Genomic DNA, 56,854 nt, shown 5'->3' with positions numbered 1-56,854 from the left:
GACAAGACGGGCAACGCACAACTCACCGAGAACGCCCTACTGGAACTGGAGAACGACGGTTTCATCGAGCGGCGAATCGAGAAGAACTCGGTATGGCGTCAGGACAGGCATACGGCCAAGCGCAGCAAGGCAGCCCCCCCCCAGCCGGTTTCCGAGTTTTCCACGTACGGAGAAACCGCCGAATCCGTGCCGGTCAAGTCCACCTTGCCGGGCAGCCGGGCCAGACGCGTCATCCCGTTCCCCGGCAATCGCGACAGCAGGCCAACGGTTCCGCCCCCCGACTCGGCAGGCATCGCAACGCCTGCCTTGCCGCCGATGGGTCCGGAATCGCGCACGGCTTTCCCGCCAGGCGGTGAGAGTGCTGCGCTGCTTCCTTCAGAACCCTCGACTGACACCGGCGAGAAGCCGCCATCCCTTCTGGAACGCCTGCAGGCGCTCGTCAGGCGGCGCCCGGCAGCAACGCCGGTCGAGATCAAACCCATACGCCGTAGCGGACGGCGCTGGACGATGACCTGGCCGATGGCCAGCATGCTCGGCGTCACGCTGCTGTGCGTCGTTGTCTTTGTTGCCGCGCTGGTCTTTCCCTACGCCCACTATCTGCCTGCGGTGGAAGCCGCCCTGGCCAAGAGCACGGGTCGGCCGGCCAGCGTGGAAGAAATGCACGTCAGCTTCTACCCCAGGCCTGGCTTGCTGCTGCGCAATGTCCGTCTCGGCGACGAAACCGCCAAGGATGTGGTCCGGGTCAGCGAAATCCGTCTGCAGCCCGAACTCGGCACACTGCTATCGGCCAGACTGATCTTTCGTGAGGCAGAGTTGCGCGGTTTCACGTTGTCGGCAGAGACCATCACAAGTCTGTCGAAGATGCTGGGAACGACGGCGCGCGAGCCGAACGGACCGGGAGTAAGGCATGTCGCAGCCGCGGATGCCGAGATCTCGTTCGCCGGACTGGCTCTGGGCGAAATGCATGGGAACCTTGAGCTCACAGCCGATGGCACCCTGCACGTGCTCTCGCTGCAGTCAACAGACCGCAGTCTGCAGGTGGAACTCAAACCCAGCGCCAGAGGTATCGCGGTTCGTCTGGAGGGAATCGGCTGGCGGCCCTCCGAGCGCTCGCCGTTTTTCTTCAACTCGCTGAACCTGCAGGGAGACGTCGTCGGCACGGTTTTCACCATCGACACCCTGGAGTTGCGAATCTTCGATGGACTGGTACGTGGAGCGACGATCCTGCACGCTGACCCACAACCCGGCATGGCTGGCGAGATCGCCTTCGATCGGATCAACACCGGAAAACTGGGAGAAGCCCTGGGAATTGGCGGCCAGTTCGAGGGCGATGCGACGGGCAAGCTGCGCTTCGTGGCGACGTCGGAAGCGTGGTCGACCGTGCTCACATCATTGCAGGCCAGTGGCGAGTTCAGCATGCATCGTGGCAGCCTGGGGGGTATCGACCTTCCCGAAGCGGTGCGCCGGGTTTCGACCACCCCCGCGACGCTGGGCGGCCGGACCCGCTTCGAGGACTTGTCTGGCGGCATCGTGCTGACGCCAGGCACCACCCGCTTCTCCCGGCTGGTCCTGAACGCCGGCCTGATGCAGTCCAGCGGTCAGATCGAGGTCAGCCGGGAATTGCAACTGCGCGGCCGGATGGAGGTGCAGATGCGCGGGCGCGCCGACCACACCGCCGTACCGATACTGATCAGCGGCACCCTCAAGTCGCCACTGCTGCAGACCGCTGGCCGCTGACCGCGCTGACCGCCCGCCAGCGGCCAGCGCGCATCCGTGGGGTGCTAGAGAACCGCCGCGATGGCGTCAGCGACATAGTCGATGTTGCGCGTGTTGAGTGCCGCCAGACAGATCCGGCCGGTACTCACCGCGTAGATGCCAAACTCTTCGCGCATTCGGTCGACCTGCCCGCTACTCAAGCCGGTGTAGGAAAACATGCCGCGTTGGCGGACAACAAACGAGAAGTCCTGGCCAGCCCCACGCTCGTTGAGCTTGTCCACCAGGCTCACACGCATGCGGCGAATGCGCGCGCGCATTTCACCCAGCTCGTCTTCCCACATCCGGCGCAATTCCGGGCTCGACAGCACGGCAGCGACGATCGCACCGCCATGGGTCGGTGGACTCGAGTAGTTGGTCCTGACGATGCGCTTGATCTGCGACAGCACGCGCGCTGCTTCATCGCGGTTGGCGGCGACCACCGACAACGCGCCGACCCGCTCTCCGTACATCGAGAAGGACTTGGAAAATGAACTTGCCACCAGGAACGACAAACCGGAGTCCGCAAACAGCCTGAGCGCCAGTGCATCCTCGCTGATCCCGTCGGCAAAACCCTGGTAGGCGATGTCGATGAAGGCCACCAGATCGCGCGCGCGGATGGCTTCGATCACTTCGCGCCACTGCGCTGCATCAAGATCGGCGCCGGTCGGATTGTGGCAACAGGCATGCAGCACCACGATCGAGCCTGCCGGCAAGCTGTTCAGTCCGGCCTGCATGCCGGAGAAGTCGACGCCACGCGTCGCGGCATCGTAGTAGGGATAGGTCTGCACCGGAAAACCCGCGTACTCGAACAACGCGCGGTGATTCTCCCAGCTCGGATCGCTGAGAAACACCGTGGCGCCGGGCAGCAACCTGCGCAGAAAATCGGCGCCGACCTTGAGCGCCCCGGTGCCACCCAGCGCCTCGAAGGTCACCACCCTGCCTTCTGCAAGCAACGGCGAGTCCTCCCCGAAGAGCATTTTCTGCACGATCTGGTTGTAGGCGGCCAGACCTTCGATCGGCTGATAGCCACGCGACGGCGCGGCTTCCAGGCGAGCCTTCTCGGCCCCCTTGACCGCTGCCAGCAGTGGCACCTTGCCGCTGTCGTCGAAGTACACGCCAACACCGAGATTGACCTTGCTGGCACGGGGATCCGCGTTGAAGGACTCGGTCAGGCCAAGGATTGGGTCGCGTGGGGCCAGTTCCACGGCAGCGAAGAGCGAAGCGGTCATGGGTGTTTCCTAAGTTGGTCAGTGGAATGGTGCCTCTTGTCGAAGCCAGCGAGCTTGGCAACTCATGGCTGAAGCCACCACCCACGAGATCGGCGGAAGATTGTTCCGTTGGCAGTCACCTGCCGCGCAGGACGACCGACCGCCACGAAACAACGTAGAATTCTAGCATGACGAATCATGCACCTTCTCTCGAAAAGCCTGCCTTTGTCACCTTTGAAGGCAGTCCGTTTCGGCTGTACCAGCCGTTCCTGCCGGCCGGCGATCAACCGGCAGCAATCGACAAGCTGGTCGAGGGCCTGCAGGATGGGCTCTCGTTCCAGACCCTGCTCGGCGTCACCGGCTCGGGCAAGACCTACACCATGGCCAACGTCATCGCCCGCACGGGTCGGCCAGCGCTGGTCCTGGCGCCCAACAAGACGCTGGCGGCGCAGCTCTACGCCGAATTCCGGGAGTTTTTCCCCGACAATGCCGTCGAGTATTTCGTTTCCTATTACGACTACTACCAGCCGGAGGCCTATGTTCCGGCACGCGACCTGTTCATCGAGAAGGACTCGTCGATCAACGAGCACATCGAGCAGATGCGCCTTTCGGCGACCAAGAGCCTGCTCGAACGTCGCGATTGCGTGATCGTCGCCACGGTGTCGTGTATCTACGGTCTCGGTGACCGCGAGGAATACCAGAAGATGATCCTCACCATGCGCGTCGGCGACCACCTCGGCCAGCGCGAGGTCATCAAGCGACTCAGCAACATGCAGTACGAGCGTAACGAGACCGACTTTCACCGCGGCACCTTTCGCGTTCGCGGCGACGTCATCGACGTCTTTCCCGCCGAACACGCCGAGCAGGCGATTCGCATTTCGCTGTTCGACGACGAGATCGAGGGGCTGCAGCTTTTCGATCCGCTGACCGGCCACCTCCAGAACCGGCTGCTGCGCTTCACCGTATTCCCATCCTCGCACTACGTCACCCCGCGCGCGACGGTACTGCGTGCGATCGAGGCGATCAAACGGGAACTGACCGAGCGCAGCGCCCTTTTCCACGCCGAAGGTCGCCTCGTCGAAGCGCAGCGCATCGAGCAGCGCACCCGCTTCGATCTTGAAATGCTCGACCAGCTCGGCTTCTGCAAGGGTATCGAGAATTATTCCCGGCATCTTTCGGGCCGGCAGGCGGGCGACCCGCCACCCACCCTGATCGACTACCTTGCCGAAGACGCCCTGATGTTCATTGACGAGTCGCATGTCTCGGTTTCACAGGTCGGCGGCATGTACAAGGGCGATCGTTCGCGCAAGGAGAATCTGGTCAATTATGGCTTTCGTCTGCCATCGGCCCTCGACAACCGGCCGCTGAAGTTCGCCGAGTTCGAAGCCCTGATGCGACAGACGATCTTCGTTTCGGCCACCCCCGCCGACTACGAGCAGGCACACCAGGGGCAGGTGGTCGAACAGGTCGTCCGCCCGACCGGGCTGGTCGACCCGGTACTGATCGTCCGCCCAGCCTCGACACAGATCGACGACCTGCTGTCGGAGATCAGGCTGCGCGTCGCCAGCGCGGAGCGGATCCTGGTGACGACGCTGACCAAGCGCATGGCCGAGGATCTGACCGACTACCTCAACGAACACGAAGTCCGGGTACGTTATCTGCATTCCGACATCGACACCGTCGAGCGCGTCGAGATCATCCGCGACCTGCGCCTCGGCAAGTTCGACGTTCTGGTCGGCATCAACCTGTTGCGTGAAGGCCTGGACATTCCGGAGGTTTCGCTGGTGGCGATTCTCGATGCCGACAAGGAAGGTTTCCTGCGCTCCGAGCGTTCGTTGATCCAGACCATCGGCCGCGCCGCGCGACATCTCCACGGCACCGCCATTCTCTATGCCGACCGGGTCACCGGCTCGATGCAACGCGCAATCGCCGAAACCGAGCGCAGACGGCTCAAGCAAATCGCCTTCAACGCCGCGCATGGCATCGTCCCGACAGGCATCAGCAAGCGCATCACCGACATCATCGACGGCGTCTATGAACCGGAGAATGCGCAGCGGGATCTCAAGGTTGCGCAGCAGCAGGCCAACTACCAGGCGATGAGCGAAAAGCAACTCGCCCGCGAACTGCGACGACTGGAAAAGGAAATGCTGGAGTTCGCTCGCAACCTCGAATTCGAGAAGGCCGCCGCGGCGCGTGACGAACTGTTCCGTATCCGCAAGCAAGTGTTCGGCATCAGCGGCGTCGAGCCGCAGGCATTGCCTTCGTAAGCCAGACGGCGGCGCCGGGTACCGCCAGCGACCCCGCAAGCGAAGCCCAAGTCGCGCTACTCCGGGAATCCAAGCAATAACTGTTCGACGATCCAGCGCACCTCAGCCTCGCTGAGAAATCGATGCCACGGCGGCATCGGTGTACCGGGCCGCCCGCTGTAGATCGTCGCGACCAGCGAATCGACCGGCTTGTCGCGCAGGGCTTCAGGTCGCAGTGACGGGCCAAGACCGCCTTGCAGCGTCATCCCGTGGCACGAACCGCAATCCTGGCGAACCAGGTGAACCAGTTGCTGCCGGCGTTCGGCGCTCGGCGCCGGCACCGTACTCTCCGCCATCACCACTGGTGCGGACAGTAGAAGGGCAAGTGCAAGGGCAAGACGAAATGGCATGCTTCGGCAATCGGCAAGAGTGCTGCGGCGACAACAGGCGGCGACCAACGATCCGTTGGAACGGCAGACCGCAGTCTGGTCATTCTAGCCGAAGACCTCGTTCAGACGGTCCTTTGAGGCGACCGCGGTGGTGCAGAGAACGACCTTCAAGCGTACGCTGGCTCAGGGCAGTGAAAGAATCCAGCGCACCAGGGTGCGGATGTTATCGAGCCCGGCGCGCTTGTTGGCCGACATGTAGTCGTTACCCCAGGCGCCACCGCCACCATCATGAACCTTGCTCACCAGGGCATCCTCGACCTCCGGCCGGCTACGATAACGTTTGGCGACATCGCGCCAGGCGGGCCCGCGGACGGTTTCATCGACGTCATGGCAGGTCAGGCAGCGACTCCTGTCGGCAAGGTCGAGCATCGCCGGATCGACGGGTGGCGGTGCGGCGATCGCCAGCGGCGAGGCAATGGTCACGACCATGAACAGACCCTGTGGCTTCATCTTGCCATCCTTTATAGAGATATACAGATGCGGACCCTCTACGACCAGCGCAAAAACGGGGAGCAGAGGCTCCCCGTATGGCCACAGAAGATGGTCGGCGATCAGTAGATATCGTGCATCGTGTTATAGACGTTGAACTTGCCGGTCGGCGTTACCAGACGCGGATCCTTGATCACCGTCTTGACCTTGCGAGCCTTGTCATCGACGACGACGATCGCCGATGGTTCGGTCTTGTTGCCAGTCCACACGGAAAACCAGATCTCGTCGCCTTTCTCGTTGTACTCGCCATGCACTACGCGCTGCACGCCCTTGGTCTTGCCGAGATCGGCGGCCGCAGCGAGATCGAGCACTTCAGGCTTGGGATCGGGATTGCCAAGGTCCGCGATGCGATAAACGGTTACCGAACCGGCCAGTTTGGGATCGGGATTGAGCGGCGCATCGGCCCACAGGTTTTCGGACTTCGGATGCGTCTTCACGAACAAGGAGTTGGCACCGTGATTCCTGAGTTCCTGAACGACCTTCCAGGCGTTCTGCGGGTTACCTGCCGGATCGGTCCCGATGATGCTGATCACGTCCGCACCCAGGTGCGATGTCGCCCATACGGGACCAAATTTGGGATGTTTGAAATTGGCGCCACGACCTGGATGGGGAATCTTTGCGGTATCAACCAGAGCAGCCAGTTTGCCTTCCTGGGTATCCACCACCGCCACCTTGTTGGAAGCGTTGGCGGCGACCAGAAAGTAGCGCTTGCTTGAATCCCAGCCGCCGTCATGCAGGAACTTGGCGGAGTTGATCGTCGTTTCCTTCAGATTGGCGAGATCCGAGTAGTTGACCAGGCGGATCATGCCCGTTTCCTTGATGTTGATCACCCACTCGGGCTTGCTCTCGGAAGCCACGATCGAGGCCACACGCGGTTCTGGATGGTAGTTGCCGTCAACCGTATTGCCGCGCGTCGAAACGTTCTTCAGTGGTTCGAGGGTCAGACCATCGAGAATCGTGTACTGCGGTGGCCAGTAGGAACCGACCACGGCATACTTGTCTTCATAACCCTTGAACTTCGTTGTTTCGATCGAACGTGCCTCAAAGCCGGCTTTCAGCGTGGCAACCGTCGTCGGCACTTCGCTCCAGAGGTCGATGAGGTCGTAGCGGCCGTCACGACCAATGACATGCAGGTAGCGTCCGGAGGTCGACATGCGCGAGATATGGACGGCATAGCCGGTCTTGATGATCGCCCAGATGGTCTTCTTGTCGCCGTCGATCAACGCCACCTCACCGGAATCGCGCAGCGTCACCGCGAAGACGTTGGCCAGGTTGACCTTGTTCATCTGCCTGGTTGGACGCTTGTCCACCGGGATCAGCAGCTTCCAGCTTCCCTTGATGTCCGCCAGGCTCCACTCGGGCGGGGCTTCGGCCGGCATCTGGACATAGGCCGCCATGTTGGCGATCTCCTTCTTGGTCAGAATGTCGTCGAAGTTGGGCATGCCGCCTTCAGTGCCGTAGGACATGATCTTTTCGAGACGCGAAGTGCCGAGCTTGCTGGTATTGGCCGGCTCGAGGTTCTTGCCGGTAGCACCCTTTCGCAACATGCCATGACATCCTGCGCAACGTTCGAAATAGGTCTTGCCCGATGCCGCCTTGTCCTCCGCCGACAAGGTCGGCGCCGCGGTCACTCCGCCAGTTGCCGGCACTGGTGCAGCGGTCTTCTCGGCCGTCGCCGCAAAAGCCACACTCATCGCGAACGGCAGTGCCGCCAGCATCACTACCCCACGAATTCCCTTCTGCATGCCTTGCTCCCTCTCTTCTTGAAATTGCTCGACTATTGCCCGCGCGCGGACCCCTTCCAGACATCGCTCAGGATGGCATGCCTGTACGGTTCGATTCCTTGACCTTCGTCAAATATTGCGAACCGACGCGGCAATGCCCGAATGAGTCTCCACGCGGGTTGAAATGTGCCTGCCGGGGCGCTTATGCTTGCACCTCAGATTCAGAGATGGGAAAACAGGTATGACTCAAAAGCCCACGTCACCACTAGTCGGAACCGTCTACATCGTCGGCAGCGGCCCGGGTGACCTCGACCTGCTGACGCTACGCGCCGCCCGTCTTATTGGCGAGGCCGATGCCATTGTCTACGACCATCTGATTGCCGAAGGCGTACTCGGACTGGCTCGGCCGGAAGCCGAGAAGATCTACGCCGGCAAGGAAAGCTCGAAGCACAGCGTGCCGCAGCACGAACTCAACCGGTTACTCGTGAGTCTTGCGCGCGCGGGCCGGAATGTCGTTCGCCTCAAGGGCGGCGACCCCTTCGTCTTCGGACGCGGTGGCGAGGAGATCGAAACCCTGGTCGACTCGGGAATTCCCTTCGAGGTGGTTCCGGGAGTCACGTCCGCAGTCGGCTGCGCCGCCTACGCCGGCATTCCGCTGACACATCGCGAGCACGCACAGGCTGTCGCCTTCGCTACCGGACACCTCAAGGACGGAACAATCAACCTTGACTGGCCTTCGCTGGCACGGCCGCGATTGACCGTCGTGTTCTACATGGGCGTCGGCACCCTTGCCGAGATCTGCCGCCAGATGATCGCGCACGGCCTGCCACCCGATCACCCCGCGGCAGTGGTGCAAAACGGCACGACCCAGCGGCAGCGGGTGTTGACCGCCGATCTCGCGACCCTGCCCGGGAAAGTCGCAGCAGCCGGCGTCACGGCGCCGGCACTGATCATTGTCGGTACGGTAGTGCTCCTGCACCGGAAGCTCGCCTGGTTTAGCCCGCGGCTGCCCGACAGACCCGACTGAATTCCGCTTCTACAGGAGCACAGCCAGCGCCAGCAGGACGCCAAAAAGGAACTGCAGGCGAGCAGTTGCAACCAGCAACTGGTTGAAGGCTGGCCCCAGCGCCGCCTGTCGGAAACGTTTGGTCAACCGCAGTACGGGCGGCAGCGTCAGCAGCGTCAAGACCAGCCAGACGCCTCGCTCGATGAGCAGCGCGAGGCAGGGCAACAGCACAAACGGGAGCAGCAGTTCGCCGCCATAGACCCACCCTGCAGCGCGCCGGCCAAGCACGACGGCCAGAGTCCTCCTGCCGGCCCGGCGATCGGTATCGAGATCACGGGTGTTGTTCACCGTGATCACCGCAGCCGCGAACAGCCCGACCATCGCTCCGGCGAGGAGCGCAGCAGGGCTGATCGACAGGGTCTGCAGATAATAGCTGCCACCGACCGCCACCAGACCGAAGAACAACAGCACGAACACCTCCCCGAGCGGCGTATAGCCGATCGGCCGCGGCCCGCCGGTGTAGGCCCAGCCGGCAAGCAGCGAAGCCAGCCCGATAAGGACCATCGGCCAGCCACCGTGGTAGGCAAGGTAGGTCCCGAAGTTGAAGGCCAAGGCAAAGGCGATCCACGCCCCCCGCCGCACGGCAGCGGCCGGCAGCCAGCCCATCGCCGTGGCACGTGGCGGTCCCAGACGGTCCGGCGTATCGATTCCACGCTCGAAGTCGGCCACATCGTTGTGCAGATTGGTCCCGATCTGGATCAGCAGCACCGCCAGCAGCGCGAGGAGCGCCAGCCACCAGTGCAGGTCGCCTTGCTGCGACCACGCCAGGGCGTGCCCCAGGATGACCGGGACCACCGAGACGCTCAGGGTCTGCGGGCGCATGGCGAGCCACCAGGCGCCCATCGGTGAGGGCCGCACGGCATTCAACGTGAACAAGCGCGCTGCGCGCCGATCCGGCAACTGTTTGCCTGGCCGAAACAGGCCATGCGCAGGCGGCGTGCTATAATCCGGCGCTTTGCAGACACATGCCGTCGCTGGGTTGGTGCGAGAGGGTGACTCGAACAAAATCCCAAAATCCTTGCTGCAAGTGGCTTTAGACTATTGTCATTTTGCAGTTACCCCGAAAGTTACCCCACTATTGACCTAGCTGCGCACGAAAGCGCATAGCGCCGCATACGGCATTCTCCCACAACTTCCAGCCTTGCTGAGCGGGCGTATCACACCAACCGGTGGAGTTCCGAAGGAGCATCCAGAGCCCTGCCGCAACAGTCACACGACCGTTACCTGGTATCGTTCGGCCAGGCTAACGCCGGCTCCCATGGGGTGGCGTAAACCATAACGCCAAAGGCTGTATCACTATGGGCGACTCTCTCGGGACACAGCACGCACTACTGACAGCACATCCACCACAGTGCACTGTCAGCCATTGCTTGTTGGTCGCTTACGCGACGTTCTGAATCAGCAGAACTTCGACAAGTTGCCCAGCAGCACCAGCGGCTTCAAGGGCAAGCGCGACTTTTGCACCCGAGGTGACCCAGGTGATAGCGCGGCCGCTGGAGTCAGATTTCAGCGTGGCGCCTACAGCAAACGCCGCGCCTGATTCAATTGTGGCGGTCCCCATCACGTCGACAGCTACGGCATTTCCAGACACGCCAGACGAACGAGACGCGCCAAGTACGTTGGCGTCGGCTCCCGCTTGGGAGCCGGACGGGGTGACGAAACGGCAAGCGGAAACGGTACCGGTCAAGACGGATGTCAAAGTCAAAATTGCACGGGATAGAGTGGACACGTGTGCATTCCCTCAGTTGGGTTGTTTGGTGATCAGGACCGCGACGAGGCGATAATAGCGGCGAGGTAATCGGTGCCGGGGTGTTCAGCCTGGTAAGCGCTTCCAGATAAATTTTTCGAGTTAAGCCAGTATGCCTGCATACTGTCCGCTCCAACCTCCGGAATGCCTCGCCATGTCCCGCAGAGCCAAAAAGTTCACCCTCACAGCACAAGAGCGCCAGCAACTGACGCAGGTAGAGGAGCGAGGCAGTGACTGGCGCGAACGCCGGCGAGCCCGGACCGTACTTCTCCTGGCTGAAGGAGGGTCCCTTGACGGAGTGGCGAAACAGCAGAAGCTCCACAAGGAAACCGTAGCCAACCACAGGGATGCCTGGCTGGCCAGGGGGTTCATCGGGCTGCGCGACCTGCCGCGCAGTGGTGCCCCTCGCAAACTATCGGAAACGTATCAGCAGGTACTCTGCGCCTGGGCGACGGCTGAGGCCTGTACGGCCCCCCAGTTGAGGGACCGCCTGTCAGAGGAACATGGCGTACAGGTTTCGGTGGGAGTGGTTCAGGCGGCCTTGAAAGAGAAGAACTATGTCTGGAAAAGGACCCGGCACAGTCTAAAAAAAACGGGATGAGGCGAAATTTCGAGCAGCCCAGGTAGAAATAGATGAATTGCTTGAAAAAACAAAGCTTGGCGAACTCACTTTATCGTATATGGATGAAGCCGGCTTTGTGCAGACCCAGCCCAATCGGAGCGCCTGGACCGAGACAGGAGAGGTGCACCTCATCACGGCCGCGCGGGGAAAGCGTCTGAATGTGATGGCCGCGTTGATCTCGACGGGTGAATTGTTCACGGCCAAGTTCTGGGAGACAACGACCGCAGCTCTTTTTGGCGGCTTCCTCGGTCTCCTCCTGGAAAGCGTCGGCAGACCCCTGACGGTGATTCTGGACAATGCTTCCATCCACAAAGCGAAGGAAATCCAGACCCTGTTGGCCCTGCTGAAAGAGAAGGGCCTCACGCTTTACTTCCTGCCACCCTACAGTCCGGAACTGAACCGCATCGAGAAGCTCTGGCACAAAATGAAGTACGAGTGGATGGCCTTCAAAGCACGGAACTCTGCCGGGCTTGAGGCTGACGTCGACAAAATTCTGGACGGTTTCGGCTCTCATTATCGAATGACTTTTTGCTAGGCGCTTAACGCTTGGCGTTTTCATGCATCGCCTGGCGCTCGATCTGCTCCTCGGAAATTGCCGCCGGCGAATCCGATGCAACCGCCTTGACGGCGGCGAGGTAATCGGTACCGGGGTACTCAGCCTGGTAACGCATGGCCTTTTCATGCATCGCCTGGCGCTCGATCTGCTCCTCGGAAATTGCCGCCGGCGAATCCGATGCAACCGCCTTGACGGCGGCGAGGTAATCGGTGCCGGGGTGCTCAGCCTGGTAACGCTTGGCCTTTTCGTGCAGCGCCTGGCGCTCGTCAGCGGGGCTGTGGGACGTTCGGCAAACGCGACCCGCTGCTGTAATGCCAGCGCGGGCGCGCAAGCGAGCCACCTCGGCCATTGCTGCGGCCTGCTCCGGTGTGCAGGTTGCGGTGCGCCCCGACTGGGAAAATGCTTTCTTTCGCAGGTTCTCCCGGTCTCGATTTTCAAATCTCTCCCGGTCTTCTGCGCTCATGAGTTGTAGTTCGATCATCGTGCAAATCCTCCAAAATTGGTGAAATGTAGGCCCGGACGGACCGGTTAAGAATTTCTCTTACTCTTTCACTATTGCGAGTTCTTTAAGGATGTGATCGCGATCGGAGATCAGTTCAGCGAGCTTCGTTTCCATCCTATGAAGTTGCGCTACCCTCTCTTTCCTTGGTGGCCCTACTTCCTTCGGCCAGTCCGGTTTAACTGTCTCGTCTAGGACTCTGCGTATACCTTGCTTTATCGCGTCTCGAAAAATAAAGAACAGCGCCTTTTCGGAAATACCAAAGTCCAAGGAGCCGAATCCGACGACCGGACGCTCAAAAGGAATTGGGCAATTGCCATTGAACACCGCCATGAAATCGGCCAGCGTTTCATGACCGATCCGTTTGGACATGTAGAAATTTCGCATTGTTGAATCGCTTCCGAGCAATTCCTGACGAACCTGCCTTGGGTACTGATCAGCAAGATGGTCATACCGAGTTTCCACAAAATCACAGAAGTCCGGCATTATGGAGCAGCCACCCCAACCCCTTGGGAGCCGTCCCGGCGCCGACCATTTTTTTCCGGCGAGCGCATTCTATGAGCCCAGCCACGGATACACTGGTACGCATGACATACCCCCGTGAGCCCCTGCGATGAGTCTGCATTTCCTGCTGAAAGCCGAAGCCCGGACGCGGTCCCTGGTGCAGGTCCTGGGCATGAGCGACGATGACGCTTTTACCCTGTTCCGGCGAGTGCGCTGGGGTGATGGGGACGAAGTGGTCTGCCCACACTGCGGTCTGGTGCACCGGCACTACTTCCGGCCGACCCGGAAGATCTGGCGCTGTGCAGGCTGCCAGGAAGACTTTTCCGTCACCTCCGGGACGATTTTCGCCTTCCACAAGCTGCCGCTCCGCCTGTACCTGGCGGCGGTGATCCTGTTTGCCAACGCCGTGAAGGGCATTTCCGCGCTGCAGGTAGGCCGTGACTTGGGCGTGTCCCACAAGACCGCCTACGTCCTCCTGCACAAGATACGGGAAAGCCTGCTGGTGGACCGGGATGAATCGGCCTTGACGGGTCAGGTTCACGTCGACGGGGCGTATGTCGGCGGGAAGGTGCGAGCGGAGAACAAGAAGGAAGACCGGGTGGACCGGCGCCTGGCGGAGAATCAAGATCCGGACAAGCGCTGTATTCTGGTGATGCGCGAGGCGCACACCGAAGCGGAGGTGGAGTCCGGCCACGCCGGGGCCAGGAAGACGCTCACCTTCATCGTGAAGAATGAGAACCAGGCCGACCTCGGCAAACTGGCGCCGACCTACATCGCCCCGGGTGCGGTGATCTGTGCCGACGAATCCGAGGCCTACGACCTGCTGCCTGCCAAGTACGAGGTCCGCCGGGTGAACCACAGCCAGGAGTACCGCGCCGATGACGGCACGACCAACAACCTTGCCGAATCGTACTTCTCCCGCTTCCGCCGCTTCCAGATCGGCCAGGTCCACAAGCTTGCGCCGAAGTACCTCGACAATTATGCCCACGAGATTGCCTACCGGGAAGACACCCGGCGCTGGAGCAACGGCCACATTTTCCTGGATATCGTCGGCAAGTGCGCCCGTGCCCTGGTCAGCCGGGACTGGTGCGGATACTGGCAAGGCAACCACCGGCTGGGGGACAGCCTGGCGCTGTGAAAGCGTCATGCGACTGACCACGTCGCGCCGTGTCCGTCACGGCCGGCGGCGATCAGCGTGCCTGTGCGCTCCAGGCGATGCACGACGGCAATGGCGTTCTTCTGCATCTGCTCGATCATGACCGGGGTGGATTCCAGGCCTTGGCGTGCCGCCAGGGCTTCGCCGATCTGGCGACTGCTCAGCGCCGCGCCTTGCGCCTCGCGGAAGATGTCCAGAACCATGCGCTGGCATTCTCCCGGCCGGAAGAAGCGGTTGCGCGTCCGAGGCTCCTTGGCTCGGATCGTCCGCAAGTCGATTTCCGGGGAAAACAGCTTGAGGGTCGCGTCCAGGTGGGCCAGATCAGCCGCCAGTCGCCCCATTTCCTTCTTGTGATGCTCGATCAGCCCGGCCATCTCGGCGCGCTTGCTTACCAGGGCCGTCACCACGTGGCTCTCTGCCATGAAAAGTGCTCCTGTTCGTCGAAAACAGGTGCATTTTGGCCGAACCGACCGTCGGCCGCCGGGGGTGGCTGCTCCATAATGCCGCAGAAGTCGAGATATGGCAACGGTAGAGCAACCAGGGCGGCCCGGTCCTGCTCCAGGTTGGCGATATCCTTGTTCAGCTCCGAGAGTCGGCCTTTGACACCGCCGAGTGCATCTCTGAGCGATGAAAAATTGAAAATGCCCATAGTTTGGGACTCCTTCTGTGTTTGGATGGGCGCAGTATTCGTAAATCGGAGACTCGCTTGAAGGCGAAGGTTTCACGTCAATTTGTCATGGTCTCTCGGAAGCAATACGCTGAATTTGACGAACGCTCTTACCAAAGAACATAGCCAGTGATCGAGCGCTGTTGCCGTTCTTCAGGCCTAGCCGAACCAGCCGCTCGATCGTCTCTTTCCGCGGGGAAAGTCCTATGTAAACGGCCGCGCCCCCGTATGCCTGGTGCAGTTCCTTGTCGATCCTGAACAGTTCTTTGTCGGGATCTGGCAGATGGTCAATGAGGGGACGAACCGCAATCAGCGCGGCGTCAATCGGGTCCAGTGGTTCACGATTGGCGTACATGCCTAAATTTTCGTCAGCTTCCACTCTCATACTCCACGGGATCATCATCAAATCCGGCGACGCCGGTATGTTCACCAGCCTTCTGGCCTTCGTCTGGAGATAGATCGCGCGGCGGCGTCTCGTCCTGCAGATCGGCGAGCGTTATGGCTGCCGCAATGTTTCGCGCGCGGGCGATCTCGACGACGATCAGGTTCAGCACCGCGGCCGAAAGAGAAGGGGTGCGGCGCTTGATCATTCTGGGGATGGCGTCGAGAACACTAGCAACCCGGCTGCCGGCCTTGGCCAGCACTTGCTCTATCAGAATCACGGGCGCAAGCTCTCGGCGAGTAAGCGCGTTCTGCATTTCTACCCGCTCCCGTTGCGCTTTGGCAAGGCGCGCACGTTCCGTTGCCAGATCAATCGATCCGTCAGCTTCCCGGCCGGCGGCCTTCTCTCGAAGGTGGCGGATGTAAGCGAATCTCATATCGTCAAGCGTTGATTCGCGCCAATCGATACCTAAGCGCTGCACCAGATCGCTAACCGCTGGCTGGCTAAGGTCAAGGTGTTCTGCAATGGTCTGTTGAGTCAGCAAGCTATAACCCCTTTAATAATGATTCGCATCTAGCTATAGAACGCGGCGCTTCGTACCCGCACTGGAGATGTCGCCGGGAGGACCCAATCACTGATACATTCCAGTGGTTGATCTGGCTCAAGGTGGAACACCCCGCAAGATACTGTCGAAAAACTCGAAAAACACCACAGGGCAAGGGTTTGAGGGCAATAAGTGCCTGTCGAAAAACATCGAAAAACCAGAACTCACTGCTCAGACTGTCCCGGTCTTTCGGGTTTTTCGATGTTTTTCTATAGGGGCAAACAGCCCTGCAGCCCTTGCCCTGTGGTGTTTTTCGAGTTTTTCGACAGTTTCTACTGGTGTCTGTGATCATCTGTAACTGACTGAATGTACAAGTAAAAATAGTTAAAAATGGCTTATGGCGAAAAACCGAATCACTCGAAAAACAGCTTTGGGTTCATGCGTACCAGCGTCGTTGCCCGCGCTCCCGCGTTCGGCAGCTTCTCGACCTTCACCACGTCGCCCTGTTCCAGACGCTCTATCGCCTTGTCGAGCTTGGCCACGGACCGGAAGCGGCCTTCGAGCGCCTTCTGGCATTCGCTCTTCTTGAACGTCGGTCTTCCTTGGTCGATTGACCACTTCACGATCGCCGCCGCGTCGGCGTCGATGGGATCAGCACCCAGCAAGCCGAAGGCTGCATGCGCATGCGGGATCAACAGGCGGCAAAGCGCCACCGCCTGCCCGGTCGCGATCGCCCCGACAGTATTCGTCGCCTGGCCCGACTCTGCCAGCTCGAACAGCGCCGCAATCCGCGCCGCAGCACCCGGCAACTTGCTTGCCCAATCGGCGATCGATTCAAGCTTTCCACGCGGCGCCAGGTCCTTCTCGATCTCGGCCGAGAAGTCGAGCCACACCGCGCGCGCCTCGGCGGTCATGCCAAGCACCCGCGGCTTCCCGGCGAGCAGATCGCGCACTTCGAGTAGGCCATGCAGGCGCGCCTCATACTCGTCCCGGATATGGCGGGGAATCGACCAGCGCCGGCGAACGTCGCGCGATCCAACGTTGCTTGGCGGAATGGCAAACAGGAAGCGAGCCATCAGCCCACTGTCGCGAAAGCGCCTGCTGCTCGCCACTTCCGCCAACACGCCCGGCTGCAGGGCTAGACCAAACGACAGCGCCGGCTTGTCAACGTGCGCCGTCCGCCCCGCGCGATCCACCCGCAGCGCTGTCCCGGCGTGGCCCTGCAGGAACACATCCAGGCTCGCGATTCCGCCCGAATACAGCCCGGCCATGATGAGGAATATCCCGGCCTCGTCGCACAGCACTGACATGCGCTCGCCGTGATCGACGAGCAACGCCTGCAGACGTTCCGCCGTGCAATCGCCGGTGAATAGTCGAGGCGCGCGGATCTCGGAAGGCATTTCGTTCTCTTCCCGCTCAATCGCTTTGCGGATGTTCTCGCGGTCTTCGTCCTTCTCCGCGGCCACCGCGTCCTTGATCAGCTTCTCGATTCTCTTTTTTGCCACGGCTCGCGCCGATGTCACGCGCGCGATCTCCGGCCTGAGTCGGTCACGCTCAAGCTCCTCCCAATGAACGAGGGGCGCCGACAGGGCATTGATTACCGCCGTCTTCCGCGCACCGCTGGGCATCGCAGGCAAGGTCCAGATGCTCAGCGGCTCGGTATAGTCGTCGTCTTCGCCCCAGGGCGCGACTTCGTACTGCCGGTGAAGGCAGGTAGCCAGGACCGAAAGGCAGATCAGCACCGCCATGGCGGGGGGTGTCTGCGTCGAGTCGACCTCTGCGCCGGCCATGTACCCCACCCAGCCGGGCAACAGGGATACCGGCAGATCAGGAACCGCAACCTGACCGGGCATGATCGGATCGGGCCAACTTTCGCCGATGCGCCGAACTTCAGCATCGCGTTTCGTCGAGGTCGTCAGGGCGGCCTTGGATGGCGCCAGGGCTTGCGAGATTACCGCGGAGACTGCGCCCGCGCCGGCCACTGCGGCCAGGTCGTTGAAGTCGGTGCGTTCAGCCATGGGAGGCCATATCGAAGGAGGGAACGGCCAGCGCTGCACCCACGGCCGCGGCCGCTCTCCGGCCGGCAGTCAGGCCTGGATTGCCAGGGGTCGCCTGGTCGTTGTCGGCGCAGATGCACAATGCCAAGTCGGGAAACTTGGCACGCAAAGCGCGTGCGACCGGTTCAAGGTTGGCTGCGTCGAAGGCTATAGCCGTTGAGTGCCGGGTGGCCTCGTAGATCGTCACGCCGGTGGCGTAGCCCTCGCAGATACAAACGACACGCCCAAGGGCGCCGATGGCGTGGTAACAGCCTTTCTTGCGGCCACCCGTCAGGAAGGTCTTTCGCCCATCGCAGGCGATGAACTGCAGCGAATGCAGGTTGCCATCGGCATCCCGCAAGGGAATGACGAGCTGCTCGCGAAGACAGCGGATGCCGAAGGCGGAAACGGCCTTCCGCACCAGGTACGGGTGAGAACTTAAAGCGGGCTTTGCCCGCCCCCAAAGCTTTGCCGCCCGGTCACGTGCAGACGCGTGCACCCTGGCCTGCTCGGCATCCCGCGCCGCGCGCGCGGCCTCTCTGCGCTGTGCCAGGATCTCGCGTTCAGCATCGCTCATGGCGGTGTGCTGATCCGGTCGCCAGGTGCAGCACTGGCCCGTTTTCCACGAACCAAAGGCGGCATGCGCCGGCGCCGTAAGATCGAGCAGGTACCATCCATTCAGGCTTCCGGCCTTGTCGCCTTCCACCCGATACCGATGCAAGCCGCCATCTGCCACCAGGTCAGCCGGTCTGAGCATCGCGATGCCGGCAGCCTGCAGCGCCAACTGAAAATCATCCTGTAGACTCATTGGCTCGCCTCTTCGCCGTCGCTGAACGCATCAACGGCCACCAGGATAGCTTCCCTGTCATTCCCGCCGCGCTGGTACAGGGCATAGCACCGCCCGCAAAGCGGATAGTCAAGGGCTATGGGCATGAACACCTCTACCGGGTACAGGCGAATCATCTTGCGCCGCTTGCGCACGGCCGTGAACGGCTTGCGGCAGCCCGCGCAGACCACCGCCGGTGAACCAATTCGGTACTCGCTATTGACGAATGCGTAAGCCGGGAGAACGTCGGCAATGGTTTTACCGGCAGGAAGTTCAACCAAGTTGTGCAAGGGCTTCATCGCTCGCCCTCTTGGTCGTCGCGTTGTCGCTCTTTCAGCGCCTCCGCGCACATCCCCATGATGTGACCACAGCCAATCAAGGATGCAGGAGTAAACTCGGCTACCGTATCCGTAGCGTAGAAAACCTGTTGCATGAAATGCAGCACGGCGCGCACGGCATCGCGGGTATCTTCGCCGGGGCAATCGTCAATTCGTAGCGTGCTCATTTGGACACCACTGCATGCCATTGACGGTGCCAGGACTCCAGCGCGGCCTGTCGCCGCTCGCGGCGCAGCGATTCGCGAACGTCGCAAAAGCCGCATTCCACGCGATCAGCCGCGACGTTGACGTCGATTTCGCCAATTTCAGCCAACTCGACGAGGGTAGAAAGCGCAGCAGCGACCTTCTCCAAATCACACCGCGGCGATTCAAGCGCTGCCAGGGCCAGGCCGGCAACGGCGGCAATCTTGGTAAATGCCCGTTGTGCGAGTGCGTCCACTTCCGTAACAGCGGCTTTCAGGCGCAAGAGTTCTTGGGTCTTGTTCTGCTCAGCCACGGAACACCCCGCTTTCAGCATCAACGAGGAATGCAGCCAGCGCGCCCGGGATCTGGTCGGCGCTACCGTGAATGGCATCCTGCAGCGGATAGGTCGCCTCGATCAGCGCGCGTGTGGCGGGGTCGGTAGCCACCAGCCGGCCGGCATTGATGGCTTCGAGCAGTTCCAGGGCGACCGCGGCCAGGGCGATGATGCCTTCGGGTTCGATGCTGCTGGCAAGGGTTTGAAGCGTGCGGGATTTTTGGCGCGCGGCGGCGCCGATGGTTTCGGGCATGGTGATGCTCCTATTCGGGCGGTGATGTTTTCCGCCTTCCCCACTTCCACATGGGGAGGGCAGGCCGTGCGGGTGTGGAAGACCGGGAATAGGAACCGGCGAGCACGAATGCTCCCCGCACGGCTGCCCAAAACTTGGGGCCATGCCGACGGACATAAAAAAGCCGCGATGCAGGCGGCTTGTCCGCCTATTCTCCGGGCTTCCACACCCGTATCGCTGATGTGCAGCGACAGGCAAATCATGCGCCGGTCTGGACGACGCTGTCAACGGCTTATTGTCCATGATCGTCCGCGCGCTCAGGCGGAAGCAATCAGTTTGCGGATGTCCTCGACGCGCCAGACGGTGACACGCGGACCCAGCTTAACCGGCTGTGGAAAGCGTCCAGACTTGACACCAGACCACCAGCAGGACTTCTTGACGGGGATCAGCGGGGGTGTCGGCGGTTTCGCTTTGGGGTTGCCGATGATTTGCGGCAGGCGAAGGAAGCCTGTTTCTGGAATATCCATGTGCATCCGTCCTTGTACGTGTTTAGACGGGTGCATCCTATTTGACTCAATCTGTTAGCGTAACCGGCAGGTTCGTGCACAAAGCTGCCTCCGAACAGGAGGTTTAGTCAGTCATGCTGGTCTTCGATAGACTGAAAACAATGCCTCCACAACTCAAACCTAGGCTTGTAGCGACTCGCCTTCTGCAGATCCTTGACGAAGGCCTCGCCAAACTCACTTGCGATTTCATCCCATGTGGCGCCAGAGACAACGCGCTTACGGGCTGCCTCTTTTATTTTCGAGTCGGTTTCCGGACGCAGACCATTGGTTTTCAAAAGGCGATTGGTCACCAGTATTAGGATTTGCTGCAATGGATGGTCCGGCGGAACCGACACGGACACACCCTCGGCGATAATCACCCTCCGTTCGGAAATTGCATCAATCGCCAGATCGCGAATCCCCTCGAGGAATTCGCGCTCGTCTACTCTGATAGCGCCCCTTTCACGCGTTGCCATTGGTTCAGGAGCGGTCATGCGGCGCTTGTGATGGCGATCACTTCCGCCCCAGCCTTGAGCTTGCCCAGGTAATCCGCCCACTGGTGCATCATGGCGCGCCGATCCGCCAGAAACCTGGTCCGGTTGTAGGCACCGCCCAGGGCATCCGGTACCGCGTGCGCGAGTTGGTGCTCGATGACTTCGGGCTTGATGTGCAGTTCCTCGTGCAGGATCGTTCGCGCCATCGCCCTGAATCCGTGCCCGGTGATCTCGGTTCGGGTGTCGTACCCCATCCGGCGCAGCGCCGCATTGACGGCGGCCTCGCTCATGGCCTTGTGGGGATCTCGCCCAGGGAAGACATAGCGCCCGCTCCCGGTCAGGGCGTGCAGTTCGCGCAGGATCACCACTGCCTGCGGTGCCAGCGGTACCAGGTGTTCGGTCTTGGTCTTGGTGACCAGGTAGCGCCATTCGGCCTTGTCCAGGTCAATACCTGACCATTCCGCACGGCGCAGCTCGCCAGGTCGAACGAACAGCAGGGGGGCGAGCAACAGCGCGCTCTTGACCACGAACGTACCCCGGAAGCCATCGATGGCGCGCAGCAATTCGGCCGCTTCCTTCGGGGTGACGATTGCCGCGAAGTGGGTTTCCTTCGGCGCCGGGATCGCGCCTTTCAGATCGGGGCAGGGATCACGTTCAGCGTGGCCGGTGGCGATCGCGTAGCGGAAGGCCTGGCTGAGCTCGCTACGTACCCGGTGCGCTGTGTAGCGGGCGCCGCGATCGTCGATTCGCCGCAAGACAGCGAGCACATCGGGAGCGGTAATGTCGGTGATCAGTTTCGCCCCCAGCCAGGGGAATACATCGTTCACCATCCTCGCCAGCGTCTTGACATGCTGCGCCGGCTCCACCGTGCCCTTGCGCTGTTCGAGCCACTCGCGACAGATGTTCTCAAAGCAGTTCGCCGTCAACGCCAGCTTTGCCGCCTTGTCGGCCTTCCGATCGGCGCCGGGATCTGTGCCTTGGGCAATGAGCTTGCGCGCCGCCTCGCGCGCCTCACGGGCGTCCTTGAGGCTGACATCCGGATAGGTCCCGAGAGAGAGCAGCTTTTCCTTGCCGTCGAAGCTATACCGGAAGCGCCACCACTTGCCTCCCGCAGAGGTCACGATGAGAAATAGCCCGCGCTCGTCGTACATCTTGACGGGCCTCTCGCCGGGCTTGGCGTTGCGTACTGCGGTATCGGTGAGAGACATAACTGCCCCCATGGTCTACACTTCGCGTCGTCAGGAGTTACCCCGATGAGAGTTACCCCAGGGGTAAGTCCAGTTACCCCGAAAGTTACCCCTGCTTTTCTTTGGATGCTATTGGACGAAGTTACCCCACGATGGACGAAAAGACAATAAAAAACCCGCACTTGGCGGGTTATTTTGGCATCTATGGACTACCTTGGATTGCTTGTTGGTGCCGAGAGGGGGAATCGAACCCCCACGATGTTTCCACCGGCGGATTTTGAGTCCGCTGCGTCTACCGATTCCGCCATCTCGGCTTGGGATCACGGAGAGTGAGCCCGAAGAGGTAGCGATTATCGCCGATTCTCCCGCAGGCGACAAGCGCACCGATCAACATTCCTGGATTCCCTGGACGGCCCCCTCCGGACCTTGTGCCTTCCTTCGCTGACCACTCTTCGCATGCTCACGCTCGACGACTTCGACTTCGATCTACCCGGCGAACTGATCGCCCAGCACCCGACCAACGAACGCACCGGCAGCCGCCTGCTGCAACTCACGGACGGTGCCCTGCATGACCGCCGCTTCGGCGATCTGGCGGAACTGATCGAAGCCGGCGATCTCCTGGTGTTCAACGACACGCGCGTCATCCGGGCGCGCCTTTTGGGGCGCAAGGACAGCGGTGGGCAAATCGAGGTGCTGATCGAGCGCATCGTCGATGCCCGCTCACGCTCTGGCTCAAATCCGCGCCAGCAAATCGCCGAAACCGGGCAGCCGGATGGTTCTTGAAGAGACGATCCCATTGATCGTGCGCGGACGCAGCGGCCAGCAAGACGAGTTTTTCGAGCTGGAACTGGCCGGCGCCGGCAACCTGTGGGACTTGATCGATCGATACGGCCGCCTGCCGCTGCCTCCGTACATCAACCACGCCGCCGGCAGGGACGACGAGGCCCGTTATCAGACCGTCTTTGCCCGCCAGCCCGGCGCGGTCGCCGCGCCCACCGCCGGCCTGCATTTCGACGAGGCGCTGCTCGCGAAACTCGCCGCAGGCGGCGTCGACATCGCCTGGCTGACGCTGCACGTCGGTGCCGGAACCTTCCAGCCGGTGCGCGTGCAACAACTCGCCGAGCACCGGATGCACGCCGAGCGCTTCGAGATCCCGCCCGCCACCATTGCCGCCATCGCCCGCACGCGGGCGCGCGGCGGCCGGGTCGTCGCCGTCGGGACGACCAGCCTGCGTGCGCTGGAAGCGGCGGCGCAGCACGGCGAGTTGCACGCCGGGCTCGGCCGAGACCGACATCTTCATCACGCCGGGCTACCAGTTTCGTGTCGTCGACCGCCTGGTCACCAACTTCCACCTGCCAAAATCCACGCTACTGATGCTGGTTTCGGCTTTCGCCGGTATCGACACCATCCGCGGCGCCTATCGGCACGCAATCAGCCAGCGCTATCGCTTCTTCAGTTACGGCGACGCGATGCTGCTGACCCGCGAGCCAGGTTCCGCTGCCCACCACTTCCTGACACGGACCGTCCATGACTTCGACGCCCTTCAACGCCGACCGCCATCGAAAACCTCGATACGTCACGGCCTGACCGCCGACACATACAAGGTCGCACTGGTCAGCGCGCTGGCCTGGAGCTACCGAACACCCGCAGATCTGCACCGCCTGCTCGGTCTGTGCGCCCTGAAAACCAGCACCCGCAAGACCTTCACCGCCGGCGACGTCAAGACTGGCGATCAACCGAGCTGCGCGAGAAGGACCTGCTGAACAGCGATCAACAACGTCGGAACGGGCGTCCAGCTCGTGGATGTGCTGCGTTTGACCGCTATACCGCGAGTCTGCTGCGAGACGCAACCAGGGATCGGCACTGCTGCAGGCGCGTCGCCGCGACTCGACTATCTCGATTCCTCGCGATTGCCGGCTTCTACTGGCCACAGCAACAATCTGCCGACGGCCATCGCCTATCGTCCGCGCCAAAGCTCTTCTCGGGGGCACCGTAGCGAAGAGCTGCAGCGTCTCCGCAGCATTCTTGCGCGTTCGTTCGACTGGCGACAGCGTCCTCACCCAGGCAGTCCTGCTGCCATTCGACGGTCCCAGTTTCGAATTCCTCGACCCGGGCTGTCGCACCATCGTGACGCAAGAGGCCATTGCTCACGTCTGCGTGTTCTGGCTGCCGGAATACGAACCGCTAGCCGAATGGGCCTACCAGCAATTCACCAAGGATCCCGCCGGAGTCAGCAAGCAAACTGCGTTGCGCACTCGCCGAGCTCGCGCTTGTGGCGCGCCGACGCGCGTTCGGCTTGAAGCGCTGCTGGCGGATCTCGATGACGGCATGAGCGCCAGCCTGCGCGCCGTCATGCTGGTCATCGACGGCGAGTGGGCGGCCGGGCAAGCCGCTTTCGAAGCGGCGTTCAAGCTGCGCAAAAGCGAAATCGGCGGCACCAAGCGATTTGCTGCCCGACCGAGCTACGCCTGGCTCTATCCGCTATCGCTGCTCGCCCAGAAGACGCCGAAGCACCTCGATCTGGCGCGCAGAGTTCTGCCTCGGCGAATCCGGTAGCCGCAACCCCAGCCCCTATTTCGAGTGGGGACGCTGGGTTCATGCCATCGACGCTCGCCTCGGCCGCGTGCAGGTCGCCGTCGACGCCTTCCGGCCCCGGCGCGACGAATTGCAGCGGCCACAGCTCGACGCGCTATGGGCCATATTGCTTTCGGCCTGGCTGGGCAGCGAGGCCATCTCCCATGCCGACGATCAAGGGCCGGCCGTCGCCTGGGGCGACAGCATCGCCGAACTGCGCAGGCGACTGCAGGCCTGTCGGCTGCCGGCACTGCTCCACCTGCTGGCTGGCGCCGAAGGCGTGCTGCATGGCCGGCCGCCGCCGAGCCGTTTCTTCATCGCCGGCGCCGATCAGAAATGGCGAGAGGTGCTCAGCGCGCTGCAGGCACTCGGCGAGCAACCGAGTGGCGAAAGCAACGGTCAATCGACACGTCTGCTCTGGGAACTGGCGATCGGCAGCGACGGCGAACCGCTCGACATTTGCCCGCTCGAACAGAAGCGAACCCAGCGCGGCTGGGGCAAGCCGCGCACCGTGAGCCTGACGAGAATCGCCGGCAACCAGCAACTCGCACCGCACGACGCCAAGGTAGCGCGCGCCCTGCGCCCGCTACGCGGCTACAGCAACCGTTACCACCTCGATCTCGCGGCAGCCCTCGTCGCTCTGGTCGGCCACCCCGGCATCGTTCTCGCTGAAGCGCCGGAACAATTGATCGAGCTGACCGAAAGCAACCCGGAACTCGAACTGCTTCGGCAGGGGGAGCACTTCGTGATGCGCGTCGAGCCACCGCTGCGCGCGGTCCGCGAGCGCGACGACCATGACAGCATGGACGCCGAATGGCGCCGCGAGGCCGCCACACTACGCACCATGACGCTCATCAAGGACGCCCCGCAACGGCTGCGACTGGTGCGCTTCTCCGCAGCACAGCAGCAGGCCGCCCAGCTCGTTTCGGGACGCTTTGCCGTTCCCGCCGACGAACCCGGAATCCAGGCCGAGATCGACAAGGCCCTGCAGGCGCTGGCCGGGCATTTCCAGGTGCATGCCGACGCCGCACAGGCGGCCCGCGAGGTCGGCAGTGATTCGCGCCTGCGCGCCGAACTGTCACCGGTCGGCGACCATCTCATGCTCCGTCTCGTCGTCGCACCGCTGGGATCCGATGGCCCCCGGCTGCCACCGGCAAGCGGCCGGTTGCGGCTGATGGTCATGCTGCAAGGCGAATCGGTCGGCACCGAACGCGACCTCAACGCCGAGCGCCGGCATCTCGAAACGGTGCTCGACGCCCTGCCCTGCCTCGATGGTAGCGAAGGCCTCAGCGAATGGCTGATCGAAGACCCCGAGGAGGCTCTCGGCCTGGTCGAAACGCTGCCGACTCTGGCTGCGGTGGCCGCCGTCGAATGGCCCAAGGGCAAGAGCGTGCGCGTGCTTACCATCGATTCCCGGCAACTCGGGGTGACGGTCAAGCGCGAGCGCGACTGGTTTCACCTCTCCGGGCAGGCCAGTTTCGACGAAGGCCTGGTCGTACAACTCGAAACGCTGCTCTCGGCGGCACGCGACAAGTCACGCTTCGTGCCGATGGGGAACGGCGTCTACGCGGCATTGACCCGTTCGCTGAAACAGAAACTCAGCGACCTGGCCGCCGTGCTCGAACCCGAGAAGGGTGGCGGCAAGGCACCGACCATTGCCGCAGCCTGGCTCGACGAGGTTCTCGACGGCACCGAGCTCAGCGCCAGCCGCGATTTCCGCCAGGCCATCGAGCGCCTGCGCAAAGCCCAGGCCACCGAGCCGAAGCTGCCGACGCTGTTGCAGGCCAACCTGCGGCCGTATCAGGAAGACGGCTATCAATGGGCGGTGCGTCTGGCCACCGCCGGGATGGGCGGCTGCCTGGCCGACGACATGGGCCTGGGCAAGACGCTGCAGGCCCTCGGCGTCCTGCTCGAACGCGCCGCCGGCGGCGCGGCCCTGGTCATTGCCCCGACCTCGGTCTGCGGCAACTGGCTCGCCGAGACGCAGCGCTTCGCACCGACACTCAACGCCCGCATCTACGCCGAAGCGAGCGACAGCGAACGCGAAGAACTGGTCGCCGATGTCGGGCCGCAGGATCTCCTGATCGTTTCCTATACGCTACTGCAACTGGCGCAGGAGCGCTTCGCCGGCCGTACCTGGCACACCCTCATCGTCGATGAAGCGCAGGCGATCAAGAACGCCGCCGCCAAGCGCTCGCAGGCCGTGTTCGAACTCGCCGCCGACTTTCGTCTGGCGTTGACCGGGACACCCGTGGAGAACCGGCTTGGCGACCTGTGGTCGATCATGCGCTTTGCCAATCCGGGCTTGCTGGGCACCATCAATCGCTTCAACGAACGCTTCGCCGGGCCCATCGAGCGTAGCCGCGACCGCGAGGCGCAACACGTCCTCAAGCGCCTGATCGGTCCCTTCGTGCTGCGACGGACCAAGGCGGAAGTGTTGCAGGAACTGCCGCCTCGCACCGAACTGATCCTGACGGTCGCGCCGGAAGCTGCCGAAGCCGCGCACTATGAAGCCCTGCGCCGCGAAGCCGCGCGCGCAATCGACGCCACACTGGAGAGTACGCCTGAAGCGCAGGCGCACTTCAACATCCTCGCGCAACTGACGCGACTGCGCCGCGCCGCTTGCGACCCGCGTCTGTGCAGTCCGCAATTCGCCATCGCCGGCGCCAAGGTGCAGGCCTTTGCCGATCTCGCGGGCGAACTGATCGCCAACGGCCACAAGGCGCTGGTGTTCAGTCAGTTTGTCGACTTCCTGAAAGTCCTGCGCGAACCCCTTGACGCGGCAGGCGTCCGTTACCAGTACCTGGACGGCGCCACGCCCGCCGCCGAGCGCAGCCGCCGCGTCGCGGCGTTCCAGGGTGGCGACGGCGACCTCTTTCTGATCAGCCTCAAAGCCGGTGGTTTTGGCCTCAACCTGACCGCTGCCGACTATGTGGTCATCACCGACCCGTGGTGGAACCCGGCTGCCGAAGACCAGGCCATGGGCCGAGCACACCGCATCGGGCAATTGCGGCCGGTCACCGTATATCGCCTGGTCACCAAGGGCACTGTCGAGGAACGCATCGTCGGCCTGCACCACGAAAAGCGGGCGCTCGCGGAAAGCATCCTCGCCGAAGGCGAAGCCAGCGCCCTGCCTTCGACCGAAGATCTTGTCGCCCTGATCCGCGGGTAACGGGTGCACCATGAAGGGGCGACGCTGAGGTCTGCTCTTTACTCAGCGTCTTGGCCAGCGGGCGCGCCATTCAAGTGGTGCCTGATCGCGTGCTGCGGCTCGTCGCTGCCCGGCCTGTCGCACGCAGGTCTGTGCCTGGCGGACAAGCAACTCGTATAAGAGGTACTGCTACATCCCGCGGATGGGGATCACCGAGTCACACAGCGGTGAAATGTCGACTCCGTGCCCGTGCAACCCCCGAGATCAACTCCGGCGACGGCGCGCGCAGGCCAGCCCGGTCAGGCCGAGACCCAGGAGTGCCAGTGAGGCAGGCTCGGGTGCCGAGGAGTGTCCGTCAAAGCTGATTTCGCTGACGAAGGTCCAGCCACCGAACGCCTGGTCGAACTCGATGGTGTGGCTGTTGCCGAGCAGACCCAAACCGGTGAAGCTGACCGAGCCGACGGAGCCGATCGCTGGCGGGGTAAATACCAGGCTGAGGCCGTCGATCAGGATTGCCGCCGGGGAGTAGACACCACCGACCCAGGTGTTGTCCAGCTGGATGGTAACCGTGTCAATCACCGGCGCGCCGGCGAATTTGAAGGGGATCACCGTGTTCGACAGAACCGGAGTCGCCAGCCTCTGAACTTGGGTATACTGTCTCGCCAGCTCCCTGTGAACGACGAACCCACCGCGGCACGCCATCCCTCCCCGGTGATGGCAGACAAGCGCACATGCCGAAGACCAGGCAGACGACTCGAACCGGTCATCTCCTCTTGGCATTCCACCACTCACCCGTCTTGGTTTTCAGTCATGGCCATAACGCGCTGCAACAAGTGCGCCCACCTGCAGGAACAGCCCGACGACCAGCTCGGCATCACGGTCGCCTGCCCCCGCTGCGGCAATCCGACTCCGGTTTACAGCACTCTGTTCTTTGTTGGCAAGCTGCTCGAAAAGTATTTCTCTGCCCAGCGCGAGATTCTCCGCCTGCAAGCACAAACCATGGCCGGCAACCCACAATCACCAGGCGCACAGCCGCAGGCGCTGGACGCAATCCATCTCTCCAATACCGACCACCTCGCTTGTGAACAGCAGCACGAGCCCATCGTCGACTGGTTCGGCCGCAAGCAGATCAAGGTCCAGGCCAATCTCCGCGGGGTCGATACCACAGGCTTTTTCGACGAAGTGGCGATGCTCATCGGCGCCAACCTGCCGGTCTTGAAAGAGGTACTCGAACGCATTCGCTGGGCGCAGCAGAAGGCCTATACAAGCACGACGATCGCCTTCGACAAGAAATCGCCGGAGGATGTGCAGGCCATTGCCAGCTTCTGCCAGCAACTCTACGATTTCTCTTTTGTGGCCAAGTACCTGCCCAACCGGCAGAAAAACAATGTCCTGCTGGCCCTGCAAACGGCCCCGACCATTCGCGATTTCTTCAACGGCGAATGGCTGGAATGGTTTGCCCTGATGACTTGCCTGGAATACGGCAAGGAACGCCAGAAACGCTTCTCCTGTGCGCGCAACCTGAGTATCACGCTGACCAACAACGAATCCCATGAACTCGATGTCTTCATGCTGATCGATGGCCAGATACCCGTCTGCATCGAGTGCAAGACCGGTGAATTCCGTCATGACATTGACAAATATCTCAACATGCGCAAGCGCCTTGGCGTCAGCGGAAAGAACGTGGTGATGTGCGTCGCCGGCCTCAGCGACGAACACGCCAAGGGACTGACCGCGATGTACGACCTGACTTTCGTCAACGAACGGGATCTGTCAACCCACTTGACGCGCCTGTACTGACGCCCACCACGAATGGCACTCCACAGCACGAACCATTTGCGCGGCAATCGGTGGGCTGCTGCGCTGCCGACCAGATTTGGCAGGTCGGCTGGTGGCGGAATCAGTTCACCGGACTTGATCAGGCACAAAAAAAACCCCGGACGCGCCGGGGTCTGGTTGGTGCCTGGTGCCGCACTAAAGTGTCAGCGTTTGTTTTTCCGTTTGGCCGATGCCAGACCGAGCAAGCCCAGTCCGAAGAGCGCCAGCGTTGCGGGTTCGGGTACGCTGGATACCGTATTGGTAAACGAGAAGCTCAGGTCGTTGAAATCGAAAGGCCCGTTGAAGAGGTCTTCAAAGCTGACCAGAGTCGTATTGGGCTCCCAGTTCGCCTGCACACGCGCATGCGCATGGCTGTCCGGGTTGCGGCTGGCGGCGCCGGTGAAGAAGTCATCGTCCGTGTTATTGACATGCAGGCGAAACTCCAGCTCGGTGCCAGGGGCAAAAGCGCCGAGGTTTACGGTGCTGCCTACCGCCGAGGAGTGATTGTTGAAGATAAACACGTCATTGGACAGATTGCCGTCATCACCCGGTTTGCCGGCAGCGCCATCCCACATCAGATACAGGTCGTTGCTGAAGGAAGCGGAATTGCCCTGATAGGTAGCGACGATGTCACTGGTCCCGCCCACCAGAACAGAGGCCCCTTCGCCGGAACTGGCAATCGGAAAAGCATTTGCGACGGTGGCAAACGTGGCGACGGCCAAAGACCCCAGCGTCAGGGCCAAAGTACGCAGTGCGGTCATTTGCATATCTCCTTATTTGTGTCGGGCATTTCGAACCCACGGACAGGCGTGTTCGACAAGAGTTGGTCTTTGGGAATAATCATGTGCAGACTTGAACACGACATGTCCTGTAACAGAAGCACGGTTATTGCCCCGCTACACAAACAAAAGCAAACTTCATGCCATAGTTTGAAAGCATCATGGGAAGATGTTTTATATCCGATTGTTATGCAACCCATGCCGGAGCCACCACGTGACCGCCGGGTTCGATATGCGGTGCATCTGTAAGAAAAGTCGACAGGAATCGAGCAAGGCTGTGCCGCTGTGCCGACTTATGCCGGGAGGGTGCTGCGGCAGGTCAACCGACGCTTTTGCATCCAATTTCCTCAGACGGCCTACTGCAAGTGGACGGAAAGCGTCGTACCCGCATCACCGATCCGGCAGACTCATCCACTGAACTGCCGAGTCAGGGCGGCAGCGCTCGCCGCGAGTTGCTCAAGGTTCGGAACCTGGCCGTCCGGCGTGACGCGATCGACCACTTCCGGCAACAGTTGCGACAGTCCCTCGGATGCCTCGGCTTCGCTCACTCCCGCCTGCTGCGCGACCTGCGCCAGCGCTTCGCCGCCGAACACTTGCGCGATGGCGGCGGGCGAGATCGGCAGGTTCTGACCGCCCCCCACCCATGAACTCACCTGCTCGCCGAAGCCGGCACGCTGGAACTGTTCCAGCAGACTGCCCAATCCTCCCGCACCACCCGCGCCACCGGCGAGCACGCCACCCAGGACCGCACCCACACCACCGCCCCCGGAGTTGCCACCGGCACCACCAAGCAGCCCCCCGAGAACATCGCCAAGCCCACCACCCTGACCACCATGCCCACCCAGAACGCCACCGAGCAGGTCACCTAGGCCACCGCCACCGGCAGCCGTTCCGCCCTGTCGATTCATCAGCATTCCCAGCAGCACCGGCAGCAACGCCATCAGCACACGGTTGCCACCGCCCACCCCACTCACAACTGGCGACGGCTGCCCGGTGTCCGTCGAATTTCCCAAAACCTCACCCAAGATGCCATCCAGCAGACCCATGCCACGCTCCTTTATCGTCGTCCGTTAAACTGCTTGGTGCCCGCACCGCTCCGCGTCGCATTGGCGCGGCAAGACTGCGACCACCTGCTCCAATCATGCACACTCACAATGATGACAGGCCGCAATCAGAAATCAACCTTGCCGCTCTCCCAGACCGCGTGTCAACAACACGCACTTCGGACAACAGGCCCGCGACCGCTCCCGTCTACGAACCGCTGGCAGCGAAACGGGCGACGATGGCGTTGTGGCGGACCGGCCAGTCGCGCAACGCCACATCGCCACCGCCAAACACGGCTTCGATGAAAGCCGCCGAGAGTTCCCTGGTCGCCGCCTTCACCTGCGGGTTCAGCGCGACTCCACCAGTGCCGGAGCGATCGGTGAACATGCTGTGCGAGCCACCCGCGAACACGGCCAGGATCTTGCGCCCGCCGGACATCGCCTCATAGACGGCGATACGATCTTCCGCGCCAGAGTAGTAGCCGGGAAGGCGAATGATGTCCTCGGTGGCGGTGATGTGCAGCGTCGGCACCGGAATGTCGGCGAGTATTCTCGCCGTATCGGTTTCGCCGTAGAACGGTGGCGACGATAACAGGATCGCGGCCCCTAGTCGTCGGTCGACAAGGTCGAGGACGCCGCCGTTGCGCTCGACGCGTGCGCCAACCGCCAGCATGACGGTATTGGCGCCGTAGGAATGCCCGGCGGCGACGATGCGTGCGGGGTCGATTCTCTGTCCCACTTCCGGAAGGTCGAGAACCTGGTCGAGCGCGAAACGAAGATCATGCACCCTGGCGATGGCTTCGTCGGCCTGGGCAGCGCCGTGCAGGCGCGCCACCAGATTGAAGACATTGCCGGACCACAGCGAGCGGTCGCTGCCGACATGCTGCACGTGCAGGCTGGCATAACCGCGGCTGGCCCAATAGCCGCCAAGATAGCTGTAGCCGCGCCGCGAGCCGCCGATGCCGTGTGAAAAGACGACCAGTGGCTGCACCCGCGTGCCTGCCGGCTGGGCGGGGAGATACAGTCGCACTGGTACGGCACGGTTGCGTCTGGTGTCGAACCAGTCGTAATCCTGGGTAACGACCGCCGCGAGGCCGACGTCGAGCGCCGCGCCCGTTGCCTCCGTAACGACAGGCACAGGATGCTGCGCATCCACCACCTCCTGCGCGGCGAGACGGGCGGAAGCGAGAGAGACCACCGCAAGCGCCGCCCCAATGGCAACGGCGGTTCGCAACGAATGGCGCCAGGAGAGAGTACTCATGGATTCGATGATACCTGAGGGATGACGTGATCGAGCCAATTGATGATTGAAGCGTGGATCGCGCCGAACGCGGGAAGCATGTTGACCATCACGTCAACCCGAAGGTTCGGGTTGAGCACCCTTCGGCGCGAAGACCAGTGGTCGCGCTACTGGCAAGCCTCGCGGGAAATGTCGAGATCGGAGTCAGGCGCCGGGGGTAGCTGCAGCATAATGCCGGAAAAGTGCCTGTTATGGGCAAAGCGCTGGGATGCAGGGGAGCCGGGAAGACGAATGGTACAGGTTCTTCAAAAAATACTGCGGAAAGCTATACTGCAAAACCAGTGCAGTGGGGTGTAGATGCGCATCGCTGATCCTCTCCAGTTTCGAGAAATTTCTCATTTCTTCAACAAATCAATGCGTTTCATTACATATGCGGAAACAACAAGAGGTAAAGGAAACCTCAGGATCGGCCCACACTCCAATGATGCAACAGTACCTGCGCATCAAGGCCGAGCATCCGGGCATCCTGTTGTTTTACCGGATGGGCGATTTCTACGAGCTGTTCTTCGAAGACGCGGAGAAAGCGGCGCGGTTGTTGGACATCACCTTGACGACGCGCGGCCAGTCGGCCGGGCAACCGATCAGGATGGCCGGCGTGCCCTACCACGCCGTCGAACAGTATCTGGCCAAGCTGGTCAGGCTCGGAGAATCGGTCGTTATCTGCGAGCAGGTCGGCGACCCGGCAACCAGCAAGGGGCCGGTTGAACGTGCCGTTGCACGTATCGTTACTCCCGGCACGCTGACCGACGCGGCGCTGCTCGACGAAAAACGCAACACCCTGCTGCTCGCGGTATACACCACCAGGCAACTGGCCGGCCTGGCCTGGATCAATCTGGCCAGCGGCGAGTTCCGGGTCTGCGAAGTCGCGCCGGGGCGGCTGGCCTCGACTCTCGAACGCATCCGTCCGGCCGAAATCATTGCCCCGGAGGGTCTGGCACTCGGTTTCACCGCTGAGGTTGCGCTGACCCGTCAGCCCGACTGGCATTTCGACGTTGAAGCGGCGGGGCGCGAACTGCGTGCGCACTTCGCGACCACTTCGCTGGCCGGCTTCGGCGCCGACGGGCTGCGACCAGCGATCGCTGCTGCCGGGGCACTGCTGCGCTACGCCAGGGCGACCCAGACGCGCGCCCTGCCGCATCTGCGCGCGCTGATCGTCGAACGCGACGCCACATTCCTCGGGCTCGACATGGCGACGCGGCGCAACCTCGAACTCACCGAAACCTTACGGGGCCAGGCCGCGCCGACGCTGTACAGCCTGCTCGACAACTGCATCACTTCCATGGGCTCGCGGCTGCTGCGGCACGCTCTGCACCATCCGCTGCGCGACCCGGCGATCCCTGCCGCCCGGCACGCGGCGGTTGCCATGCTCCTGGACGACGGTGGCCGCACGCTGCGTGATTTGCGCCAGGCCATGCGCGGCTTTGCCGATATCGAACGTATCGCCGGGCGCATTGCGCTCTACAGCGCCCGCCCGCGCGACCTTTCGAGCCTGCGCGACAGCCTGCAGCGGCTGCCCGAACTGCGCACGCTGCTGGCAGCCGCGGCGGCGGTACCATTACTCGCCGAACTCAGCGCGCAACTGGCTACCCCGGACGCCGCGCTCGACCTGCTGAACCATGCCATCCTGCCAGAACCGGCGGCACTGATTCGTGACGGCGGCGTGATCGCCAACGGTTTCGACCCCGATCTCGACGAACTGCGCGCGCTCAACGACAACTGCGGCGCATTCCTCGTCGAACTCGAAACACGCGAACGCGCACGCACGGGTATCGCCAACCTGAAGGTCGAATACAACCGCGTGCACGGATTCTATATCGAAGTCAGCAACGCCAATGCCACGCGCGTGCCTGACGACTACCGTCGCCGCCAGACGCTGAAAAACGCCGAGCGTTACCTGACACCCGAGCTCAAGGCTTTCGAGGACAAGGCCCTGTCAGCGCAGGACCGTGCGCTGGGGCGAGAAAAGCTGCTGTACGATGGCGTCCTGACTGCGCTGCAGGGCGACCTGCCACAACTGCAACAGGTCGCTCAGGCCATCGCCAGCCTCGATCTGCTGGCCGGCTTCGCCGCGACGGCGCAATTGCGCGACTACTGTCGGCCGCTGTTTTCATCGGAACCTGGACTGCTGATCGAGGGGGGCAGACACCCCGTCGTCGAAGACCAGCTTGGCGGTGGTGAGACCTTCATCGCCAACGAGACCCGCCTTGCCGACGAGCGACGGCTGTTGTTGATCACCGGTCCGAACATGGGCGGCAAATCGACCTACATGCGACAGACGGCGCTGATCGCCCTGCTCGCGCATGTCGGCAGCTATGTGCCGGCGACGCGGGCGGTGCTCGGCCCGCTCGACCAGATCTTTACCCGCATTGGCGCGGCCGACGATCTGGCCGCCGGGCGCTCGACCTTCATGGTCGAAATGACCGAATCGGCGGCCATCCTGCATCACGCCAGTGAACACAGCCTGGTGCTGATGGACGAGGTCGGACGCGGCACTTCGACTTTCGACGGCATGGCACTGGCTTTCGCCATCTGTCGCCATCTGCTCGAGAAGAACCGCTGCCTGACGCTGTTTGCCACCCATTACTTCGAGTTGACACTGCTTGCCAACGAATACGCCAGCCTCGCCAACGTGCATCTGGATGCCATCGAACACGGTGAGCATATCGTCTTCCTGCATGCCGTCGAGGATGGCCCGGCCAATCAGAGCTACGGGATTCAGGTTGCCGCACTGGCCGGCATTCCCGCGGCGGTGGTGAAAGCCGCCCGGCGGCAGTTGCGCGAGTTCGAGCAACGCGCTTCGATAAACCCGCTGCAGCCGGATTTGTTTGCCACTTCGCTGGCCGACGCGGCCGACGCGCGCGCGGCACCGATCCACCCCGCCGTCGAACGGCTGCACGCGATCGATCCCGATCGACTGACGCCCCGTGAGGCCCTCGACGCCCTTTATGAACTGAAAGCACTGCTACCGTGACTCACCGCTTGATGTGTCGGCCCCTGCAAACCCTGCTGGCCGGCATTGGCCTGCTGCTGGCCGGATACCTGCACGCCGAGACCTGGCGCTTCGCGGTCATAGGCGATACGCCGTACAACGAATACGAACGCCGCGAACTACCACGCATGCTCGACGACATCGCGGCGGAGAATCCCAGCTTCATCGTTCATGCCGGCGACTTCAAGGAGGGCAAGGCGGTCTGTAGCGACGAACTGTTCATTGAACGTCGGATGCTTTTCGACACCTCCAGCGTGCCGCTGCTCTATGTCCCCGGTGACAACGAATGGACCGACTGCCGCCGCCTGCCCGCTGGCCACTTCGACCCAGTCGAACGCCTGCAGAAACTGCGGGAGACATTTTTCGCCACGCCGCGTTCACTCGGCAGCAAGACCTTGCCGGTCGAGCGGCAGGCGGGGGCCTACCCCGAACATCTGCGCTGGCGCCTCGGGCCGGTGCTGTTCGTATCGCTCAATGTGCCTGGACCCGACAACAACTACGGCCTGGGCCAAGCCCCGAGCGACGAGTTCCTGGCACGCAACCCGGTGCTCATCGATTGGTTGCGGCAGGGATTTGCCACGGCGCGGCGCGAGCACGCGGCCGGCATGGTGATTGTCATGCAGGCCAACCCGGGCTTCCGACACCATGCTGCGGGCCTGACGCACGCCGGCTTCCGCGCGCTGCTGGAAGTGCTGAGCAGCGAGAGCCTGGCTTTCCCAGGTCAGGTCCTGCTGGTACACGGCGACACGCACTGGCAACGGATCGACCATCCGCTGCGCGATCCGTCGTCGCATCTGCCGATCGCCAACTTCACTCGCCTGGAAACCTTCGGCTATCCGCTGATGGGCTGGGTGAAGGTGATCGTCGACGACGAGCATCCGCGACTCTTCCGCTTCGAGGTGCATCCCTACCGGCGTCGCTGACTGTAGCGTCAAAAGGCCATCGACAGCTGCGACAGCAGGCCCTAGACTTGAATTGTTCAATCGTCTCAGGAGAGGTGAACCATGAAACTGATCGCCTTGCTGCACTCGGCATTGGCTGCCGCCCTCCTCTGCGCCACGCCGTTGACCACCGCCGCCGAGATCGTCGTCGGCCAGATCGCGGCCTTCACTGGTCCCCTGGCGCCGACGGGAACGCACATGCGGGCAGGTGCACAACTCTACTTCGACGCGGTCAACGCCGATGGCGGCATCCACGGCGCGACGATTCGCCTGATCTCCAGGGACGACGGCTACAAGAGCGAGGAAACGGTTCGGCTGGCACGCGAAATGATCAGGGAGGCGCAGCCCCTGGCCTTCATCGGCTTTGTCGGCACGGGCAACGTCGAGGCCATTCTCGAACAGAAGGTCCTCAGCGAAGCCGGCATTCCGCTGCTCGCGGTGCGATCCGGCGCCGAGACCCTGGTCCGAAAGAACGACCCGTTTCTGTTCATGACCCGCGCCAGCTACGCCGAAGAAATCGAAAAGATCACCGAGCAATACGTCACCACCGGCTACACCCGCTTTGCCGTGTTGTACCAGGACGACGCTTTCGGCCAGGGTGCCCTGGTCAGCGCCGAGCAGGCCATCGGCAAGGCAGGCGGAGTACTGGTGGCCAAGGGAGCCTACGAGAAGAACACGACCAATGTCGGCGATGCCGTCAAGAGCATCGCCGCCGCCAAACCGCAGGCGGTCATCATGCTCGCCAACACGGCGGCCAGTGCCGAGTTCCTGAAGCGGTCACGCGAAGCGGGCAACCTTGCCCAATTTGTTGCGCTGTCGGTGACCGATGCCGCCCAGATCGTGCAACGCATCGGCGCCGACAAGGCCGAAGGACTCGCGCTCACGCAGGTTGTCCCTGATCCGAACAGTCGCACCGTGACCCTGATCCGCGAGATACAGGGCAACTTCGCGAAATTCAAACCGCAGGAGGTGACCCTGAACCACACCTTCGTCGAGGGCTATCTTGGGGCAAAGGTGCTCGGCGAGGCCTTGCGTCGAGCTGGCCCAAACCCAACGCGCAAGAAGGTGCGCGATGCCCTCGAAGCGATCAGGAACTACGACGCCGGTGATGTCTTCATCAGCTTCTCCCCAAAGCGGCATGCCGGCTCGCGCTTCGTCGACATCACCATTCTCAATCGCGCTGGCAAGCTGTTGCGCTAGGCAAGCTCGGTCCGCAGACCATCACGGCAGGACTGCTCGCCAGAGTTCCTGCAGCAGGCGAACGCCGCCGCCGATCAGCAGCGCCACCAACGCGGAGAGCCCGACCGAGAACCAGGCCTGACGCCAGCCGATCGTTCTGAGCATCACCGCGAAGGTCGACACGCAGGGAATGTAGAAAGTCAGGAATACCAGGAAAGTGGCGATCTGAATCCAGTCGAGAAAAGGGTCGATTTCCATGCTTCCCAGCGCCTGGTAAACCATCAGCAGCGATAACTCCTTGCGCAGGACCCCGAACAGGATCGGCACGCCGAGCAACACCGGCAGGCCGAGCCACCAATGGGTGATTGGCGACAGCAGGAGGTTGATCACCTGGTCGGCGCCGAAATGGTTGAGCAACGCCAGCAGCACACTCCCGGCCACCAGGAGAGGCGTGACGATGGTCACGATATCGCTGGTCCGCTCCCAGGTTCTGACCACAATTCCATGCCAAGTCGGCCAGGCATACGGGGGGATTTCCTGGATCAGACCGACAGCGACGTCGGTGTACCGCCTGGCCAACGCCCCCCCAAGCGCCGTCAATACCACCAGGGTCAGTGCAAAGATGGCGAAAACCCCCAGCCAGCCAAGATATTTCCCGCCCATCGCCAGAATGATTGCGGAACGTGCCGAACAGGGAACAAAGGCCAGCAACAGGGTGGCAACGACGCGCTCCTTGCCGCTGGTCGTCGCGGCGACCAGCGAGATCGCCGGCACGTTGCAGCCCAACCCAACCAGAAACGGCGTCGCGACGCCACCGTGCAGACCAATGTGGTGAAAGCCCCGGTCTACCACAAAGGCAACGCGGTGCATGATCCCGGCCTCTTCGAGCGCGACCAGCAGCAGTACCAGCGGCAGCATATAGGGAATGACAATTCCTATCAGACCAATCAGGCCATCAACCACCGCCCGTCCAACCACGCCAGCAGTAGACTCCGGCTGCCACTGCTGCACCCAGTCCGCCAATGGTGCAGAAGTCCACCCGTCAAGTATGGCGCTGACCTTGAACACCATCAGCAAGACCAGTGCAAACACTGCCAGACTACCGATCAGGCCCCAGCGCGGATGCAGGAAGATGCCGTCGAGAAAGCGCTGACCACGCCCGGAGTCGGCCGAGCCACCAAACTGGGTCACCTGTTCGAAGAGGGTTGCCGCCCGGTGATGGCGATCGGCATGCAGTTCCTCCGACAGCGGGCGGGGCAATTGACGCTCGGCGGCAAGACGGGCGGCAAGCACCTCGGGTAACAGTTCGGGAAAATGACCTGCAAATTCCTGCAGAAAATAGTCGTCGTTTTCCGCCAACTGCATCAGCAGGAACGGCCACGGCGCTCGAAACGCCTCTGCCACCTCCGGACGGGCGAGCAGAACGCGCAGCGATTCGAGGGTGACATCGATATACTTGCTGGGCGCCGACGTTCGCGGTGGCTCCTTCTTTCGCGCGGCCGCGAGCGCCGCCACAAAGACTTCCGAAACCCCCAGCCCCATGTGCGCGACGGTGGCCACCACCGGCACGCCAAGGTGCTCGGACAGCGCCCGCGTGTTGATATACAGGCCCTTGCGACGCGCCTCGTCCACCCGGTTGAGCGCGATCACCAGCGGTTTGCCCAACAGGCACAGCTCGAGCGTCAGTTCAAGGTCGCGCTGCAGTGCCGTCGCGTCGACAACCTGGATCAGGACATCCGGGGATCGAAAGGCCAGTGCGGGCTGTTCGGCTTCGTGTGCGGCAACTGCCGGCCAACGGTCTCCCCAGAGCAGATACTTGACCAGGACCCGGTCGTGCGCGCCAAGCGTATGCAGCGACTCGATGGGCGGCAGGTCGACCAGCGACATCTGCTCCAGTCCGACGTCAACCAGACATTCGTCATAGACGTCGCCGTCGCGGAGCAGTTTACGGTGCTGCGGCGAAGCGCTCGAGGCGGCAAGAAACAGGCTGCTCTTGCCGGTACGCAAGCGCCCGACGAGGACCACGCGCGGCCGCCGTTCTCCGCGCAGCAGTTGCCGAGGTACGGCGACAATCGAGACGCCGGCGTTCAATCGTCCTCATCGCAATCATCGTCGTGGGTATGCCCATGGCTGATTTCGTCGGCGGTCGCCGGGCGAACGTCGGTCACGGTACAGGTAAATACCAGCGCCATCCCGGCCAGTGGATGGTTGCCGTCGAGCACCACCTTGTCGTCGGCGATCTCGGTCACCCGATAGATCAGCACATCATCTTCCTCGTCACCCTCGGCACCCTCCGGCACACCTTCGAACTGCATGCCAACCTGCAGTTCCTGAGGGAACTGGCTACGGGGTTCGAGTTGCACCAGCGCGGCGTCGTATTCACCGAAGGCATCGTCAGGTTGCATCTTGATCGTCACCGACTCGCCGATCTTCTTGCCGTGCATGGCTTCCTCGATCATCGGAAATATGTCGTCGTAACCGCCATGCAGATAGACGAGCGGTTCCTGGCCCGCATCAACGAGTTCCCCATCGACGTCGGTGACACTATAGTCGAGCGTAACAACGGTGTTCTTGGCAACTTGCATGTTCATGAATTGAGTTCCTTAACCGCGCGCAGCATTTTCAGCGCGTGGCCTTTGGCATTGACTCCGTACAGCGCGAGTCGGAGAACGCCTTGTTTGTCGATGACAAAAGTCGAGCGCAGGATGCCGTATTTCGTGACACCATCCACTTCTTTCGCCTGCCAGACACCATACTGTTCACACGCCAGCCCCTCGGCGTCCGAAAGGAGGCACACCGAAATCCCATGCTTGTCACGGAACTCGGCGTGTTTGATGCAGTCGTCGCGGCTGATGCCGATGATCAGGCAGTTCAGTCGCGCGAATTCGTCCTCATGATCGGAGAAATCGGTGGCCTGCAACGTGCAGCACGGCGCATCATCTCTCGGATAAAAAAAGAGAATGAGATTGTTCCTGCCTCGAAACCGGGCTATGTCGATGAGTTCCATATCCGCATCGGGGAGGACGAACATCGGAGCTGCCTGTCCTTCTTTCAGCATGGTGCCCCCCTCAAAGACCCTTCCCGACCGCACGGAAGCGATTGGGTGAAGCAGATTCTAACCAAGCTTCCGGCGCCTGACTACAAGAAAGCGACACCCCGAACCCGTTACAATGAAGCCTCCACCGAACGTTCCATAGGACTCGGCTGCTTCCCGATCCGCGCGCGAGGCTCTGCAGAATACTCGCCATTCTCGAACACAGCAAACCCGGAGAAACCATGATCCATTTTCAACATCTACTGCGCAGCATGCCGCTGCTCACCTTGCTGCTCGCAACGCCGGCCCCGGCTGCCTCGCCCGACAGCAGGACGACCATTGACCTCGCCGCCGAAGCCAGTCGGCCGGCAACCAACGACCTGGCGCGCGCAACGGTCTTTGCCGAAGCCACAGGTGTAACCCCGAGCGACCTGTCGAGACGGATCAATGGGCTGATCTCCGACGGACTCAGGACCGCCAGAAGTTACAGCAGCATCAAGACCCAGAGCGGCGCCACCCACAGTTACCCGGTGTACGGCAAGGGCGGCAAGATCGAGAACTGGCGCATGCGCTCCGAACTGACGCTTGAGTCCAGCGATACCGGAGCACTTTCCGAATTGCTGGGCAAGCTCCAGGCGTCGATGGGTGTCGCCAGCCTGGCGATGCTGCCAGCGCCGGAAACACGCAGGAAGGCCGAAAGCGAGGCCATGCTTGATGCCCTCGCTGCCTTCAGGGCGCGTGCCAAGATCATCGCCGAAGCGCTTGGCAAAGCTTACCGAATCCGGCATCTGTCGATCAACAGCAGCGGCCGGCCACCAGTGGTACCGATCATGCGTGCGGCAGCCCTGGCTTCTGCCGATGCCGCACCGATGCCGATCGAGGGCGGCGATACCCAGATCAGCGCCAACATCTCCGGGCAGATCGAGCTTCTGGAGTGACGGCAGCGAAGCGCGCGACCAGAATTGCTGCTAGCTAGCGCCTGACGGGTCGGGTCGTCGTTGTCGCGGCGACAGCTTTCTCGGCGGCGCCAGAGTTCACCGGTTTCTCGACCGCAGGCTTGTCGGGAATCTGCACAAACACTTCGTCCTGCTTGACCATGCCCAGTTCGAAACGTGCGCGCTCCTCAATCGCATCGTACCCCTGTTTGAGGTCACGCACTTCGGCATCCAGGCCGGCGTTGCGCATCTCGAGTTTGCTGTTGGATTCCTGCTGTTGCTGCAACTGCCGGTCAACGTCCCATACCCGCAACCAGCCGCCTTTGCCCAACCACAGCGGGTGCTGCAGCAGGGCAATGACTACCAGCAGGGCGACAGCCAGCCAACGCACGGCCGTGGACGTCGACGGTCAGTGAATCAGGAGAGATTGTAGAAGGCGTCACGGCCCGGATAACCAGCCGTGTCCCCAAGGTCCTCCTCAATGCGCAACAACTGGTTGTACTTTGCGATGCGGTCTGAGCGCGACAGCGAACCGGTCTTGATTTGCAACGCGTTCATGCCGACGGCGATGTCGGCAATGGTGCTGTCTTCGGTTTCGCCGGAACGGTGTGAAATGACCGCAGTATAAGCCGCCCGCTTGGCCATTTCGATGGCCGCGAAGGTTTCCGACAGCGTGCCGATCTGATTGATCTTGATCAGGATCGAATTGGCGATGCCCTGCTTGATGCCTTCCTTGAAAATCCGGGTGTTGGTCACGAAGACATCGTCGCCGACAATCTGCACGCCCTTGCCAAGGCGCCCGGTGAGCACCTTCCAGCCATCCCAGTCGTTTTCGGCCATACCGTCTTCGATCGAGACAATCGGGAAACGGTCGGCGAGATTGGCCAGATAATCGACCAGTTCATTGGCACTCAACTGCAGGCTCTCGCCAGCCAGATGGTATCTGCCATCCCGGTACAATTCCGAAGCCGCACAGTCGAGCCCGATCAGCACGTCTTCACCCGGGCAATAGCCGGCGTTCTCGATCGACTGGCTGATCAACTGCAGCGCTTCGGCATGGCTGCCCAGGTTGGGCGCGAAGCCGCCTTCATCGCCAACGGCAGTCGAGAAGCCTTTCTTGTGCAGCAGCTTCTTCAGCGCGTGAAAGACCTCGGCACCACAACGCAGCGCCTCGCGGAACGAACTCTGACTCACCGGAAGAATCATGAACTCCTGGAAATCGAGACTGTTGTTGGCATGCTCCCCACCGTTGATGATGTTCATCATCGGTACCGGCATCTGCATGGGCCCCGAACCACCAAAATAGCGGTAAAGCGGCAAGCCCGATTCCTCGGCCGCGGCCTTGGCCACCGCCATCGACACCGAGAGCATGGCATTGGCACCGAGTCGCGCCTTGTTGTCCGTACCGTCAAGATGAATCAGCGTTTGATCGATGAACGCCTGCTCCTGTGCGTCCAGGCCAATGATCGCTTCGGAAATCTCGGTGTTTACGTTCTCTACAGCCTGCAGCACGCCCTTGCCGAGGTAGCGGGCGGAATCGCCATCACGTAGTTCAATCGCCTCTCGCGATCCGGTCGAGGCACCGGAAGGCACTGCCGCTCGGCCCATGACCCCGGATTCAAGCAGAACATCGCATTCGACGGTAGGGTTGCCGCGCGAGTCGAGAACCTCACGGGCGACGACATCAACAACAGAACTCATGGTCTTTCCTTTGTCTTCATAATGTTAAAGTCACAGCCCCGCAGCAACCAGCATGTTCATTTCTGCTGCGTCCCGGCGCGCAGTCCTTGCTGCCTGATACTCTGGGAGGCGGCACTACCTGCGTTCCTCGAAGGGACGAGCCTTGACCACGCGATCGAGCGCTACCAGCGTCGTCAACAGGCTTTCGATGCGCGGCAGCGGCCAGCTGTTCGGTCCGTCGGACAGCGCCAACTCCGGGCGCGGGTGCGTTTCCATGAACAGTCCGGCGATTCCCACAGCCACCGCCGCACGCGCCAGCACCGGGATGAACTCGCGCTGTCCGCCGGAAACGCTGCCCCCTCCCCCCGGCAACTGTACCGAATGGGTGGCATCGAAAACGACCGGCGCTGCGGTTTCGCGCATGATCGCCAGGCTACGCATGTCGGCAACAAGGTTGTTGTAGCCAAACGTAGCACCGCGCTCGCAAACCATGATCGTATCGGCCCCGGCAATCGCATCCCTGGCTTTGGCAACCACGTGACGCATGTCGGCGGGCGCGAGAAACTGCCCCTTCTTGATGTTCACCGGCTTGCCGGTGGCGGCGACGGCGTGAATGAAGTCGGTCTGACGACAGAGAAAGGCGGGCGTCTGCAGGACATCGACGACCGCAGCCACAGCGTCGATATCCTGCTCGCGATGCACATCGGTGAGCACCGGCACGCCAATCTGACGCCGCACTTCGGCGAGTATGTGCAGGCCGCCGTCGAGGCCCGGACCACGCGGGGACTGCCCGGAACTACGGTTGGCCTTGTCGTAGGAGGCCTTGAAGATGTATGGCAAGCCAAGGCGCACACAGATTTCCTTGATCTGCCCGGCCACCTCGACGCACAGTTCCAGTGATTCGGCGGTACACGGACCGGCGATCAAAAACAACGGCTGGTCGAGGCCAGCCTCGAAGCCGCAGAGCTTCATGCCTGCGCCCGGTAAGCGCCTGCCGCCTGCACGAACGAGGTAAACAGCGGATGTCCCCGGCGCGGTGACGAAGTGAACTCGGGGTGAAACTGACACCCGAGAAACCACGGGTGAGCGTTGCGGCCGTCCTTGGGCAACTCGACGACTTCGCACAAATCGGTAACCGGCGCGCGACCGGAAACCACTAGCCCGCTATCCTGCAACTCGCCGAGGAGCGTGTTGTTGACTTCATAACGATGGCGATGACGTTCGGTGATTTCCGCCTGCCCGTAGATTGCGCGGGCCATGCTGCCTTCGCCCAGTTGGCAGCGTTGGCCACCCAGACGCATGGTGCCGCCAAGGTCGGAGTTTTCGTCACGCGTCTCGACGCGGCCCGAGGCGTCCTGCCACTCGGTGATCAGACCCACCACCGGATATGGGGAATCCCTGTCGAACTCGGTGCTGTGCGCGCCACTCATGCCGGCCACGTGGCGGGCGAACTCGACGACGGCGAGTTGCATCCCGAGACAGATGCCCAGAAAGGGAATCCGGTTTTCGCGCGCATGACGTATCGCGGCGATCTTGCCCTCGGTACCACGCCGTCCGAAACCACCCGGCACAAGGATTGCGTCCATCCCCTGCAATGCCCCACACCCGTCCCGTTCGATTTCTTCGGAATCAATGTAGCTGATCGTAACCTTGCTGCGGTTGGCAATTCCGGCATGCACCAGAGCCTCGGTCAAGGATTTGTACGATTCGGTCAGATCGACATACTTGCCGACAAAGGCGATATTGACTACCCGCTCCGGGTGTTCGAGCGCATGCACTATCGTCTTCCAGACCGTCAGGTCGGCCGCTCTGGCCAGGATCCCGAGCTTGTGGCAGACGATCTCGTCAAGCATCTGATCATGCAGCATGGCCGGGATTTTGTAGATCGAATCCGCATCGCGCGCTTCGATCACCGCCTCGCGCTGGACATTGCAGAACAGGGCCATCTTCCGCTTGTCGTCTTCGGGAATCGGTCGATCCGTGCGGCACAACAGGATATCCGGCTGGATCCCGATCTCGCGCAACTCCTTGACCGAATGTTGTGTCGGCTTGGTCTTGAGTTCGCCGGCAGTCGCGATGTAGGGGACCAACGTCAGGTGCATGTAGCAGGCGTTGTTGCGACCTTCCTGCAGACCCATCTGGCGAATCGCCTCAAGAAAAGGTAGCGATTCGATGTCACCCACTGTGCCGCCAACTTCGACGATCGCCAGTTCGGCGCCCTCGGCGCCACGCCTGATATGCGCCTTGATCTCGTCGGTAATGTGCGGGATCACCTGCACCGTCTTGCCGAGATACTCCCCGCGCCGCTCCTTTTTGATCACCGAGTCGTAGATTTGGCCGGTGGTAAAATTGTTGCGCCGTTCCATCCGTGCATTGGTGAAGCGCTCATAGTGTCCGAGGTCAAGATCAGTCTCGGCGCCGTCCTCGGTCACGAAGACCTCACCATGCTGGAACGGACTCATCGTCCCGGGATCAACATTGATGTACGGGTCGAGCTTGAGATGGGTGACCCGGATGCCACGTGACTCAAGGATCGCTCCCAGAGATGCTGCAGCGATACCCTTGCCGAGCGATGAAACCACGCCGCCAGTGACGAATACGTATTTGATCATGGAGATGACTGCAGCGGGAAATCCAGATTGTAGCGGAAAACACCGCAGCCCTCAAACCGCTGCCGTGATGGCGGCATTCGAAGCCGCGCGGCGTCTGAGTCCGGTCCCGACAATCAGCGTATGAACTCGCGACTGATCTCGCGAAAGAGTTCGCTACCCGCCTGCCGCAACCACTCGAAGACCACCATTTCGCGTGAAACGATATCCGCGCCGTGGCTGCGCATACGCTCCAGGGCCAACGCCTTGTCCGTGTTGCGGCGCGAACCGACGGCCTCGTCAACGACGAAAACGCGGCGTCCGGCGGCGAGCAGGTCGAGTACCGTCTGCTGAACACAGACATGCGCTTCGGTACCGGCGACGACGAAATGTGCGCGTTCGCCCCCGTGCGCCTCGAACAAGCCCGATCCGGCGACAGCGGAGAAATGCAGTTTTTCGATCACGCACTCGTCGGGCAGCAAGGCCCGCAACGCAGGCATGGTCGGCCCCAGGCCTTTGGGATACTGTTCGGTGCAAATCACCGGAACCTGCAGCCGTTGGGCCAGTCTGGTCAGCCACACGCCGGCTTCGAGCACCTGCGTGGCGTCATGGATTGCCGGTTGCAGACGAACCTGAAAATCGATCAGCAACAACACGGAATGATCAACATGCATCAACATCACGTATGCCTCCAGAAAAGACACTGTTTCGCGCAAGGCTGGCGCGCAGGAAATCGACGGCGATCTTGCGCCAAACGACTTTGGTCACCGGGAGCGATGGTAATATGCGCGGCGCTGGTCGCCAAGCGCAGCGTCGATCGGCGCGTCTGGCGCCCGGCGCCGCCTCGGACAGCGGGCGAGGTCTTCTCCCGCAGGCTGGCAGGAGAATTCAGATGAAAATAAACCGGTCTCGCGCCATCCTGGTGGTCGTTGCACTGCTTTCTCTGGCCCTCAGCGGCTGTAGCAAGGAACCTGAGGACAGCGTCACTCTGAAGCCACAACCGTCGTCGTCATCAAACACGGCCGATGACGTTCCTACTTCGGCTTCCCTCCTTGCAAAAGCGGCAATCCGCGGCGATATGGTCGAGATCAGGTCACTTCTCGACGCCGGTGCGCAGATCAACGTCACCGACGCACTCGGCAGAACACCACTGCACATGGCGGCTTTTTACGGACGCAGCAAGGCATCGGAATTGCTGCTCGCGAACGGCGCGAGCATCGATGCTCGCGACCGCGTCGGCATGACCCCCTTGCACGCAGCAGTCCTGTCGGGTGGCCGACATGAAGTGGAACTGCTGCTGGACAAGAAGGCCGATGCGAACGCGAAGACCGATACCGGCCAATCACCGCTCCATCTGGCGGCCGCGACCGGACAGCCAAATGTCTCGCGCGTCCTGATCGAACACGGCGCCGATCCCAGGAGCAGGGACAAGAACGGCAAGACGCCGCTTTTTTACGCCATGCGGAACAAGCACCCGATCACCACCGAGGTGCTCCAGCAGTACGGCGCCAAGGAGTGAGAAGGGCCAACGCGGGGGCTGCGCTACTCGTGGGCAGTTCAAGTCCAGATCCTTACACATAACTCAATTTCACCGCTTCCACAGCAACCAGAGCAGAACGATCTCGCAAAGAGCATCCGGCTCCGCAGGCTCAACGTCGTCGGCTTACAGGCCAGCGACTGCCCTTCTGAGCCGCACCGTGGCCCAGAAGGTGCTGCCGATACCCTCCTGGCTGGTCACCCCGACGTCGCCGCCCATCAGGTTGGCAATACGTTTGGAGATGATCAAGCCCAGACCCGTGCCACCATACTTGCGGTTCAACGAGCCGTCAGCCTGAGTGAATGCCTGAAACAGCCGGGCCTGCTGTTCTGGGCTGATGCCGATACCCTGGTCGGTGACCTCGATGCGCAGCAATACGCTGAGGTTGTTTTCCTCCGCGACGCTGGCACGCGCTGTAATCTGGCCGCGTTCGGAAAACTTGACGGCGTTGCCGGTGAAGTTGAGCAGGATCTGCTTGAAACGCCTTGCGTCGCCACACAGCAGGTCGGGCAGGGCCGGATCGATATCCCATGACAGCCCCAGACCCTTGGCGTGTGCCTCTGCGTCGTGCATGTGTAGCGTGTCGCCAACGGCTTCTGCCAGCGAGAAATTCATTTCCTCCAAGGTCAGCTTATCGGCTTCAATCTGGGAGATATCGAGGATGTCGTTAATGACCGAGAGCAAATGTCTTGCGGCGCCCTGGCTTTTCTTGAGCCAGTCAATTTGTTTGGGGTCGGTAGCGCGGCGCAGCACCATGTCAGTCATGCCCATGATGCCATTCATCGGTGTGCGCAGTTCATGACTCATATTCGCCAGAAAGATGCTCTTTGCCCGGTTGGCGGCTTCGGCCTCGTCGCGGGCTTGTGCCAGTTCGGCGGTGCGGGCGAAGACAAGTTCTTCGAGATGGTTGCGGTGCTGCAGGAGTTCCGCTTCCGCCTGCATGCGTGCGGTAATGTCCATGCGTGTGCCGGCAACCCTTAGAGGTAGCCCAGTCGCGTCCCATTCGACGATCCGCCCGCGGTCCAGTACCCAGACCCAATGGCCATCCCTGTGCCTGATCCGGTGCTGGCACTCGAAGAACGGACTCTCGCCTTTCAGGTGGGATTGCAGAGCGGCATTGATCACCGCCCAGTCGTCGGGGTGCGCCATAGATCGCCAGCCATCTGCATCGAGCTTGATCTCCTCCGGACGGTAACCGAGTAATGCCCACCCACGCGCGCTGAGGACCAGCTCACGGTTCGGGAGCTGCAGATCCCACATGCCCAAATTGCCACCCTGCAGCGCCAGTTCCATGCGCTTCTGGTTCTCCAGATCCTTCTGGTAGCCCTCCTGCAGACGCTGATTGAGGATGGCGAACTCGGTGGCGAAGCTTTGCAGGTTGCTCAGATCCCGCTTCATTTCTCGCTGCAGGGTCACCACGCGTTGTCCGGCGATCAGTCTCGCAGTGAGTACATTCGATTTCAGAGGTTTCGACAGAAAATCGTCGGCTCCTGCGGCAAAGGCTTCGACCAGCCGCTCTTCCTGATCCAGAGCTGTCAGCAGCAGAATATAAACGGCCCGCCCGCTCTCCGTCTGGCGCAAGGTGCGGGTCAGTTCAATGCCATCCATCTCCGGCATCATCCAATCAACAATCATCATGTCGGGGAGTTCGGTGCGTGCCAGTTCGAGCCCCTCGCGACCGCTCGCCGCTGCGCTGCAGGTATAGCCGGCCTTGGTCAGCAAGGCCATGAGAATCATGCGGATGCTGCGGTCGTCATCCACCACCAACACACGAAAGCCTTCTGCCGCCTTGACCCTGGACCGCCCGTCGGCGTGTTCGAGGGACGGCGCCGGCGGAGTGTTCATCAACTCGGCAAACGGCGGCAACGTTTCTGACGGCACCTCCAGCAGGCGGCACCAGTCTGTCCAGTCGCCGACGATGCCATCGCAAAGTTTCATCAGATCTACCGCCCCGATCGAAAGCTTGCCGCCGAGCAGAAACAGTTCGGCCATCATGGCGCGCCGACCAGGCTTGGCCGCCATGCACACATCCGCGATTTGCGCTGCGAGCACCAGCGTGAATAGCAGCCGCTCGGAACGCGATCCGGCCGCAAAGCTTGCCGCATCCGGTTGCTCAAGGAAAACCACCGGCTCGGTCAGGCTGGCCGGGAACCCCCAGTCGGCCATGAGCGCGTTCGTCAGTTCGGCGTGATCGAACTCGAACGCTTGCCGCTCCTGCACCAAGAGCGTAATGCTGGGGTGCGGGGCATGCTCCAGTAGCTGCGCATAGTCCTCCGGAAACACACTGGCCAGCCCCAGTTCGCCAATATGGGAAAGCAAGCCTAGCGTGAAGGCTTCGTCACTATGCATGATACGGGAGGAAGCCGCCAGAGCCTGCATGGCGACCGCGCGGGCGAGATTGCGTGACCAGAAGGCGGGGTAATTGAATCCACGGCAGCGAAAAGCCTGCTTGTCAGTCATTAATGAAAAACCTAGCGCCAGGCCACGCACGGACGTCAGGCCGAGGAGGAGGATCGCATCCTGGATCGCCAGTACCGGCCTAACCCCCGGGCCGTGACAGGCATTGGCCAGCTTGAGCAGGCGCGCGACCAGCGCCGGGTCGGCCTGGATCGCACGCGCCAACTGTGCGGATGACACATTGTCCTGCCGCGTCAATTGCACCACGGCCAGCGCCGGGCCTTTGGGCGAAGGTAGGAAGCCAGAGGCTTTGAGCGCTTCGAAACGGGCCTGCAATTTGGGATTCACGACGTTGCCTTTACGCGAAGTTCAATCAGTGGCCTGACCCGACGCTTACATGCGGCGTTGTGGTGTTTTCTGTTGCGGCCAGGATGCCCGCCAGCTTCTGGCTGAGTTCTCCCAGCGTCGCCTGCGATTCACCAGTGATGTCGTAGATATCGATGAGCTTGTTCGAGTGATCTTTTACCATCCCCAGGATTTCTTCCTCCGACCGGCTTGACAGGCCAAGGTACGCAAAGGCAGTGAGCAGGTCGTCAACAATCCGCGTCGTGAAGATCGACCCCTGGTACCGGGCGTCGTCATATTTCCTGCGGTATGACTCGACGGTTTGTCCTACGGCGTGCAACAGGTTCCGAATGTCCTCCCGCATGCTTGCGTTGTCGGCAGAAGTCTGCAACGCCATCAGCTTGGCATCCGCCGTTTCAGCCGCGATGGCGAGATGGTCCCTGATTCTCCCGCACAGATCGGCGTCGGCCACCGGCATGTTGGTGACCAGGACGGTAATGTGCTCGAAGTTGTAGGCGCAGTGCGTGCGAAATTCGAAGATGCGATCCATCGTACGGATGTGATTGATTACCGAAATTTCCAGCGGCCAGTTCTCGCCCGCCTTGCTGAAGGTTTTCTCGAAATTGCGCAGGCGAATCTGCACGGCGCCGTCCAGATGGAAGGCGTCTAGCGATCGAAGTATCGCTTCCACCATTTCCTTGATGTTGGCGCATTCGTTCAGCGAACGCAGGAATTTGATCAGGATGGCGTACTCGTCCAGGTTGGCAAGCACCAGTGTGGCCAACTCATCCGAATCCTTGACTTGTGCCAGCAGCGCTTTCTTGTCTAGTTCGATCCGCCGTAGATTTTCGATCTTGCGCGAAAGAGCCGTGATGTTGAAGGGCTTGACGATATAGTCCTCGCCCCCCGCATCGTATCCGGCCATTACCGCATCCAGATCGTCGTGGCCGGAAATGAACACCACCGGAATGTTCATTTCCGGCAAGCTCTTGATGTTGCGGCAAAGATCATAGCCATCCATACCGGGCAGACCCACATCGAGCAAGAAAAGGTTCGGTTGCTTATGCGTCAGCCTGGCCAGGCAGCTTTCGGCTGAGTCGAAGGCTTCCACTGCATGCTTTGTCCGAAGCATCGACTCGAGCAGTAGGCGCGTCGTGTTGTCGTCATCGACAACGAAAACCGTGTAGTCCGTTTCCATTCTTGTCTCTCCAGGCTGAAACCGTGCAATTAGCCGACCCATGCCAACAAGGTGGCTGAAAGTATCTGGTATTCCCGGCGCAGATCGATCACGGTGGCGCTGTCGATATTGCCGCCACCTTTGAGGTGATCGTCAAGCTCCTTCATGCGCTTCGAGAGCTTGATGCCCCCGATCTGCGCCGTCAATCCCTTCATGGTATGCGTTTGTCTTTCGGCGGCCTTCCAGTTGCCAGCCGCAATGGCCTGTTCCAGTTGATCGAAGTAGTCGGGTATGTCTTCCGTCGCCGACCGGATAATGACCCTGGCGAGTTCGCGGTCGTCGCCCAACTGGGTGAGCAGAGTTTTTTCGTCGAACACGGGCGAACCTTCTTCCTGCGTCGTGATCAACGCTTGTGGCGCTTGCGGCGCCGGGGCCGCCTCTGCCGCTTCAAGCATTTCGCTGCCGCCGGCCAGCCAATGTCCCAGCATGGCCATCAGCTTCTCGATAACGATGGGTTTTGCCAGAAAATCGTCCATGCCGGCCTCAAGGCAGCGCTTGCGATCATCCTCGAAGGCGCTGGCGGTCAGGGCCACGATGGGCAGTCGCGGCCGGGCATGCTCTGTTTCCCATCGACGTATCTGCATTGTGGCTTCATAGCCGTCCAGGACCGGCATCTGGCAGTCCATCAATACCAGATCGGGGGCCATTCCTCCGGTGATCGCCTCTACGGCCTGCTGACCATCCTCGACGAAGTCACAATGGACTCCGGGTTTGTTGAGCATGGCCGTGAGCACCAGTCGGTTGGTCGGGTTGTCGTCAACCACCAGGATGTGGCCGGTGAAGGTGCCGGGGCGCACGACCGGTGCCGTGTCGTCAGCGCCGACGATTGCCTGACGCTTTTCATCACGGCTGTCCTCGCCCGGCGCAAGGAGTTCGGTGCGAATGCGGAACCAGAAACGTGCCCCTTGCCCGGCTTCGCTCTTGAGCCCGACATCCCCGCCCATCAGCTTGGCCAGGTTGCGCACGAGGGAAAGACCGAGCCCGGTGCCGCCAAACTGTCGTGTGGTCGAACTGTCGGCCTGCGAAAACGCTTTGAACAACAGCGTCTGCTTGTCTTCCGGAATGCCGATGCCGGTGTCGGTGACGCTGAATTCGAGGAGGGTGTGCGATCCATCGCGCTCGACTTCGCGCGCTTCGATACGGATATGGCCCTTCGCCGTAAACTTTAGGGCGTTGCCCACCAGGTTGGAGAGCATCTGGCACAGGCGGTGAGGATCGCCCAGGTAGCGCTGGCCGGGTTGTCCAGAAGCGCCGGCCCACTCGGATTCGATGCGTAACCCCTTCTGACGGGCGGCTTCCGCAAACAATACCCGGATTTCGTGAATGATCTGCGCGGGCTCAAACGGGATGGATTCCAGTTCAAGTTTGCCCGCCTCAACCTTTGAAATGTCGAGAATGTCGTTGAGCAAGGTGAGCAGTGTCTGACCGGAGTTGAGGATGATCCGGGCGTAATCCTGGCGCTCGTCATCCTTGATAGTCGGCGTCAGCAGCAATTGCGCCATGCCGAGGATGCCGTTCATCGGCGTGCGGATTTCGTGGCTCATTGTCGCCAGGAAACGGCTTTTGGCGACGTTGGCGGCTTCGGCGGCTTCCTTGGCGCGGTAATACTCGGTGACATCCACCCGGAAACCGACAATTTGCCCGGAGGCTGTGTGCCGTTCCGTGATCCTCAGCCAGCGACCGTCATCGAGTTGCTGGACCAAATCCTGATAGCCTTGACGATGGGACGCCAGTCGTTCGGCAATCCACGCCTCTTCGCGGCCGATCGCATTCTTGTACTGACGGTGCTCGACACCGTAACGAATGATTTCTTCAAAGCTGCGCCCCGGCTCGATGACGGGTGCCGAGAGAGCGTAGAGTTCCCTGTACTTCTGATTACAGAAGGCGAGCCGATCCTCGGCGTCGTAGACCACAAAGGCCTCGCCGATGGTTTCGATGGCGGAGCGCAACAGCAGTTCGGCTTGCCGTATTTCCTCCTCGGCTTTCTTGCTCGCCGATATATCCTGATGGGTTCCCGACATCAACAAGGGTTTGCCGTCGGCCGTCCAGCTGGACACTTTGCCCCTATCAAGCACCCACACCCAGTGACCATCCTTGTGCCGCAAGCGAGATTCGCATTCGTAGTAGCTGAGTTCTCCCGCGAAGTGCTTTTCGAGTCGCTGCCCCGACAATTTCAGATCGTCCGGGTGCGCAAACTTCATCCAGGTTTCGATCGAAACCGGGGCGAGATCATCGAGGGTATAGCCGATGATCTCTGTCCAGCGATCGTTGAACACGGCCTCTCCGGTCTGGACGTTCCACTCCCAGGTGCCGACGTTGGTGCCTTCAATGATGTCATTCAGGCGGCGGCGTTGCGTGATCAGTTCTTCTTCGCTCCGCCTTTTCTCGGTGATGTCGTAATTGATCCCGATCATCCGCAGCGGCTTTCCCTCGGCATCGCGCAGCACCTTCGCGGCAGCCTTGATATACCGCACCTCACCCGTCGGCCACTTCACCCGGAACTCGGTATCGAATGACTTTTCGCCGCGCAGCGCTTGGGCGAACTCCTCATCGCCGCGCACCTTGTCGTCCGGGTGAAGACCGTTTTGCCAGGCCTCATAGGCCCCGGAAAAATCCTCTTCCCGAATGCCATACAGGGCATACATCCAGCGATCCCAGACAAGCCGGTTTTCCGGTACCGCAAAATCCCATACTCCGATTTGGGCTGAATCGGCGGCAAGTGATAGACGCTGGTTAAGCTGGACGACGTTGCGAGCAAGTTCCGCGGCAATTTCTTCGTTGTGCTTTCGCTCCGAAATATCGCGCGACGACGCATACAAGAAGTTCTCGTCGGCGATCTCTATTTCTTTTGCATTGATTTCGACATCGATTACCGTGCCGTCCTTGCGTCGATGCCGGGATCCAAACGTTGCCGGTGTTTTGAACAAATCCTGAATGACTTCCGGAATCTTTTCTTTCGGTATCTGCGCCTCCCAGTCCGCCGCATTGAAGCCACTGATCTCTTCGTCTGTATACCCCAGCATGGATGCGAACGAGCGACTGAACTGGACCAGGTTACCGTTTTGATCAAGGATATGGATGCCGTCACTGGCCGTTTCGAGCAAGGCATGCAGGCGGGCGGTTTCCTTGGCGAGCGCCATTTCAGAGGCGCGTCGCTCGGTGATGTCGGTGATGACTGAATACAGCAGCGCGTGCCCATCAATCTCCAGTGGGCAGGAGCGCACCTCGACCTGGCGGATCTCGCCGCTCGCCAGGCGGTGCTGAAAATAAAAGCAGTCTCGTTTCTCAGATGCAGCCAAGTCCATCTCGGCCCTGATCTCATCTCGCGACAACTGATTGATTTCTGAAATCGACCTGTTCCGCAGTTGTTCCCTGGCGTAGCCGTAGAACGTCGCAGCGGACTCGTTGGCATCGACAATGGCGCCATCATTCGGATCGATCAGCAGCATCGGTATCCTGGGTCTCTCAAACATCACTCGGTAGCGGGCCTCGCTTGCCCTGAGCGATTCCTCAATATGCCTGCGCGCCGTGATGATGGCGCCTGTGCCGCGGTAGCCGGCAAAACAACCTGCCTTATCCACATGAGGTATTCCGGAAACAGCGATCCAGACTAAGTTCCCGCCCTTGTCGCGAATCTGGTACTCGAAATTCTTGAAGGGCTGGTGCGCGTCGAGTAGGGCAAGGTGTGCCTGAATGAGTTCCGGCGGATTGAGCGCATCCAGATCCAGCAGTTCCTTGCGACTCAGGCCGATCAACTGGGCCAGGGGCAGCCCATAGACCGCTTCAAAGTTGTCGGAAAAGTAACAGAAGCGGTGCTCTGCATCCGTCTCCCAAAACCAGTCGGAGGTGCTCTTTGAGAAGTCACGCGAACGCGCTTCGTCTTCCCGCAGTGTCTCGGTCATCTGCTGCGCCAGCACTTCGGCGCGGTGGCGACCGGTGGCCTGCTGTCTCAGCAGCAGGGCAAGCATGGCGCTGAACAGTGCGCCCGCAGCGAACACCAGCCACTTCGACGAGCGGTCGAACGCCGCATCAAACTCGGGTGTACTGCGTACGCGCAGGGTCAACTCCCGACCTGATATCGATAGCGTCCGGGCGATGGAATAGCGACTCGCCACCGTGGCCACCTGGTCGGTCCCCAGAGTGGCTACATGATTGTCGGTGTCGTACAGCAGCATGTCGCCGGAGGTGCCTGGCAGCCCGTCGAAGAGTTCGAAATCCAAGCGGCGCGGCCCTACGCCGGGCATTGCCGCCAGCAACTCCGACATGACGATGGGCGCGTACAACAAGCCGACCAGCGACGCGCGACGCTGGGCTGCGTTCGAGGGGCTGGTTCCCTTCGCGTACAGCGGAACATACAGCAGCACGCCGGGGGATTTGCGGTTGTCCTGCACCAGCGCGATCGGCGCGGTGACGGTCGGCTCGCCGCTGTCGATGGCACGCTGTGCTGCGGCACGGCGGTTGGCTTCCGAGCCGATGTCGAGACCCTGGGCGCCGGCGTTGTTCGCCGCCGGCTCGATGAACTTGATGACGTACAGATCGTCGTGGTTCTTGTCCGCCAGTTGGCGAAGGGCGAATTCCGGTGCTTCGTCGGCCCGTTCGGCGGCCACGAAGGCGTCCACATCCCGGCGCATGACGCGCTGAATGAAGCCAAAGCCCCGCACCCCCGGGAAGTCTTGCACCAGGTCGCGCGACTCAACGTAGGCCCGAAACTCCGCGCGCTCCACGCTTTTGCTGGCAGCGAACAGGCCCCTGGCGCCGTTCAATCCGTCGACCGGGCGGCGAAAGCGCACGACGATCTCGCCGGAAAGGTGTTGGACGCGGCGCTGGAACTCGGCCTCGGTATTCAGGTCGATCTCATTTTGCCACCACCATGCGCCGCCAGCAGCAATGCATAGCCCGAGCAAGAACGTCACCCCGGCCAGGAGAGCGGGTACGGATCGCGGCAGTTGTCTATTCCATAAAGACATCATGGGATCCGTTCAGGGGAACATCGGGTTCGCTTGACGTCATGGTCAGGTCTGGTCAAGCAGCAGGATGAAGGTCTTCTGGAACTCAGATACCGTAAACGTTCACATCCCCTCCGTTTTTACGCTGCTGCCGGGATAGCGGGAAGCGGGGGAAAAGTGAGGTTCCCTCGGTTTTTCGTCTTCCAAAGGGTGGGGTTCATGCTACCTGTTTTTCCTGATCCTGCGTGCTGAGCCACTTCTCCATGAACTGAACAGGCGACAGGTAGCCCAGGCTCGAATGCTGGCGTTTTCAATTGTAGAACACCTCGATGTACTCAAAACTGGTGGCCGTCATGGCGGCATGGCTGGCATGACGTAAGCGCTTCCAGATAAATTTTTCGAGTTAAGCCAGTATGCCTGCATACTGTCCGCTCCAACCTCCGGAATGCCTCGCCATGTCCCGCAGAGCCAAAAAGTTCACCCTCACAGCACAAGAGCGCCAGCAACTGACGCAGGTAGAGGAGCGAGGCAGTGACTGGCGCGAACGCCGGCGAGCCCGGACCGTACTTCTCCTGGCTGAAGGAGGGTCCCT

The 56,854-nt window shown here is 61.6% G+C and carries 52 protein-coding genes, 1 tRNA gene and 2 pseudogenes (2 of these 55 only partly in view); 17 read left to right on the top strand and 38 right to left on the bottom strand.

What is annotated here, in order from left to right; all coding sequences use genetic code 11:
• Positions 1-1,737: the 3' portion of an AsmA family protein gene (locus tag AC15MQ_RS14785; RefSeq protein ID WP_287651888.1), read on the top strand. It extends 150 nt beyond the left edge of the window; only the last 1,737 of its 1,887 coding nucleotides appear in the window; its start codon lies off the left edge, out of view; its stop codon occupies positions 1,735-1,737.
• Between the two features lie 44 nt (positions 1,738-1,781).
• Here AC15MQ_RS14785 and AC15MQ_RS14780 read toward each other — a convergent pair whose 3' ends face one another.
• Positions 1,782-2,984 carry an amino acid aminotransferase gene (locus AC15MQ_RS14780; RefSeq protein ID WP_483080502.1) on the bottom strand — a complete coding sequence of 401 codons (1,203 nt, stop codon included), beginning with the start codon at positions 2,982-2,984 and terminating at the stop codon, positions 1,782-1,784.
• Positions 2,985-3,151: 167 nt separating this feature from the next.
• On the opposite strand from AC15MQ_RS14780, the gene uvrB reads away from it, so the two are divergent.
• Entirely contained in the window at positions 3,152-5,230 is a 2,079-nt protein-coding gene (uvrB, locus tag AC15MQ_RS14775; RefSeq protein ID WP_483080501.1) for an excinuclease ABC subunit UvrB, read from the top strand.
• Positions 5,231-5,286: 56 nt separating this feature from the next.
• Here the strand turns inward: uvrB and AC15MQ_RS14770 are convergent, their stop codons facing one another.
• From AC15MQ_RS14770 to AC15MQ_RS14760, 3 genes are all read right to left on the bottom strand, one after another.
• Complete coding sequence (locus AC15MQ_RS14770; protein WP_434735577.1) at positions 5,287-5,619, bottom strand: c-type cytochrome; 333 nt, start codon at positions 5,617-5,619, stop codon at positions 5,287-5,289.
• Between the two features lie 162 nt (positions 5,620-5,781).
• The gene (locus tag AC15MQ_RS14765) at positions 5,782-6,108 is read right to left on the bottom strand and encodes a c-type cytochrome (protein WP_287669717.1); all 327 of its coding nucleotides are present in this window, start codon (positions 6,106-6,108) and stop codon (positions 5,782-5,784) included.
• 101 nt (positions 6,109-6,209) lie between these two features.
• Positions 6,210-7,892, bottom strand: coding sequence for a cytochrome D1 domain-containing protein (locus AC15MQ_RS14760; RefSeq protein WP_287669719.1), 1,683 nt, complete (start codon positions 7,890-7,892; stop codon positions 6,210-6,212).
• Positions 7,893-8,112: 220 nt separating this feature from the next.
• Between AC15MQ_RS14760 and cobA the strand changes: the two genes are divergently transcribed.
• Entirely contained in the window at positions 8,113-8,898 is a 786-nt protein-coding gene (gene cobA / locus AC15MQ_RS14755) for a uroporphyrinogen-III C-methyltransferase (protein WP_332336522.1), read from the top strand.
• Between the two features lie 9 nt (positions 8,899-8,907).
• Here the strand turns inward: cobA and AC15MQ_RS14750 are convergent, their stop codons facing one another.
• Positions 8,908-9,780: a 1,4-dihydroxy-2-naphthoate polyprenyltransferase gene (locus tag AC15MQ_RS14750; protein ID WP_483080655.1), complete on the bottom strand. Its 873-nt coding sequence runs from the start codon at positions 9,778-9,780 to the stop codon at positions 8,908-8,910.
• A 538-nt stretch (positions 9,781-10,318) separates the two neighbouring features.
• Positions 10,319-10,666: a capsid cement protein gene (locus AC15MQ_RS14745; protein WP_483080500.1), complete on the bottom strand. Its 348-nt coding sequence runs from the start codon at positions 10,664-10,666 to the stop codon at positions 10,319-10,321.
• Between the two features lie 172 nt (positions 10,667-10,838).
• Between AC15MQ_RS14745 and AC15MQ_RS14740 the strand changes: the two genes are divergently transcribed.
• Positions 10,839-11,285 (top strand): helix-turn-helix domain-containing protein, encoded by a 447-nt coding sequence (locus tag AC15MQ_RS14740; protein ID WP_287652175.1) that lies wholly within the window; start codon positions 10,839-10,841, stop codon positions 11,283-11,285.
• A gap of 37 nt (positions 11,286-11,322) precedes the next feature.
• Positions 11,323-11,841, top strand: a complete 519-nt coding sequence (locus tag AC15MQ_RS14735) for an IS630 family transposase (RefSeq protein ID WP_483079023.1) — start codon at positions 11,323-11,325, stop codon at positions 11,839-11,841.
• 4 nt (positions 11,842-11,845) lie between these two features.
• Here AC15MQ_RS14735 and AC15MQ_RS14730 read toward each other — a convergent pair whose 3' ends face one another.
• Together AC15MQ_RS14730 and AC15MQ_RS14725 are read right to left on the bottom strand one after the other, a co-directional pair.
• Positions 11,846-12,343: a hypothetical protein gene (locus AC15MQ_RS14730; protein WP_483080499.1), complete on the bottom strand. Its 498-nt coding sequence runs from the start codon at positions 12,341-12,343 to the stop codon at positions 11,846-11,848.
• Between the two features lie 60 nt (positions 12,344-12,403).
• Positions 12,404-12,847, bottom strand: coding sequence for a hypothetical protein (locus AC15MQ_RS14725; RefSeq protein WP_483080498.1), 444 nt, complete (start codon positions 12,845-12,847; stop codon positions 12,404-12,406).
• A 127-nt stretch (positions 12,848-12,974) separates the two neighbouring features.
• Between AC15MQ_RS14725 and AC15MQ_RS14720 the strand changes: the two genes are divergently transcribed.
• Positions 12,975-14,003: an IS1595 family transposase gene (locus tag AC15MQ_RS14720; RefSeq protein WP_483080497.1), complete on the top strand. Its 1,029-nt coding sequence runs from the start codon at positions 12,975-12,977 to the stop codon at positions 14,001-14,003.
• A gap of 5 nt (positions 14,004-14,008) precedes the next feature.
• On the opposite strand, the gene AC15MQ_RS14715 is transcribed toward AC15MQ_RS14720, so the two are convergent.
• The 14 genes from AC15MQ_RS14715 to AC15MQ_RS14650 all read right to left on the bottom strand — a co-directional run bounded on the left by AC15MQ_RS14715 (position 14,009) and on the right by AC15MQ_RS14650 (position 22,103).
• Positions 14,009-14,443 carry a hypothetical protein gene (locus AC15MQ_RS14715; protein WP_483080496.1) on the bottom strand — a complete coding sequence of 145 codons (435 nt, stop codon included), beginning with the start codon at positions 14,441-14,443 and terminating at the stop codon, positions 14,009-14,011.
• Positions 14,422-14,670, bottom strand: coding sequence for a hypothetical protein (locus tag AC15MQ_RS14710; protein ID WP_483080495.1), 249 nt, complete (start codon positions 14,668-14,670; stop codon positions 14,422-14,424). The genes AC15MQ_RS14715 and AC15MQ_RS14710 overlap by 22 nt, the downstream gene beginning before the upstream one ends.
• A gap of 85 nt (positions 14,671-14,755) precedes the next feature.
• Positions 14,756-15,067 carry a hypothetical protein gene (locus tag AC15MQ_RS14705; protein WP_483080494.1) on the bottom strand — a complete coding sequence of 104 codons (312 nt, stop codon included), beginning with the start codon at positions 15,065-15,067 and terminating at the stop codon, positions 14,756-14,758.
• On the bottom strand, positions 15,057-15,614 hold the full coding sequence (locus AC15MQ_RS14700) for a terminase small subunit (protein ID WP_483080493.1): 558 nt from the start codon (positions 15,612-15,614) through the stop codon (positions 15,057-15,059). Before AC15MQ_RS14700 ends, AC15MQ_RS14705 begins: the two co-directional genes overlap by 11 nt.
• Positions 15,615-16,027: 413 nt before the next feature.
• Positions 16,028-17,632: a YfjI family protein gene (locus tag AC15MQ_RS14695; RefSeq protein WP_483080492.1), complete on the bottom strand. Its 1,605-nt coding sequence runs from the start codon at positions 17,630-17,632 to the stop codon at positions 16,028-16,030.
• Positions 17,625-18,458: a toprim domain-containing protein gene (locus tag AC15MQ_RS14690; protein WP_483080491.1), complete on the bottom strand. Its 834-nt coding sequence runs from the start codon at positions 18,456-18,458 to the stop codon at positions 17,625-17,627. The genes AC15MQ_RS14695 and AC15MQ_RS14690 overlap by 8 nt, the downstream gene beginning before the upstream one ends.
• Entirely contained in the window at positions 18,455-18,775 is a 321-nt protein-coding gene (locus AC15MQ_RS14685; protein ID WP_483080490.1) for a hypothetical protein, read from the bottom strand. The genes AC15MQ_RS14690 and AC15MQ_RS14685 overlap by 4 nt, the downstream gene beginning before the upstream one ends.
• The gene (locus AC15MQ_RS14680; protein WP_483080489.1) at positions 18,772-18,981 is read right to left on the bottom strand and encodes a hypothetical protein; all 210 of its coding nucleotides are present in this window, start codon (positions 18,979-18,981) and stop codon (positions 18,772-18,774) included. The genes AC15MQ_RS14685 and AC15MQ_RS14680 overlap by 4 nt, the downstream gene beginning before the upstream one ends.
• Positions 18,978-19,310 carry a hypothetical protein gene (locus tag AC15MQ_RS14675; RefSeq protein ID WP_483080488.1) on the bottom strand — a complete coding sequence of 111 codons (333 nt, stop codon included), beginning with the start codon at positions 19,308-19,310 and terminating at the stop codon, positions 18,978-18,980. The genes AC15MQ_RS14680 and AC15MQ_RS14675 overlap by 4 nt, the downstream gene beginning before the upstream one ends.
• Positions 19,303-19,584 carry a hypothetical protein gene (locus tag AC15MQ_RS14670; protein ID WP_483080487.1) on the bottom strand — a complete coding sequence of 94 codons (282 nt, stop codon included), beginning with the start codon at positions 19,582-19,584 and terminating at the stop codon, positions 19,303-19,305. Before AC15MQ_RS14670 ends, AC15MQ_RS14675 begins: the two co-directional genes overlap by 8 nt.
• A 296-nt stretch (positions 19,585-19,880) precedes the next feature.
• Positions 19,881-20,096: a helix-turn-helix transcriptional regulator gene (locus tag AC15MQ_RS14665; RefSeq protein ID WP_483080486.1), complete on the bottom strand. Its 216-nt coding sequence runs from the start codon at positions 20,094-20,096 to the stop codon at positions 19,881-19,883.
• 101 nt (positions 20,097-20,197) lie between these two features.
• A complete protein-coding gene (locus AC15MQ_RS14660; RefSeq protein ID WP_483080485.1) occupies positions 20,198-20,602 on the bottom strand; it encodes a hypothetical protein in 405 nt (134 codons plus the stop codon).
• On the bottom strand, positions 20,599-21,810 hold the full coding sequence (locus tag AC15MQ_RS14655) for a tyrosine-type recombinase/integrase (RefSeq protein WP_483080484.1): 1,212 nt from the start codon (positions 21,808-21,810) through the stop codon (positions 20,599-20,601). The genes AC15MQ_RS14660 and AC15MQ_RS14655 overlap by 4 nt, the downstream gene beginning before the upstream one ends.
• Before the next feature lie 206 nt (positions 21,811-22,016).
• A tRNA-Leu gene (locus AC15MQ_RS14650) sits at positions 22,017-22,103 on the bottom strand.
• A 142-nt stretch (positions 22,104-22,245) separates the two neighbouring features.
• On the opposite strand from AC15MQ_RS14650, the pseudogene queA reads away from it, so the two are divergent.
• The 4 genes and pseudogenes from queA to AC15MQ_RS14630 all read left to right on the top strand — a co-directional run.
• Positions 22,246-23,276 (top strand): annotated as a pseudogene (queA, locus tag AC15MQ_RS14645) (tRNA preQ1(34) S-adenosylmethionine ribosyltransferase-isomerase QueA); the annotation flags it as partial.
• Entirely contained in the window at positions 23,259-23,552 is a 294-nt protein-coding gene (locus AC15MQ_RS14640; RefSeq protein WP_483080664.1) for a hypothetical protein, read from the top strand. The pseudogene queA and the gene AC15MQ_RS14640, both read left to right, overlap by 18 nt.
• 262 nt (positions 23,553-23,814) lie before the next feature.
• The gene (locus tag AC15MQ_RS14635; RefSeq protein ID WP_483080483.1) at positions 23,815-24,345 is read left to right on the top strand and encodes a hypothetical protein; all 531 of its coding nucleotides are present in this window, start codon (positions 23,815-23,817) and stop codon (positions 24,343-24,345) included.
• A 67-nt stretch (positions 24,346-24,412) separates the two neighbouring features.
• A complete protein-coding gene (locus tag AC15MQ_RS14630) occupies positions 24,413-27,535 on the top strand; it encodes a DEAD/DEAH box helicase (RefSeq protein WP_483080482.1) in 3,123 nt (1,040 codons plus the stop codon).
• Positions 27,536-27,778: 243 nt separating this feature from the next.
• Here the strand turns inward: AC15MQ_RS14630 and AC15MQ_RS14625 are convergent, their stop codons facing one another.
• Complete coding sequence (locus tag AC15MQ_RS14625) at positions 27,779-28,093, bottom strand: PEP-CTERM sorting domain-containing protein (RefSeq protein WP_287651897.1); 315 nt, start codon at positions 28,091-28,093, stop codon at positions 27,779-27,781.
• A gap of 231 nt (positions 28,094-28,324) precedes the next feature.
• On the opposite strand from AC15MQ_RS14625, the gene AC15MQ_RS14620 reads away from it, so the two are divergent.
• On the top strand, positions 28,325-29,314 hold the full coding sequence (locus AC15MQ_RS14620) for a hypothetical protein (RefSeq protein WP_287651898.1): 990 nt from the start codon (positions 28,325-28,327) through the stop codon (positions 29,312-29,314).
• A gap of 182 nt (positions 29,315-29,496) precedes the next feature.
• Here the strand turns inward: AC15MQ_RS14620 and AC15MQ_RS14615 are convergent, their stop codons facing one another.
• From AC15MQ_RS14615 to AC15MQ_RS14605, 3 genes are all read right to left on the bottom strand, one after another.
• Positions 29,497-30,093: a PEP-CTERM sorting domain-containing protein gene (locus AC15MQ_RS14615; protein WP_483080481.1), complete on the bottom strand. Its 597-nt coding sequence runs from the start codon at positions 30,091-30,093 to the stop codon at positions 29,497-29,499.
• A 425-nt stretch (positions 30,094-30,518) separates the two neighbouring features.
• Positions 30,519-31,157: a YidB family protein gene (locus AC15MQ_RS14610; RefSeq protein WP_287669729.1), complete on the bottom strand. Its 639-nt coding sequence runs from the start codon at positions 31,155-31,157 to the stop codon at positions 30,519-30,521.
• Between the two features lie 205 nt (positions 31,158-31,362).
• Positions 31,363-32,415, bottom strand: coding sequence for an alpha/beta hydrolase family protein (locus tag AC15MQ_RS14605; protein ID WP_483080480.1), 1,053 nt, complete (start codon positions 32,413-32,415; stop codon positions 31,363-31,365).
• A 460-nt stretch (positions 32,416-32,875) separates the two neighbouring features.
• Between AC15MQ_RS14605 and mutS the strand changes: the two genes are divergently transcribed.
• The 3 genes from mutS (at position 32,876) to AC15MQ_RS14590 (ending at position 37,584) form a co-directional block, all read left to right on the top strand.
• A complete protein-coding gene (mutS, locus tag AC15MQ_RS14600) occupies positions 32,876-35,425 on the top strand; it encodes a DNA mismatch repair protein MutS (protein WP_483080479.1) in 2,550 nt (849 codons plus the stop codon).
• Entirely contained in the window at positions 35,422-36,366 is a 945-nt protein-coding gene (locus tag AC15MQ_RS14595; RefSeq protein WP_483080478.1) for a metallophosphoesterase, read from the top strand. Before mutS ends, AC15MQ_RS14595 begins: the two co-directional genes overlap by 4 nt.
• Positions 36,367-36,447: 81 nt before the next feature.
• On the top strand, positions 36,448-37,584 hold the full coding sequence (locus tag AC15MQ_RS14590) for an ABC transporter substrate-binding protein (RefSeq protein ID WP_483080477.1): 1,137 nt from the start codon (positions 36,448-36,450) through the stop codon (positions 37,582-37,584).
• A 21-nt stretch (positions 37,585-37,605) separates the two neighbouring features.
• Here the strand turns inward: AC15MQ_RS14590 and AC15MQ_RS14585 are convergent, their stop codons facing one another.
• From AC15MQ_RS14585 to AC15MQ_RS14575, 3 genes are read right to left on the bottom strand one after another with little or no spacing between them, the layout of a single operon-like run.
• Positions 37,606-39,654, bottom strand: coding sequence for a FeoB small GTPase domain-containing protein (locus AC15MQ_RS14585; protein WP_483080476.1), 2,049 nt, complete (start codon positions 39,652-39,654; stop codon positions 37,606-37,608).
• The gene (locus AC15MQ_RS14580; RefSeq protein WP_287651982.1) at positions 39,651-40,148 is read right to left on the bottom strand and encodes an FKBP-type peptidyl-prolyl cis-trans isomerase; all 498 of its coding nucleotides are present in this window, start codon (positions 40,146-40,148) and stop codon (positions 39,651-39,653) included. The genes AC15MQ_RS14585 and AC15MQ_RS14580 overlap by 4 nt, the downstream gene beginning before the upstream one ends.
• Positions 40,149-40,150: 2 nt before the next feature.
• A complete protein-coding gene (locus AC15MQ_RS14575; protein WP_287651906.1) occupies positions 40,151-40,621 on the bottom strand; it encodes a peroxiredoxin in 471 nt (156 codons plus the stop codon).
• A 218-nt stretch (positions 40,622-40,839) separates the two neighbouring features.
• On the opposite strand from AC15MQ_RS14575, the gene AC15MQ_RS14570 reads away from it, so the two are divergent.
• Complete coding sequence (locus AC15MQ_RS14570) at positions 40,840-41,535, top strand: SIMPL domain-containing protein (RefSeq protein ID WP_483080475.1); 696 nt, start codon at positions 40,840-40,842, stop codon at positions 41,533-41,535.
• A 34-nt stretch (positions 41,536-41,569) separates the two neighbouring features.
• Here the strand turns inward: AC15MQ_RS14570 and ftsB are convergent, their stop codons facing one another.
• The 5 genes from ftsB to AC15MQ_RS14545 all read right to left on the bottom strand — a co-directional run bounded on the left by ftsB (position 41,570) and on the right by AC15MQ_RS14545 (position 46,480).
• The gene (gene ftsB, locus AC15MQ_RS14565; protein ID WP_483080474.1) at positions 41,570-41,923 is read right to left on the bottom strand and encodes a cell division protein FtsB; all 354 of its coding nucleotides are present in this window, start codon (positions 41,921-41,923) and stop codon (positions 41,570-41,572) included.
• Between the two features lie 26 nt (positions 41,924-41,949).
• On the bottom strand, positions 41,950-43,233 hold the full coding sequence (gene eno, locus AC15MQ_RS14560) for a phosphopyruvate hydratase (RefSeq protein ID WP_287651909.1): 1,284 nt from the start codon (positions 43,231-43,233) through the stop codon (positions 41,950-41,952).
• Between the two features lie 114 nt (positions 43,234-43,347).
• Entirely contained in the window at positions 43,348-44,184 is an 837-nt protein-coding gene (kdsA, locus tag AC15MQ_RS14555; RefSeq protein ID WP_287651910.1) for a 3-deoxy-8-phosphooctulonate synthase, read from the bottom strand.
• Positions 44,181-45,824, bottom strand: a complete 1,644-nt coding sequence (locus AC15MQ_RS14550; RefSeq protein WP_287669742.1) for a CTP synthase — start codon at positions 45,822-45,824, stop codon at positions 44,181-44,183. The genes kdsA and AC15MQ_RS14550 overlap by 4 nt, the downstream gene beginning before the upstream one ends.
• 113 nt (positions 45,825-45,937) lie before the next feature.
• On the bottom strand, positions 45,938-46,480 hold the full coding sequence (locus tag AC15MQ_RS14545; RefSeq protein ID WP_287669744.1) for a hydrolase: 543 nt from the start codon (positions 46,478-46,480) through the stop codon (positions 45,938-45,940).
• 212 nt (positions 46,481-46,692) lie between these two features.
• On the opposite strand from AC15MQ_RS14545, the gene AC15MQ_RS14540 reads away from it, so the two are divergent.
• Positions 46,693-47,319, top strand: coding sequence for an ankyrin repeat domain-containing protein (locus AC15MQ_RS14540; protein WP_483080473.1), 627 nt, complete (start codon positions 46,693-46,695; stop codon positions 47,317-47,319).
• Positions 47,320-47,463: 144 nt separating this feature from the next.
• Here AC15MQ_RS14540 and AC15MQ_RS14535 read toward each other — a convergent pair whose 3' ends face one another.
• The 4 genes and pseudogenes from AC15MQ_RS14535 to AC15MQ_RS14520 all read right to left on the bottom strand — a co-directional run.
• Positions 47,464-50,082 (bottom strand): HDOD domain-containing protein, encoded by a 2,619-nt coding sequence (locus AC15MQ_RS14535; protein ID WP_483080472.1) that lies wholly within the window; start codon positions 50,080-50,082, stop codon positions 47,464-47,466.
• Positions 50,083-50,107: 25 nt separating this feature from the next.
• The gene (locus tag AC15MQ_RS14530; protein ID WP_483080471.1) at positions 50,108-51,277 is read right to left on the bottom strand and encodes a response regulator; all 1,170 of its coding nucleotides are present in this window, start codon (positions 51,275-51,277) and stop codon (positions 50,108-50,110) included.
• Between the two features lie 29 nt (positions 51,278-51,306).
• A complete protein-coding gene (locus AC15MQ_RS14525; RefSeq protein ID WP_483080470.1) occupies positions 51,307-56,283 on the bottom strand; it encodes a PAS domain S-box protein in 4,977 nt (1,658 codons plus the stop codon).
• A 196-nt stretch (positions 56,284-56,479) separates the two neighbouring features.
• Positions 56,480-56,611 (bottom strand): annotated as a pseudogene (locus AC15MQ_RS14520) (IS3 family transposase); the annotation flags it as partial.
• A gap of 106 nt (positions 56,612-56,717) precedes the next feature.
• On the opposite strand from AC15MQ_RS14520, the gene AC15MQ_RS14515 reads away from it, so the two are divergent.
• On the top strand, positions 56,718-56,854 hold the 5' end (the start) of the coding sequence (locus AC15MQ_RS14515; protein ID WP_287652175.1) for a helix-turn-helix domain-containing protein. 310 nt of this gene lie beyond the right edge of the window; the window shows 137 of its 447 coding nt (coding positions 1-137); it begins with the start codon at positions 56,718-56,720; its stop codon lies off the right edge, out of view.

It is taken from the genome of Candidatus Accumulibacter propinquus (assembly GCF_056856495.1).
This window is presented reverse-complemented; position numbering and strand designations above follow the sequence as displayed.

Bases quoted from the DNA above. Each gene is read 5' to 3' on its own strand.
- AC15MQ_RS14605 (WP_483080480.1), bottom strand. From the start codon at position 32,415: ATGAGTACTCTCTCCTGGCGCCATTCGTTGCGAACCGCCGTTGCCATT.
- AC15MQ_RS14610 (WP_287669729.1), bottom strand. From the start codon at position 31,157: ATGGGTCTGCTGGATGGCATCTTGGGTGAGGTTTTGGGAAATTCGACG.
- AC15MQ_RS14715 (WP_483080496.1), bottom strand. From the start codon at position 14,443: ATGGCAGAGAGCCACGTGGTGACGGCCCTGGTAAGCAAGCGCGCCGAG.
- AC15MQ_RS14545 (WP_287669744.1), bottom strand. From the start codon at position 46,480: ATGTTGATGCATGTTGATCATTCCGTGTTGTTGCTGATCGATTTTCAG.
- AC15MQ_RS14655 (WP_483080484.1), bottom strand. From the start codon at position 21,810: ATGTCTCTCACCGATACCGCAGTACGCAACGCCAAGCCCGGCGAGAGG.
- AC15MQ_RS14685 (WP_483080490.1), bottom strand. From the start codon at position 18,775: ATGAAGCCCTTGCACAACTTGGTTGAACTTCCTGCCGGTAAAACCATT.
- AC15MQ_RS14690 (WP_483080491.1), bottom strand. From the start codon at position 18,458: ATGAGTCTACAGGATGATTTTCAGTTGGCGCTGCAGGCTGCCGGCATC.
- AC15MQ_RS14695 (WP_483080492.1), bottom strand. From the start codon at position 17,632: ATGGCTGAACGCACCGACTTCAACGACCTGGCCGCAGTGGCCGGCGCG.
- mutS (WP_483080479.1), top strand. From the start codon at position 32,876: ATGATGCAACAGTACCTGCGCATCAAGGCCGAGCATCCGGGCATCCTG.
- AC15MQ_RS14765 (WP_287669717.1), bottom strand. From the start codon at position 6,108: ATGAAGCCACAGGGTCTGTTCATGGTCGTGACCATTGCCTCGCCGCTG.
- AC15MQ_RS14670 (WP_483080487.1), bottom strand. From the start codon at position 19,584: ATGCCCGAAACCATCGGCGCCGCCGCGCGCCAAAAATCCCGCACGCTT.
- cobA (WP_332336522.1), top strand. From the start codon at position 8,113: ATGACTCAAAAGCCCACGTCACCACTAGTCGGAACCGTCTACATCGTC.
- AC15MQ_RS14575 (WP_287651906.1), bottom strand. From the start codon at position 40,621: ATGCTGAAAGAAGGACAGGCAGCTCCGATGTTCGTCCTCCCCGATGCG.
- AC15MQ_RS14665 (WP_483080486.1), bottom strand. From the start codon at position 20,096: ATGCACATGGATATTCCAGAAACAGGCTTCCTTCGCCTGCCGCAAATC.
- AC15MQ_RS14620 (WP_287651898.1), top strand. From the start codon at position 28,325: ATGGCCATAACGCGCTGCAACAAGTGCGCCCACCTGCAGGAACAGCCC.
- AC15MQ_RS14720 (WP_483080497.1), top strand. From the start codon at position 12,975: ATGAGTCTGCATTTCCTGCTGAAAGCCGAAGCCCGGACGCGGTCCCTG.
- AC15MQ_RS14540 (WP_483080473.1), top strand. From the start codon at position 46,693: ATGAAAATAAACCGGTCTCGCGCCATCCTGGTGGTCGTTGCACTGCTT.
- AC15MQ_RS14760 (WP_287669719.1), bottom strand. From the start codon at position 7,892: ATGCAGAAGGGAATTCGTGGGGTAGTGATGCTGGCGGCACTGCCGTTC.
- AC15MQ_RS14725 (WP_483080498.1), bottom strand. From the start codon at position 12,847: ATGCCGGACTTCTGTGATTTTGTGGAAACTCGGTATGACCATCTTGCT.
- AC15MQ_RS14640 (WP_483080664.1), top strand. From the start codon at position 23,259: ATGCTGCTGACCCGCGAGCCAGGTTCCGCTGCCCACCACTTCCTGACA.
- AC15MQ_RS14570 (WP_483080475.1), top strand. From the start codon at position 40,840: ATGATCCATTTTCAACATCTACTGCGCAGCATGCCGCTGCTCACCTTG.
- AC15MQ_RS14710 (WP_483080495.1), bottom strand. From the start codon at position 14,670: ATGGGCATTTTCAATTTTTCATCGCTCAGAGATGCACTCGGCGGTGTC.
- eno (WP_287651909.1), bottom strand. From the start codon at position 43,233: ATGAGTTCTGTTGTTGATGTCGTCGCCCGTGAGGTTCTCGACTCGCGC.
- kdsA (WP_287651910.1), bottom strand. From the start codon at position 44,184: ATGAAGCTCTGCGGCTTCGAGGCTGGCCTCGACCAGCCGTTGTTTTTG.
- AC15MQ_RS14750 (WP_483080655.1), bottom strand. From the start codon at position 9,780: ATGGGCGCCTGGTGGCTCGCCATGCGCCCGCAGACCCTGAGCGTCTCG.
- AC15MQ_RS14740 (WP_287652175.1), top strand. From the start codon at position 10,839: ATGTCCCGCAGAGCCAAAAAGTTCACCCTCACAGCACAAGAGCGCCAG.
- AC15MQ_RS14770 (WP_434735577.1), bottom strand. From the start codon at position 5,619: ATGCCATTTCGTCTTGCCCTTGCACTTGCCCTTCTACTGTCCGCACCA.
- AC15MQ_RS14580 (WP_287651982.1), bottom strand. From the start codon at position 40,148: ATGCAAGTTGCCAAGAACACCGTTGTTACGCTCGACTATAGTGTCACC.
- AC15MQ_RS14615 (WP_483080481.1), bottom strand. From the start codon at position 30,093: ATGACCGCACTGCGTACTTTGGCCCTGACGCTGGGGTCTTTGGCCGTC.
- AC15MQ_RS14590 (WP_483080477.1), top strand. From the start codon at position 36,448: ATGAAACTGATCGCCTTGCTGCACTCGGCATTGGCTGCCGCCCTCCTC.
- AC15MQ_RS14525 (WP_483080470.1), bottom strand. From the start codon at position 56,283: ATGTCTTTATGGAATAGACAACTGCCGCGATCCGTACCCGCTCTCCTG.
- uvrB (WP_483080501.1), top strand. From the start codon at position 3,152: ATGACGAATCATGCACCTTCTCTCGAAAAGCCTGCCTTTGTCACCTTT.
- AC15MQ_RS14550 (WP_287669742.1), bottom strand. From the start codon at position 45,824: ATGATCAAATACGTATTCGTCACTGGCGGCGTGGTTTCATCGCTCGGC.
- AC15MQ_RS14530 (WP_483080471.1), bottom strand. From the start codon at position 51,277: ATGGAAACGGACTACACGGTTTTCGTTGTCGATGACGACAACACGACG.
- AC15MQ_RS14730 (WP_483080499.1), bottom strand. From the start codon at position 12,343: ATGATCGAACTACAACTCATGAGCGCAGAAGACCGGGAGAGATTTGAA.
- AC15MQ_RS14660 (WP_483080485.1), bottom strand. From the start codon at position 20,602: ATGACCGCTCCTGAACCAATGGCAACGCGTGAAAGGGGCGCTATCAGA.
- AC15MQ_RS14680 (WP_483080489.1), bottom strand. From the start codon at position 18,981: ATGAGCACGCTACGAATTGACGATTGCCCCGGCGAAGATACCCGCGAT.
- AC15MQ_RS14780 (WP_483080502.1), bottom strand. From the start codon at position 2,984: ATGACCGCTTCGCTCTTCGCTGCCGTGGAACTGGCCCCACGCGACCCA.